55 protein-coding genes and 4 pseudogenes (2 of these 59 running past the window's edge) are annotated in these 55,690 nt (G+C 61.6%); 28 read left to right on the forward strand and 31 right to left on the reverse strand.

All coding sequences use genetic code 11. The annotated features are described in order from the left end of the window. The 3 genes from ACIQYU_RS19975 to ACIQYU_RS19985 form a co-directional block, all read left to right on the forward strand. Window positions 1–33 carry the final stretch of a winged helix-turn-helix transcriptional regulator gene (locus ACIQYU_RS19975; RefSeq protein WP_402801716.1) on the forward strand. Its footprint begins 507 nt before the window's first position, so the window shows 33 of its 540 coding nt (coding positions 508–540); the start codon falls outside the window, past its left edge; the stop codon is at window positions 31–33. Between the two features lie 95 nt (window positions 34–128). Next, window positions 129–1,175, forward strand: a complete 1,047-nt coding sequence (locus ACIQYU_RS19980; RefSeq protein WP_233687516.1) for an HlyD family secretion protein — start codon at window positions 129–131, stop codon at window positions 1,173–1,175. Beyond that, entirely contained in the window at window positions 1,172–2,737 is a 1,566-nt protein-coding gene (locus ACIQYU_RS19985; RefSeq protein WP_207830223.1) for a DHA2 family efflux MFS transporter permease subunit, read from the forward strand. The genes ACIQYU_RS19980 and ACIQYU_RS19985 overlap by 4 nt, the downstream gene beginning before the upstream one ends. Window positions 2,738–2,808: 71 nt before the next feature. On the opposite strand, the gene ACIQYU_RS19990 is transcribed toward ACIQYU_RS19985, so the two are convergent. The 3 genes from ACIQYU_RS19990 to ACIQYU_RS20000 all read right to left on the reverse strand — a co-directional run bounded on the left by ACIQYU_RS19990 (window position 2,809) and on the right by ACIQYU_RS20000 (window position 6,683). Then, complete coding sequence (locus ACIQYU_RS19990; protein ID WP_402801720.1) at window positions 2,809–5,247, reverse strand: TonB-dependent siderophore receptor; 2,439 nt, start codon at window positions 5,245–5,247, stop codon at window positions 2,809–2,811. Window positions 5,248–5,325: 78 nt separating this feature from the next. Further along, complete coding sequence (locus ACIQYU_RS19995; protein ID WP_207830228.1) at window positions 5,326–6,162, reverse strand: FecR family protein; 837 nt, start codon at window positions 6,160–6,162, stop codon at window positions 5,326–5,328. Beyond that, complete coding sequence (locus ACIQYU_RS20000) at window positions 6,159–6,683, reverse strand: RNA polymerase sigma factor (RefSeq protein ID WP_207830230.1); 525 nt, start codon at window positions 6,681–6,683, stop codon at window positions 6,159–6,161. The genes ACIQYU_RS19995 and ACIQYU_RS20000 overlap by 4 nt, the downstream gene beginning before the upstream one ends. Window positions 6,684–6,995: 312 nt before the next feature. Here ACIQYU_RS20000 and ACIQYU_RS20005 point away from each other — a divergent pair, with 312 nt between their 5' ends. From ACIQYU_RS20005 to ACIQYU_RS20035, 7 genes are all read left to right on the forward strand, one after another. Then, window positions 6,996–7,391, forward strand: a complete 396-nt coding sequence (locus ACIQYU_RS20005; protein ID WP_207830231.1) for a hypothetical protein — start codon at window positions 6,996–6,998, stop codon at window positions 7,389–7,391. A gap of 107 nt (window positions 7,392–7,498) precedes the next feature. Continuing rightward, complete coding sequence (locus tag ACIQYU_RS20010) at window positions 7,499–7,933, forward strand: hypothetical protein (RefSeq protein WP_233687479.1); 435 nt, start codon at window positions 7,499–7,501, stop codon at window positions 7,931–7,933. Window positions 7,934–8,040: 107 nt separating this feature from the next. Continuing rightward, window positions 8,041–8,727, forward strand: coding sequence for an isoprenylcysteine carboxylmethyltransferase family protein (locus ACIQYU_RS20015; protein ID WP_207830235.1), 687 nt, complete (start codon window positions 8,041–8,043; stop codon window positions 8,725–8,727). Between the two features lie 118 nt (window positions 8,728–8,845). After that, complete coding sequence (locus ACIQYU_RS20020; protein WP_325176033.1) at window positions 8,846–8,998, forward strand: hypothetical protein; 153 nt, start codon at window positions 8,846–8,848, stop codon at window positions 8,996–8,998. Between the two features lie 25 nt (window positions 8,999–9,023). After that, window positions 9,024–11,207 carry a heavy metal translocating P-type ATPase gene (locus ACIQYU_RS20025; RefSeq protein ID WP_402801729.1) on the forward strand — a complete coding sequence of 728 codons (2,184 nt, stop codon included), beginning with the start codon at window positions 9,024–9,026 and terminating at the stop codon, window positions 11,205–11,207. After that, a complete protein-coding gene (locus ACIQYU_RS20030) occupies window positions 11,204–11,422 on the forward strand; it encodes a hypothetical protein (RefSeq protein WP_207830241.1) in 219 nt (72 codons plus the stop codon). Before ACIQYU_RS20025 ends, ACIQYU_RS20030 begins: the two co-directional genes overlap by 4 nt. A gap of 152 nt (window positions 11,423–11,574) precedes the next feature. Then, a complete protein-coding gene (locus tag ACIQYU_RS20035; protein ID WP_233694234.1) occupies window positions 11,575–11,895 on the forward strand; it encodes a DUF2933 domain-containing protein in 321 nt (106 codons plus the stop codon). A gap of 195 nt (window positions 11,896–12,090) precedes the next feature. Here ACIQYU_RS20035 and ACIQYU_RS20040 read toward each other — a convergent pair whose 3' ends face one another. Beyond that, complete coding sequence (locus ACIQYU_RS20040) at window positions 12,091–12,480, reverse strand: MerR family transcriptional regulator (protein WP_207830246.1); 390 nt, start codon at window positions 12,478–12,480, stop codon at window positions 12,091–12,093. A gap of 73 nt (window positions 12,481–12,553) precedes the next feature. Between ACIQYU_RS20040 and ACIQYU_RS20045 the strand changes: the two genes are divergently transcribed. The 3 genes from ACIQYU_RS20045 (at window position 12,554) to ACIQYU_RS20055 (ending at window position 16,261) form a co-directional block, all read left to right on the forward strand. After that, window positions 12,554–13,654: an SDR family oxidoreductase gene (locus ACIQYU_RS20045; RefSeq protein WP_207830249.1), complete on the forward strand. Its 1,101-nt coding sequence runs from the start codon at window positions 12,554–12,556 to the stop codon at window positions 13,652–13,654. 172 nt (window positions 13,655–13,826) lie between these two features. Then, a complete protein-coding gene (locus tag ACIQYU_RS20050) occupies window positions 13,827–15,338 on the forward strand; it encodes a diguanylate cyclase (protein ID WP_402801735.1) in 1,512 nt (503 codons plus the stop codon). A gap of 23 nt (window positions 15,339–15,361) precedes the next feature. Next, a complete protein-coding gene (locus ACIQYU_RS20055; RefSeq protein WP_233687484.1) occupies window positions 15,362–16,261 on the forward strand; it encodes a DMT family transporter in 900 nt (299 codons plus the stop codon). A 62-nt stretch (window positions 16,262–16,323) separates the two neighbouring features. Here the strand turns inward: ACIQYU_RS20055 and ACIQYU_RS20060 are convergent, their stop codons facing one another. From ACIQYU_RS20060 to ACIQYU_RS20075, 4 genes are all read right to left on the reverse strand, one after another. Beyond that, the gene (locus tag ACIQYU_RS20060) at window positions 16,324–17,577 is read right to left on the reverse strand and encodes an OprD family porin (RefSeq protein WP_207830254.1); all 1,254 of its coding nucleotides are present in this window, start codon (window positions 17,575–17,577) and stop codon (window positions 16,324–16,326) included. A 58-nt stretch (window positions 17,578–17,635) separates the two neighbouring features. Then, entirely contained in the window at window positions 17,636–18,940 is a 1,305-nt protein-coding gene (locus tag ACIQYU_RS20065; protein ID WP_402801740.1) for a CitMHS family transporter, read from the reverse strand. 123 nt (window positions 18,941–19,063) lie between these two features. Next, window positions 19,064–20,377, reverse strand: coding sequence for a C4-dicarboxylate transporter DctA (gene dctA / locus ACIQYU_RS20070; RefSeq protein WP_207830256.1), 1,314 nt, complete (start codon window positions 20,375–20,377; stop codon window positions 19,064–19,066). A 73-nt stretch (window positions 20,378–20,450) separates the two neighbouring features. Continuing rightward, the gene (locus tag ACIQYU_RS20075) at window positions 20,451–21,530 is read right to left on the reverse strand and encodes a 4-oxalomesaconate tautomerase (protein WP_082888347.1); all 1,080 of its coding nucleotides are present in this window, start codon (window positions 21,528–21,530) and stop codon (window positions 20,451–20,453) included. Between the two features lie 147 nt (window positions 21,531–21,677). Here ACIQYU_RS20075 and ACIQYU_RS20080 point away from each other — a divergent pair, with 147 nt between their 5' ends. Further along, a complete protein-coding gene (locus tag ACIQYU_RS20080; RefSeq protein WP_016714082.1) occupies window positions 21,678–22,571 on the forward strand; it encodes a LysR family transcriptional regulator in 894 nt (297 codons plus the stop codon). Between the two features lie 60 nt (window positions 22,572–22,631). Here the strand turns inward: ACIQYU_RS20080 and tcuB are convergent, their stop codons facing one another. From tcuB to ACIQYU_RS20095, 3 genes are all read right to left on the reverse strand, one after another. Continuing rightward, the gene (tcuB, locus tag ACIQYU_RS20085) at window positions 22,632–23,813 is read right to left on the reverse strand and encodes a tricarballylate utilization 4Fe-4S protein TcuB (RefSeq protein ID WP_063913526.1); all 1,182 of its coding nucleotides are present in this window, start codon (window positions 23,811–23,813) and stop codon (window positions 22,632–22,634) included. After that, window positions 23,794–25,248 (reverse strand): FAD-dependent tricarballylate dehydrogenase TcuA, encoded by a 1,455-nt coding sequence (gene tcuA, locus ACIQYU_RS20090; RefSeq protein WP_207830259.1) that lies wholly within the window; start codon window positions 25,246–25,248, stop codon window positions 23,794–23,796. The genes tcuB and tcuA overlap by 20 nt, the downstream gene beginning before the upstream one ends. Window positions 25,249–25,396: 148 nt before the next feature. Then, on the reverse strand, window positions 25,397–26,317 hold the full coding sequence (locus tag ACIQYU_RS20095; RefSeq protein WP_233687488.1) for a LysR family transcriptional regulator: 921 nt from the start codon (window positions 26,315–26,317) through the stop codon (window positions 25,397–25,399). Between the two features lie 425 nt (window positions 26,318–26,742). On the opposite strand from ACIQYU_RS20095, the gene ACIQYU_RS20100 reads away from it, so the two are divergent. From ACIQYU_RS20100 to arsJ, 5 genes are all read left to right on the forward strand, one after another. Then, on the forward strand, window positions 26,743–27,099 hold the full coding sequence (locus ACIQYU_RS20100) for a metalloregulator ArsR/SmtB family transcription factor (RefSeq protein WP_063913529.1): 357 nt from the start codon (window positions 26,743–26,745) through the stop codon (window positions 27,097–27,099). A 115-nt stretch (window positions 27,100–27,214) separates the two neighbouring features. Beyond that, the gene (gene arsB / locus ACIQYU_RS20105; RefSeq protein ID WP_207830262.1) at window positions 27,215–28,276 is read left to right on the forward strand and encodes an ACR3 family arsenite efflux transporter; all 1,062 of its coding nucleotides are present in this window, start codon (window positions 27,215–27,217) and stop codon (window positions 28,274–28,276) included. Between the two features lie 4 nt (window positions 28,277–28,280). After that, the gene (arsH, locus tag ACIQYU_RS20110) at window positions 28,281–28,997 is read left to right on the forward strand and encodes an arsenical resistance protein ArsH (protein ID WP_343584013.1); all 717 of its coding nucleotides are present in this window, start codon (window positions 28,281–28,283) and stop codon (window positions 28,995–28,997) included. A gap of 23 nt (window positions 28,998–29,020) precedes the next feature. Beyond that, complete coding sequence (locus ACIQYU_RS20115; RefSeq protein ID WP_207830269.1) at window positions 29,021–30,025, forward strand: ArsJ-associated glyceraldehyde-3-phosphate dehydrogenase; 1,005 nt, start codon at window positions 29,021–29,023, stop codon at window positions 30,023–30,025. Window positions 30,026–30,034: 9 nt separating this feature from the next. Beyond that, window positions 30,035–31,264: an organoarsenical effux MFS transporter ArsJ gene (arsJ, locus tag ACIQYU_RS20120; RefSeq protein WP_233687491.1), complete on the forward strand. Its 1,230-nt coding sequence runs from the start codon at window positions 30,035–30,037 to the stop codon at window positions 31,262–31,264. Between the two features lie 161 nt (window positions 31,265–31,425). Here arsJ and ACIQYU_RS20125 read toward each other — a convergent pair whose 3' ends face one another. Further along, window positions 31,426–31,908 (reverse strand): glycine zipper domain-containing protein, encoded by a 483-nt coding sequence (locus tag ACIQYU_RS20125; protein ID WP_207830274.1) that lies wholly within the window; start codon window positions 31,906–31,908, stop codon window positions 31,426–31,428. Between the two features lie 305 nt (window positions 31,909–32,213). Then, window positions 32,214–32,447, reverse strand: a complete 234-nt coding sequence (locus ACIQYU_RS20130; protein ID WP_233687492.1) for a PLDc N-terminal domain-containing protein — start codon at window positions 32,445–32,447, stop codon at window positions 32,214–32,216. A gap of 183 nt (window positions 32,448–32,630) precedes the next feature. Between ACIQYU_RS20130 and ACIQYU_RS20135 the strand changes: the two genes are divergently transcribed. From ACIQYU_RS20135 to ACIQYU_RS20160, 6 genes are all read left to right on the forward strand, one after another. Then, on the forward strand, window positions 32,631–33,134 hold the full coding sequence (locus ACIQYU_RS20135; protein ID WP_207830278.1) for a CinA family protein: 504 nt from the start codon (window positions 32,631–32,633) through the stop codon (window positions 33,132–33,134). A gap of 13 nt (window positions 33,135–33,147) precedes the next feature. Next, window positions 33,148–33,654, forward strand: a complete 507-nt coding sequence (locus ACIQYU_RS20140; protein WP_402801756.1) for a hypothetical protein — start codon at window positions 33,148–33,150, stop codon at window positions 33,652–33,654. Window positions 33,655–33,663: 9 nt separating this feature from the next. Next, window positions 33,664–34,107, forward strand: a complete 444-nt coding sequence (locus tag ACIQYU_RS20145; RefSeq protein WP_087500755.1) for a DUF421 domain-containing protein — start codon at window positions 33,664–33,666, stop codon at window positions 34,105–34,107. Between the two features lie 123 nt (window positions 34,108–34,230). After that, complete coding sequence (locus tag ACIQYU_RS20150) at window positions 34,231–34,695, forward strand: hemerythrin domain-containing protein (RefSeq protein ID WP_063913538.1); 465 nt, start codon at window positions 34,231–34,233, stop codon at window positions 34,693–34,695. Further along, entirely contained in the window at window positions 34,695–34,940 is a 246-nt protein-coding gene (locus ACIQYU_RS20155; RefSeq protein ID WP_207830282.1) for a hypothetical protein, read from the forward strand. The genes ACIQYU_RS20150 and ACIQYU_RS20155 overlap by 1 nt, the downstream gene beginning before the upstream one ends. A 44-nt stretch (window positions 34,941–34,984) precedes the next feature. Beyond that, window positions 34,985–35,128 (forward strand): hypothetical protein, encoded by a 144-nt coding sequence (locus tag ACIQYU_RS20160; RefSeq protein ID WP_402801762.1) that lies wholly within the window; start codon window positions 34,985–34,987, stop codon window positions 35,126–35,128. A gap of 81 nt (window positions 35,129–35,209) precedes the next feature. Here ACIQYU_RS20160 and ACIQYU_RS20165 read toward each other — a convergent pair. From ACIQYU_RS20165 to ACIQYU_RS20190, 6 genes and pseudogenes are all read right to left on the reverse strand, one after another. Further along, window positions 35,210–35,293: pseudogene (locus ACIQYU_RS20165) on the reverse strand (exodeoxyribonuclease III); the annotation flags it as partial. Further along, window positions 35,290–35,532 (reverse strand): hypothetical protein, encoded by a 243-nt coding sequence (locus ACIQYU_RS20170; RefSeq protein ID WP_207830286.1) that lies wholly within the window; start codon window positions 35,530–35,532, stop codon window positions 35,290–35,292. The gene ACIQYU_RS20170 and the pseudogene ACIQYU_RS20165, both read right to left, overlap by 4 nt. 193 nt (window positions 35,533–35,725) lie before the next feature. Further along, window positions 35,726–36,340 (reverse strand): hypothetical protein, encoded by a 615-nt coding sequence (locus ACIQYU_RS20175; RefSeq protein ID WP_343584054.1) that lies wholly within the window; start codon window positions 36,338–36,340, stop codon window positions 35,726–35,728. 664 nt (window positions 36,341–37,004) lie between these two features. Continuing rightward, window positions 37,005–38,339, reverse strand: coding sequence for an MFS transporter (locus ACIQYU_RS20180; RefSeq protein WP_343583997.1), 1,335 nt, complete (start codon window positions 38,337–38,339; stop codon window positions 37,005–37,007). Window positions 38,340–38,391: 52 nt separating this feature from the next. Continuing rightward, complete coding sequence (locus ACIQYU_RS20185) at window positions 38,392–39,462, reverse strand: C45 family autoproteolytic acyltransferase/hydolase (RefSeq protein ID WP_402801767.1); 1,071 nt, start codon at window positions 39,460–39,462, stop codon at window positions 38,392–38,394. Between the two features lie 117 nt (window positions 39,463–39,579). Beyond that, on the reverse strand, window positions 39,580–40,509 hold the full coding sequence (locus ACIQYU_RS20190; RefSeq protein WP_207830294.1) for a LysR family transcriptional regulator: 930 nt from the start codon (window positions 40,507–40,509) through the stop codon (window positions 39,580–39,582). 244 nt (window positions 40,510–40,753) lie between these two features. Between ACIQYU_RS20190 and ACIQYU_RS20195 the strand changes: the two genes are divergently transcribed. Beyond that, complete coding sequence (locus ACIQYU_RS20195; RefSeq protein ID WP_333956655.1) at window positions 40,754–42,475, forward strand: amidohydrolase; 1,722 nt, start codon at window positions 40,754–40,756, stop codon at window positions 42,473–42,475. Window positions 42,476–42,581: 106 nt separating this feature from the next. After that, window positions 42,582–42,683: pseudogene (locus ACIQYU_RS20200) on the forward strand (formate/nitrite transporter); the annotation flags it as partial. 308 nt (window positions 42,684–42,991) lie between these two features. Here the strand turns inward: ACIQYU_RS20200 and ACIQYU_RS20205 are convergent. The 3 genes and pseudogenes from ACIQYU_RS20205 to ACIQYU_RS20215 form a co-directional block, all read right to left on the reverse strand. After that, window positions 42,992–43,399: an OsmC family protein gene (locus ACIQYU_RS20205; protein ID WP_207830298.1), complete on the reverse strand. Its 408-nt coding sequence runs from the start codon at window positions 43,397–43,399 to the stop codon at window positions 42,992–42,994. A 137-nt stretch (window positions 43,400–43,536) separates the two neighbouring features. Continuing rightward, a pseudogene (locus tag ACIQYU_RS20210) lies at window positions 43,537–43,683 on the reverse strand (HlyD family secretion protein); the annotation flags it as partial. Beyond that, a pseudogene (locus ACIQYU_RS20215) lies at window positions 43,682–43,942 on the reverse strand (FUSC family protein); the annotation flags it as partial. The pseudogenes ACIQYU_RS20215 and ACIQYU_RS20210, both read right to left, overlap by 2 nt. Before the next feature lie 221 nt (window positions 43,943–44,163). Between ACIQYU_RS20215 and ACIQYU_RS20220 the strand changes: the two are divergent. Then, a complete protein-coding gene (locus ACIQYU_RS20220) occupies window positions 44,164–45,816 on the forward strand; it encodes a SulP family inorganic anion transporter (RefSeq protein ID WP_402801773.1) in 1,653 nt (550 codons plus the stop codon). A 157-nt stretch (window positions 45,817–45,973) separates the two neighbouring features. Here the strand turns inward: ACIQYU_RS20220 and ACIQYU_RS20225 are convergent, their stop codons facing one another. The 9 genes from ACIQYU_RS20225 to ACIQYU_RS20265 form a co-directional block, all read right to left on the reverse strand. Next, entirely contained in the window at window positions 45,974–47,707 is a 1,734-nt protein-coding gene (locus tag ACIQYU_RS20225; protein ID WP_207830302.1) for a NahK/ErcS family hybrid sensor histidine kinase/response regulator, read from the reverse strand. After that, window positions 47,691–48,854, reverse strand: a complete 1,164-nt coding sequence (ercA, locus tag ACIQYU_RS20230) for an alcohol dehydrogenase-like regulatory protein ErcA (protein WP_063913548.1) — start codon at window positions 48,852–48,854, stop codon at window positions 47,691–47,693. Before ercA ends, ACIQYU_RS20225 begins: the two co-directional genes overlap by 17 nt. Before the next feature lie 89 nt (window positions 48,855–48,943). Continuing rightward, complete coding sequence (gene pqqD, locus ACIQYU_RS20235) at window positions 48,944–49,216, reverse strand: pyrroloquinoline quinone biosynthesis peptide chaperone PqqD (protein WP_207830305.1); 273 nt, start codon at window positions 49,214–49,216, stop codon at window positions 48,944–48,946. 53 nt (window positions 49,217–49,269) lie between these two features. Continuing rightward, window positions 49,270–49,341 carry a pyrroloquinoline quinone precursor peptide PqqA gene (gene pqqA / locus ACIQYU_RS20240; protein ID WP_003253598.1) on the reverse strand — a complete coding sequence of 24 codons (72 nt, stop codon included), beginning with the start codon at window positions 49,339–49,341 and terminating at the stop codon, window positions 49,270–49,272. A gap of 251 nt (window positions 49,342–49,592) precedes the next feature. Beyond that, on the reverse strand, window positions 49,593–51,113 hold the full coding sequence (locus ACIQYU_RS20245; protein WP_207830307.1) for an aldehyde dehydrogenase family protein: 1,521 nt from the start codon (window positions 51,111–51,113) through the stop codon (window positions 49,593–49,595). A gap of 162 nt (window positions 51,114–51,275) precedes the next feature. Beyond that, complete coding sequence (gene pedH / locus ACIQYU_RS20250) at window positions 51,276–53,060, reverse strand: PQQ-dependent alcohol dehydrogenase PedH (protein WP_063913551.1); 1,785 nt, start codon at window positions 53,058–53,060, stop codon at window positions 51,276–51,278. Between the two features lie 385 nt (window positions 53,061–53,445). Beyond that, window positions 53,446–54,369, reverse strand: coding sequence for a quinoprotein relay system zinc metallohydrolase 1 (locus tag ACIQYU_RS20255; RefSeq protein ID WP_207830310.1), 924 nt, complete (start codon window positions 54,367–54,369; stop codon window positions 53,446–53,448). 40 nt (window positions 54,370–54,409) lie between these two features. Further along, complete coding sequence (locus ACIQYU_RS20260; protein WP_207830313.1) at window positions 54,410–55,177, reverse strand: quinoprotein dehydrogenase-associated SoxYZ-like carrier; 768 nt, start codon at window positions 55,175–55,177, stop codon at window positions 54,410–54,412. 194 nt (window positions 55,178–55,371) lie between these two features. Beyond that, on the reverse strand, window positions 55,372–55,690 hold the end of the coding sequence (locus ACIQYU_RS20265) for a substrate-binding periplasmic protein (protein WP_402801782.1). It continues 557 nt past the right edge of the window; 319 of the gene's 876 nt are visible here — the last part of the coding sequence; its start codon lies off the right edge, out of view; it ends in the stop codon at window positions 55,372–55,374.

Raw genomic sequence — 55,690 nt, forward strand, 5'->3', positions numbered from 1 at the left:
CCCTTCCCCACCCAAGCCTCTTCAGAGGGTTGACCGTCATGAATGCTCACGTTGGCGCAGCGCCTGACCCGGTGGACGACACCGAAGCCATTGCAAGGAAATCCATCGGTAGAAAAGCCCTCCTGCGCATGGCGCTACTGGCGCTCGCGATGGTTGGCGGTGCAGGCTATGCCAGCCACTGGTGGAGCCATGGCCGCTTCATCGAAGACACCGACGATGCCTACGTGGGCGCGGACGTCACCGTGATCAGCGCCAAGGTACCGGGCTATATCACCGAGGTCGCGGTGGTGGACAACCAGTTCGTCAAGGCAGGTGACCTCCTGGCGCGGATCGATGTGCGCGACTACACGGCGGCACTGGCCAAAGCGGATGGGGCCGTCGCCGCGCAACGTGCCCGTCTTGCAAACCTCGATGCGGTAGAGCAGTTGCAGCATGCGCTCATCAGTCAGGCCAAAGCGCAGATCGACGCCCGCAGCGCCGAAGCTCAGCGAGCCATGAACGACAAGGTCCGCTACCAGACGCTGGTCAGCAGCCAGGCGGTTTCCGTGCAAAGCGCCCAACGCGTCGAGGCCACCTGGAAAACGGCGCAAGCCGATCGGGCCCACGCCGAGGCTGGCTGGCTTGCGGCGCGCCAGCAACTGGCGGTGATCGACACGCAACGTCAGCAGACACAAGCCGCGCTGGCCCAGGCAGAGGCAGACAGGGAGCAGGCGCGGCTCAATATCGGTTACACCGAACTACGCTCGCCGGTGGACGGCTACGTGGGCAACCGCCGAGCCAAGGTCGGGGCCTTTGCCGCATCCGGCAGTCAGTTGATCTCTGTGGTGCCCGCCCATGGGCTATGGGTGGACGCCAACTTCAAGGAAGACCAACTCGCGAACATGCAAGTCGGCCAGACGGTCAGCGTCACCGCCGATATCCTGCCGGGCCATACCTTCCATGGCCGCATCGAGAGCATCGCGCCAGCCACGGGCGCGCAGTTCAGCGTGCTTCCCCCCGAGAATGCTACCGGCAACTTCACCAAGATCGTGCAGCGCGTGCCGGTGCGGGTGCGCCTTGAGGGCAGCGATGCAGACTTTGGCGCCCTGCGCCCGGGCCTTTCGGTGATCGCCGAAGTCGACACCGGGCCGCAGGCCCTGCCGCAAGCGAAACTGGCATCGGCAGCCCGGCCATGAATGGCGCCCTGCCCGTTCTCACACCCGCACAGAAAGTCACGGCCTTTGCCACCATGTGCGTAGGGATGTTCATCGCCTTGATCGATATCCAGATCGTCTCGGCATCGCTCAAGGACATCGGCGGCGGGCTCTCGGCCGGTGCAGACGACATCGCCTGGGTGCAGACGGCCTACCTGATCGCGGAAATCATTGTGATTCCCTTGTCGGGGTGGCTGTCACGGGTCATGAGCACGCGATGGCTTTTCGCGGCATCGGCGGCCGGCTTCACCCTGACCAGCCTGCTGTGTGCATTGGCCTGGAACATCCAGAGCATGATTGCCTTTCGTGCCCTGCAGGGCTTTCTTGGCGGGTCGATGATCCCGCTGGTGTTCACCACCGCGTTCATCTACTTCACCGGCAAGCAGCGGGTGATCGCTGCCTCGGTCATCGGTGCCATCGCATCGCTCGCCCCTACGCTGGGCCCTGCAGTCGGCGGCTGGATCACCGACGTGTCGTCCTGGCACTGGCTGTTCTACGTCAATCTGGTTCCTGGCCTGTTCGTCACCATCGCCGTACCGCTGCTGGTCAAGGTCGACCACCCCAACCTGCACTTGCTCAAGGGCGCTGACTACCTGGGCATTGGTTTGATGGCGGTGTTTCTCGGTTGCCTGGAGTACACCCTGGAGGAAGGCCCGCGCTGGAACTGGTTCAGCGATGCAACGATTTCTGCGACCGCCTGGGTGGCGGGCATCAGTGGCGTACTGTTCATCTGGCGCAGCCTGAAGATCGAAGACCCCATCGTTGACTTGCGTGCCCTGCGCGACCGCAACTTCGCCTTGGGCTGCCTGTTTTCCTTCATTACCGGAATCGGCATTTTCGCCACGATCTACCTCACCCCCCTGTTCCTTGGCCATGTGCGCGGCTATGGCGCGTTGGATATCGGCCTGGCGGTGTTTTCCACTGGCGTGTTTCAACTGCTGGCGATTCCGGTGTATGCCTTTCTCGCCAACCGTGTAGACCTGCGCTGGATCCTGATGCTGGGATTGGCACTGTTCGGCATTTCGATGTGGGATTTTTCTTCGATTACCCATGATTGGGGCGGCAAAGAGCTGCTGCTGCCTCAAGCCATTCGCGGGTTTGCCCAACAGATGGCCGTGCCGCCGACCGTGACCCTCACCCTGGGTGCACTCTCGCCTGCACGCCTCAAGCTCGCCTCGGGCTTGTTCAATTTGATGCGCAACCTGGGTGGCGCGCTCGGGATCGCGGCTTGCGCCACGGTACTCAACGACCGTACCAACCTGCATTTCCTGCGCCTGGCCGAGCACCTGAACGTTCAGAACGAGACGATGAACGCCTGGCTCGAGCAATGGAGCAGCAACGCCCAAGCCCTGGGCCAGGACAGCCTGGATGCCAGCCATACCGCGCTGCGCCAGCTCTGGGCATTGACCTGGCGCGAAGCGCAAACCCTGACCTACGCCGACGCTTTTCTGGTGATCATGGTGTGTTTCGCGCTCGCCACGGTACTGGTGCCGTTGATGCGCAAGGTACAACCCCCGGCACAGCCTTCCGCCGACGCCCATTGACCCTTCCCGACGCGCCCTCTTCTTTCCGTCGAGCGCCGGGCTCGCCATCGGCCCGGCGATCTTTTACAACCTTACCAATCATGCGTATAGCTGGCAGTCAACACAGTGCCCGGTGCCGGCAAGTGGCTGGTGTTGTTGTTATTACGCAGCAATTGGCTGTATAGCGGGTAGTAGTCGCGGTTGAACAGGTTCTGGATGCCGACGCTCACCTTGTCATCAGCGGTGATCTGGTACTGGCTGACCAGGTCCACTGTCGTATAGGTACTCACCTGATGTCGGCCAAAGCTGTCCACACCATCGAGCCTGTAATCCTTGGCGTCAAAGAACGTGGCTTGCAAGCGGTTGCTCCAGTCCAGGGTCGGCTTGTACTGGACGTAGGCGGTCAGTTTCAGGGGCGGAACGCGATAGCCGGTCATGTCTTGCCAGCCTTTGCCGTCCGGCTTTTCTCGCCCACGCATCCAGGTCGCACTCCCCCCTGCGCCCCACACCGCATCGTCCGATAGCCAGTCGGCACTGGCTTCAGCACCGTAGATGCGCTCCTTGGTGCGGGTCAGAATCAGGCCGTTGTTGAAACTTTGCACGTCCCCCAGTTTGGAGGTGGTGTAGAACAGGGCCAGGGTGCCCAGGGTGTTGCTGCCCAGCTCACCTCGCCAGCCAATCTCATAGTTGTTGGTTTTGACCGGTTCCAGGTTCGAGGCCCCCAGGTCGAAACCACGGCGCGCATTTCGCAACTGAATGCCCACGTCGGGCAACTGGAAGCCCTGGCTGAAGGAGGCGTAGATTTCCTGGCCGGGTACCGGCGAATAGACAATGCCAAGGTTCGACAGCACCGCATCGTAGTGAATGTCGCCACCCTTCACCGCCACAGGGGAGGCAGCCCTGGATTCGGACAAAGGAACGAAGTCATCGAATTCGGCGGTGGAGTATTCGTAGCGCAGGCCACCGTCGACCGACCAGTGCTCATCGAAGCGATGCTGAAGCTGCGCGAACGCACCGGCGCTTCGGGTCTTGAGCGGGGGCATGTAGGTGAGCTTGCCGGTCTTGTCGAAGACCAGGCCGCCACTGGCGTCATAAGCCGCTGGGTCGAAGACATCCAGCGGCATGTCGCTGCGCTCCTGGTTATAGTCACCACCCCAAACCAGCTCGGTACTGCCGCTGTCGCCAAGTGGTGTGCGCAGGGTCAGGCGGCTGCCGAACACTTCGCTGTTCTGCATGATCTGGTCCACGTTGCCGCCGCGTGTGGCAACGGCCCGGGCGTCGAACGGCGTGAAGCGGGTGAAGTAGTCCCGATAATACAGCTGGGCAGAAAGCCGGCTGCCGAGAATGTCGAGATTCTCGTACTCCAGGTTCAGCAGTGTGTTGCGAATGCGGTTCTGTTCGTCGAGATCCAGGCCCTTGATCGCATTGGCCGGCACCGAGCCTGCGGGGAGTTTCGCGACGCTTGGGTCTGTAGCGTAGTCGGTGTCCTGGCGTGCATCGTAGTGGCTGACGGCAAGCTGGATTCGCTGGTTCTCGTCGATGTGCAGCCCCAGCTTGCCGCCAATGTTGTAGATGTTCGAATCGAACAGGTCGCCTTGACTGGGCTCCGGAGCGATCCGGTCGCCGTGCGCATCGTACGAGGCACCGATGTGGCGGGTACCGAAGTCGAACGAGTAGTCCACCGCGCCCTGAGAGCCTGCAAAATACTGCTGGAACTGGCCCCCCAGGCCATCGCTGCCCAGGCGGGTAAGTGGCGAGGTGGCGCTCAGGCTGGTTTCGGCACGGCTTTCACCGCCAGCAGGTCGTGTAGTGATGGAGATGATGCCCCCCGTGGCGCCGCTGCCGTAAATGGCGCTGCTGCCACGGATGACTTCGACCCGTTCGATCAGCGCCGGGTCGATGTTGGCCAGGTTGCGCGAAGAGTCGCGGTTGGTATTGAGCGGCACCCCGTCAACCATGACCAACATGCTGCGCCCGCGCAGGGTCTGGCCATACTCGGTGATGGTGCGGCTGGAGTCGGACATGCCCGGAATCGCCTTGGCCAGTACCGTGGCCAGGCTATCCGAACCCTGGCGCAGCTCCTGCAGTTGTTCATGCTCGAGAACGGTGGACTGCCGCGTCGCGGACACCAGGCTACTGCTGGTGCGCGAGGCCGTGATTTCCATCTGCGCCATTTCCACGGGTACGCTTTGGGTCTCGGGACTGGGTGCAGGGGTGCCTTGCGCGATGATGACGAAGGTGCGCTCATCCTTGGCCTGTACTTGCAAGCCACTGTCCTTGAGCAGCGTTTGAAGTGCCTCCTCAGGTGTGAACCGCCCCTTCACCGCGGGCGCGTTTCGGCCTGCACCGAGATCGCTGGCAAAGATGATCTGTACCGAAGACTGCTGTGCAAGGGCGTTGATGGCCTCCCCCAGCGGCGCGGCAGGGAGATCCACGTTCACCCGTTCCCGGCCCTGGGCCGACATTGCGATGAGCAGGCTACTGGCAAGCAATGACAGGCGTAGTTGGCGACTGCGGAGGGGAAAATGCACTTCTCGAGTTCCTTTTTCTGGGTGGGCTTTTTTCAATAGCCGCCAAGGGAATCGAGAAACCCTACCTGCGCTTGAGAATTATTTTCTTGTCGATTTAGGTTGAATTCGCACGCTGCCATCCTCTTGTTTCAACACGGCGACGGGCAGGATGCTCGGTAACAGATCCAGCAGCAGGTCGACATTGTGCGCCTCGAAGACCCCTGTCACCTTGAGTGCAGCCAAGCTTGGGTCGCTCAGCTCAATGGATGCCTTGCGATAGTGACGCAGCAACGACACCGCTTCATCCAGCGGCGTCTGCTCGAATACGATGCGATCATCTTTCCAGGCCATCGCCTTCAAGGCGTCGACCTTCGCCACTGGCATCAGTTGCCCGCCAATCGAGTCGACCTGTTGCCCTGGCCTGAGGGTGACAGGCGCTTGCGCCGCAGCTGCCACGGCGACATCCACGCGCCCACGGGCCAGGGTCACACGCACCGCCTCGTTATCCAGGCGGCGAACATTGAACAGCGTACCGAGCACCTCGACTTTCGCCAGGCCAGCAGACACTACGAAGGGGCGGTACACGGCCGAGGACACATCGAAGAGGGCCTGCCCAGCGCGCAGGTCGACTTCGCGGCTGAGCAGGCGCCATCTGATATCGACGTGCGTACCACTGTCGAGCAGCAGTTTGCTTCCATCGCTCAGCAGCACAGCGCGCCGCTCACCAATGGCGGTAGCGAAACCCTCACTCTTATAGGCGGGGTTCAGCCAGGCAAGGGCGCCAAAGGCGATCGCAACCGCTAGCGTGATACCTGCTGACTTTACCGCTTTGGCGGGCGCTGGCCTGGACGGCGGCAGGGGGAACAGGTGCTTGAGCTCTTCACGGTGTCGCCCAAGAGCCTCGTCCAGTGGCGCCTGTTCGGGCTGCTTCGTCATGGTTGCACCTCATCGCGGCCAAGCCGTTGCCTGCACGCCGCCAACCCCAGGCGTAGGTGCTTTTCGACTGTCTTGATGGAAATACCGAGGCGAGCGGCTACCTCTGCCTGGGGAATTTCGTGAACCTTATGCATGACAAAAACGGCCTGGCAGCGAGGTGGGAGGTCTGCGATAGCGCTCACGAGCAGTTGAAACTCGCGCTCGCTGTCGTACTGGCTCATCGGCGTGGCTGCCGGGCAGGCTACCTCCGGAAGCTCGGAAACTGCCTCTACCCAGGCGCCTCGGCGGCGATCGCTACGGTAGCGACTCACGGCGGTGTCGTTGGAGATTTTTCGTAGCAACGCCAGCGGGGTCCGAACGTTTTCTTTCTCACCGCGCTCAAGCAACTGCACGCACACGTCATGCACTACATCGCGCGCCATGCTTCTGTCGCCGAAGCGTCGGCGAATGTGGTCCACCAGGTCGTCATAGTGACGTACCAATGTAGACAGCAGCGTCGGTTTGGCGGGATCGAGCGACACGATGCATCCTGAAAAGAGGTAGGCCCCGAAAACAAGATGCAAGTGTAAATGAGAAATAGTTGCGAATAAACACCCTCCTCTACCCAGCTGTTGGCTGCTCGAGTGGGTGCAAGAGGTAATTGGAAGGCATGTTTGGCGCAGCTGCAGGGTGTCGATGCCAATGCAGAACTCAGCCAATAACCAGGGACGCTTCAAGGCAAGCCTCGACCTCGAAAAACACTTCATCGAGTAGTTTGATTTTTATCAAATGCTTCATTGCCTTCCTGCCTAAACTGAAAATCAATACGACGTGATAAGTCGAGGGAATGCTCCATGTACTGGTTCCGCCGTCACCGTCGAAGCCTGTTGCATCTCACCCTCGTGGTGTGGGTGTTGGCTATGGCCGTGATGGCAATCCAAGGGTGCTTGGTGCAACCGGATCACAATTTAGCCGCGCCCCACCATGCCGAGCAGTATGTGGTGGATGGTCATGCTCTCCACGCCAGTGGTTGCCTTCAGAGCTGTGAGGAAGCCACCACGGCAATAAAGCCTGCATTGCAAACTCCTGCATCAGACCCCATCCATTGGGCCGTCCTCTTGCTGCTGACTGCGGCAGTAGTGACAGGGCTTAACCCCGACAAGAAATCCTCCTTCGCCTCTCTTGCACTGAAACGCCCCGCGCCGCCGGACCGCCCAGCCCGCCTGATTTTCGTTCGTTCCAACGATTAACCCCCCTGCTTCAGAGTGGCCGGGTACCGGCCGCTCTATCTTGTTGAGTGCGGATTTTTCGGGACTCAGCTATTCCTGCTTATCCCTCACATTCCCTGGAGTTCATCATGCAAACGCATTCCAAATTCGTTGTGGCTGCCCTCCTGGCTGGCAGCGCTTGCATAGCCTCTGCCGAGGATGCACATCACCCGGTTGACGCACCAGGCGACTCAACCCAGAGCACAGCGCCAGCGGCGACGGCCATCACCAAAGCCATGAGCGATCAAATGCAGAAAATGCAGGCTGCGCATGACAAAGCAGCGGCGGCAAAAACTCCCGCCGAGCGCCAAGCGGCCATGCAAGAGGGCATGAAGGCGATGAAGGACAGCATGGCCATGATGAGCAAGGAGCATCGTGCAATGGGTTGTATGGGCATGTCTGGAGCTAAGGAGGGCGGAGGCAACGAGATGATGGACATGATGATGCAAATGATGGAACAGCAGTCGTCCATGATGGAAATGCCAATGAAAAGTAAATCTACTGGAGCTGATCCAAATTACTAAGCACCGGTGTTGGCGGGTTAAACCAGAACGCACCCGCCTGTTGTTTGCTGTTGAAGGCATACACGATGAGTACAGCAAACACACCCGACAAGTGAGGAGCACCAACCATGAACCATACTGAACCGGCCTACGGCCTCTGGTCACTGGTCATCATCAACTCATTAGTGTTTGTGTTGTTCGCCTTCAGCTTCACACGGCCCAAGACGAGCCGCGATTGGCGCTCTTTTGGCATGTTCTCGGCGTTCCTGGTAGCTCTATTTACCGAAATGTACGGGTTCCCGCTGACCATCTACCTGTTGATGCCCTGGCTTTCTCGTAACTTCCCAAACATCGATTTCCTCTCACACGACGCTGGGCATTTGCTCGAAACTGTCATGGGCTGGAAGGTCAATCCGCACTGGGGGCCATTCCACATTATCAGCAACCTGCTGATCGCAGGCGGCTTCTGGTTATTGGCAAGCGCCTGGCGTGTGCTCTACAAGGCTCAAAGTACTGACCAACTCGCGCTCGACGGGCCCTATGCGCGGATCCGCCACCCACAATACGTTGGCTTCGTGCTGATCATGTTTGGCTTTCTCTTGCAGTGGCCGACATTGATCACCTTTATAATGTTTCCAATCCTCCTGTTGGTCTACGCCAAGCTGGCGAAGCAGGAAGAACAGGAGATGCTTGCGCACTTCGGCGATGCCTATCGCAACTACTGCGAACATACTCCGGCGTTCCTGCCCTGGTCATCCCCCCGCAGTCCCAACACACCTGCTGGCGCCCCTCCAAGCTCAGGAAGGCAGTCATGAACGCTCTCTGGAGAACCGGACTTTCCTGGCCATGACCATGGCCATGAGCATCTCCTGCACAATCTGCGCGCTGCTCTATGCGCAATGACCAGCGCAGGGTATTGCTTTTCTTGGCGCCTTGTTTCACGGGCTCGACTTTGGTCGTCTTCAAGTTCCGCAAGACTACAGTGTGGCGACTTTCGTCGGGCCCCTGCTGATCTTGAGTGTATGGGGCGCGATGGTCGGCACCTTGTTCGCCTGGCGGTCCGCCAAGCTCCATGGAAGGCCTTGATAGCCGCTTCGAGTAGGAGGCAGCGATGAACGAATCACACATGCAACACAGCCAGCATCCGCAGGCGCTCGCATCAGAAAAAATGGCGAAAGATCCGATCTGCGGAATGATGGTAGATAAGACCAAAGCGTTGTCACGAGAACGTGGCGGGCGCCGCTATTACTTTTGCAGCGATACCTGCCTGCGCACCTTCGATTCGCCAGAAAGTGAACTGAAGGCGATGAAAACCCGCGTGACCATCGCCCTCACAGGTGTACTGGCCTTGGCGCTGCTGCGTGCGGGCGCCTTCATTGCGCTGGCTGCTGGTGCGACGCTGCTGACTTGGGTGCCGATCCAGGCGCTACCGTGGTTCACGTGGGGAATTTGGCTTTTCCTGTTGGTCACTCCGGTGCAGTTCATTGGTGGCTGGAGTTTCTATATGGGGGCGTGGAACGCCATTCGCACCCGTAACATCAACATGGATTTCCTGATCGCCCTTGGCACGTCGGTCGCCTATTTCTACAGCGTCGCGGTGTTGTTCTTTCCCGACGTCCTGCCGGTCAAGGTTGCCGAGCGCGACGTCTATTTCGAGGTGTCGGCGGTCATCATCGCCTTCGTACTGCTTGGTAGGTACATGGAGGAAATCATCAAGAAAAAGTCTTCAGCCGCAGTACGACGCTTACTTGATCTCAAACCAGCGATCGCGCATGTGATTCGTGATGGCCAAGAAGTCGACCTGCCCGCTGAAAGCGTTATGGCCGGCGAGTTTCTGATCGTCAAACCTGGCGAAAAAATCCCCACCGATGGCGATGTAAGTGAAGGTCAGTCAACGGTAGATGAGTCCATGCTGACCGGTGAGTCGATGCCGGTTGACAAGCACCCAGGCAGTCCGGTGATCGGGGGTACGCTCAATGGCAGTGGTGTGCTCACTTTCAAGGCGAGCAGGATCGGTGCCGACACCGCACTGGCACAGATCATCAAGATGGTCGAAGAAGCACAGACCAGCACGGCGCAGATCCAACGGTTGGCCGACCAGGTCACTGGCTACTTTGTACCGTTGGTGGTGTCGGTCGCACTGCTGGCCCTGGTCGGCTGGTCTCTTGCGGGGAATTTCCCACAAGGGTTATTGGCCTTTATCGCGGTGTTGATCATTTCCTGCCCCTGCGCACTGGGCGTGGCTACGCCGGCCGCGTTAATGGTAGGTGTTGGCAAGGGTGCCAACAACGGCATACTTATCCGCGGCGGCGAGGTGTTAGAGCGGGCAGAAAAACTGAGTGCGGTAGTGTTCGACAAAACTGGCACTATTACCCGAGGCGAACCAAACGTGACCGATGTGATCCCGCTTGGCACAGCGTTGGAAAACGAAGTCATGATGCTCGCCGCCGCCGTGGAGTCTGGTTCAGAACATCCGCTTGGCGCAGCGATAGTCCGCGCTGCCCGCCATCGCGGCATCATTCTGCCGAAAGCGACCGGCATCAATGGGATCGCCGGTCACGGCATCGAAGGCAGTATTGATAGTCGAAAAATCTGGCTGGGCAACCGGCGTTTATTCTCCCGCCAAGGCATTTCGACCGAGGCTGCCGAGAAACACCTCGTCAGCCTGGAAGCCGATGGCAAGACTTCCATGCTGGTCGGTGTCGACGAACGTTTGGTCGGGGTGATTGCTGTGGCCGATACCGTTAAACCCGAAGCGGCTGAAGCCGTCGCAGCATTGCAGGCAAGCGGCATCAAGGTCGTGCTACTGAGCGGCGACAACCACCGCACTGCCGAAGCGGTCGCGCGGCAGGTCGGCATCGAGCGAGTGATTGCCGAGGTCTTGCCGGACGACAAGGCCGCAGTGATCCGTCAATTGCAAAGCGAAGGGCAGATCGTGGCAATGGTCGGCGATGGTGTCAACGATGCCCCTGCCCTGGCCACCGCTGACATCGGCATCGCTATTGGCTCAGGTTCTGATGTAGCCAAGGAAACCGGCGGCATCATCTTGCTCAAGAATGATGTACGCGACGTGGTCACCGCGATCAAGCTGTCACGCGCAACCATGGTCAAGATCAAACAGAACCTGTTCTGGGCGTTCATCTACAACGGCATCGGTATTCCAATCGCGGCCTTCGGACTGCTTAATCCCATCATCGCTGCCGCCGCGATGGCGCTCAGTTCATTATCTGTGATCGCCAACTCCGCGATGCTGAAGCGTGCCCATATTGGCTTAAGCCGGGAGGCCAAGCCATGAAGCGCGAGATTTTTGTTATCTGCCTCCTCGTAAGTGTTGTGGGCATCGCCACCGTGCTTTACCTGTTGGGACTGACCGAAGAATCGTTTGTCATAGCAGCGATTTTCCTGCTGTGCCCGGTCCTGGTCGGTGTCCAACTTTTTCGAGGCGTCCGCCAATTTGACAAGGACATGGCCGAGGTTGAACGGCAACTGAAAAGGAAGAATCTGCCTTGATACCTTATGCGATTCACTACCTGAGTTTGCGACGCATTGGACACGTAAACCGATGCTCCAGCTCGCTATGCTCACACCTACGATCGCGCCAGCCAAACTGGAAGTGGCCTTGCGTCACGACCTCACTCCCGTTCCCTCCAAGGAGTGCCATCATGAGCCATCAGCACTTGCCCCAGAACCGCGCACGGGGCACCAACTGGTACTTTTTAGGTTTTCTGGTCATCGCGGGCTATTTCCTGTTCACCGAGCATAGGGCTCACGTCCTTCCATATCTGCCATTCCTGCTGCTACTGGCCTGTCCACTGATGCACTTTTTCATGCACCGTGGACATGGGAATGGCGGACATGAACACGGTGGAAGGGGTGAGCATGACAATTGCTGTGGCCATCAGCACACCAGCGCTCGCAATACCCAAGAGGAACACAATGGTCTACCCGATAAACAGACGAAATATCCAGATCGCCCTGCATGAAGTAACCGTCGCAGGATTTGACGGTGGCGTTGATGCCATGGCTGATGGCGACACTGGACACGGTTGCGCCAGGTTGCAGGCATTCCGGATCGACCTGGGCTTTGAATGGTGTCGGGCAAGAGCTTCGTTGGCGCATGAAAATCCTGGCGATAAGGGTGATCGCGTCCGCTTAGAAATACGCGGACACCATCGGCCTTAAAGCTGGGCAGGAAACTGAGGAACAGTCAGTCCGTTGGCAATGGCGCTGGCTTCAAGCTTTGCACGCTCCGCGTCGAGAAACACATAGGCGGCCTGCAGCGTGGTGATCTTCGCTTGAATTTCGGCCATCTTGCTGGCGACGAGGACCGCGCCTTGCGCGCAATCGATCGTATTGCCCCGCTTGGCTGCAAGGATGTCGCCGATCTCGGCGAGTGAAAAACCGCCGCTCTGGGCACTCTGGATAAAGGCCAGATCAACAATGGTCTGGTCGCTATAGCTGCGGTAGTTGTTGGCTTGTCGATGGGCCACGATTAGCCCGAGTTGCTCGTAATAACGCACTGTATGGCGGCCGATTCCACTGCGGCGCTCCAACTCACCAATATTCACAGCAAAAATCCCTTGACTGTAGAGTACGCTCTACACCTTAGCCTGCGCCAATCATCCATACAAGGGTTCAGACATGAGCGTGGAATGCTTCGTCACAGGCGGCAGTGGGTTTGTGGGTCAACACTTGTTGGCCCACCTTACTGCAACAGGGCACACGACCCGGGTACTTATGCGTAACCCCGAAAACATCGAGCGCCTGAGAGCCCAGGTAAGCCGACTGGGCGGTGACCCTGCCTATATCCATGCAGTTGAAGGCGATATCAGCAGGGAGGGACTTGGACTCAGTGAAGCAGACAAGCAATGCGTGTCTTCGGCCGCTGTTGTCTTCCACCTCGCGGCGCAGTTTACCTGGGGCCTGACAATGGAACAGGCCCGCGCAGTCAATGTACAAGGAGCGCTGAGAGTCGCCAGGCTCGCGGCGAGCCAGCGCGTCCGATTACTGATGGTGGGCGGCTATATGCTGCAGAACCTTACCCACCTTGCGAGTATCGGGGTTGATAACGAGCGCCCTGAAAACACCAATTGGCCCGCAGTCTACAGCCGTGCCGGTGGCTACGAAGGCAGCAAGCTGGAGTCCCATTTTGCGGTCATCCGTTTCATGCAGGAGGTGGGCGCGGACTACTCCATCGTTCATCCCGCCACGGTGTGTGGCCACAGCGAGAGTGGGCACATCCCTGAAGGACAACCCCTGGCCGAACTGATTCGAAATCTGGCCCTGGGCCGGTTCAAGGCTGTCCCCGGTTCCGCCAGGCACTGGTTGCCATTGGTCAGCGTCGACTACCTGGTGATGATGATGACCTGCGTGGCGTTCGACCCCTCGATGGCCAACCGGGAGGTCCTGGCGCTCTATGAGCACACCCCGAACTTGCAGGGTATGCTCGAACAACTGGCAAAAACGCTGAAGATCAAGGCCCCCCGCCGCCATGTACCGATAGGGTTGCTCAAGTGGCTATTGATGATTCCCGGACTGGCGGCCCGATTCGCGATCAGCGCCGAGTCATTGAACTTCATTCAGACACAGCGCTTCGACATGCGTAACAGCCAGCAATTGGAACGAAAGTATCAGCTGGCACATCCCGACATGGCGCGAACGCTGGAGAAGACCGTGCGCTACGTCCAGGGTTACTTGCCTGATTACCATGCTGACTCTTCTGAAAACCCGGCTGGAAGATAACGACTCGCGCCCTCAAGGAAAACTTCCAGCTCGCGTAATTCTGTCGGACATTCCAATAATTTAGGTGCTATATTTTTGGGCATGGACCAGATAGTTACATCCTGACCGTTTGGTTAGTTACAGCGTGTCGGCGCTGAGCTTGGTCTTTAGGGAAAAAGGCGTGTGAATTGACGTGAAGCGTGACATCCACCTTGTTGTGCTACTGCTATCGGTCATAGGTTGTTCTCTCGCCTCGCTAACGCTGTGGAAGGTCATGGCCTCTCGCGAGCGCGCCCTGGAAGACATCAATGTCCATGGCCTGAACCTGACCCAGGCACTGTCCACCTATTCGGAAGGTATCGTCCGGCAGAGCTCAATGCTGTTGCTCGGGCTGGTCGAGCGCCTGGAAACCGAGGGCACCGAACCTGCACAGATCGAACGGCTGGGTCAGCTGGTCAAGCGTCAGCAACCATTGATGCCGCCAATGAGCGGCATCACCATCTATGCCAAGGATGGGCGCTGGCTCATGTCGTCCAACCGTCCGACTCCCGTCGGCGCCAACAGCAGCGACCGGGCCTTTTTTATCCACCACCGTGACGACCCGTCCCGCGACCCCTTCATCGGCTTGCCAATCCGAAGCCGCGTCACTCAGGAATGGGTGATCACCATCAGCAGGCGATTCAACGACGGCCGCGGTGAATTCGCCGGCGTTGTTGCCATGACGCTCGGCGTGGAAAACTTCCTGCAACTTTTCGGCAAGCTGGACGTCGGCCATGACGGTGCCATCGGGCTGGCCTTTACCAACGGTTCCATGCTGGTGCGCTATCCGTTTCGGGAACAGGACATGGGGCGCAACTTTTCGAAGTCGCCAATCTTCGCCAAGTACCTCATCGACCAGTCAGCCGGCACCGCGTCATTCACCTCCAGCCTGGACGGCGTAGACCGCCTCTATGCGTTTCGCAAGAGTGACAAGCTACCCCTGGTGACAACGGTCGCGCTGGGCAAGCAGGAAGCACTTGCAGCCTGGCGGCTCGAGGCGCTGCTGTCGTCGCTGGTGGTCGCTGCGCTGCTCGCACTGACCGGAACCATTGGCTGGCTGCTGATTCGAGCCATGAGCCGGCGAAGCGCGGTCGAAAACGAACTGCGACTGACCCAACAGCAGTTGCTTGAGAGCAACCAACAGCTCGAACGCCAAGCGATGCATGATGCGCTGACGGGGCTTGCCAACCGGCGCTGCTTTGACGAGGCGCTGACCCAGGAGATCCGCACGGCCCATCGAGATGGGACCACGCTGGCTCTGCTGATGATCGACATCGATCATTTCAAGCGCTACAACGACACCTATGGGCATCCGGCTGGCGATGCCTGTCTGCAGCAGTTGGCTTACCTGCTCTCTTCCTGCATCCGCCGCCCTCGCGACCTGCTGGCACGCTACGGGGGCGAGGAAATGGCTGTAATCCTGCCCGATACCGACATCGACGGAGCGACCGTCGTTGCCAGGCTGATACTCGAGCGTTTGGCCCTGCAACCTATCCCTCACAAAGGTAGCCCTTTCGGGCATGTGACCGCCAGTATCGGCATCGCCTGCTCCGATGGATCGGCCCTCGACAGCCCGCCATCGCTAATTGAACGCGCCGACCAGGCGCTCTATATCGCCAAGCAAGCGGGCCGCAATCGCCTGCATGTCGACGGGGCGAATGTATAAAGCCAATGACAAGGAACGTATTGATGCAATCTCATTTCGGCAAAGGCGTCCTCTTTGCACTCTGCGCCGCAGCACTGAATGCAACGATCGGCGTACTCAGCAAGGTGTTGATGAACAGTGGATTCAGCTCCAGCAGCATCGCCCTGATAAAAACCGTACTTGGCTGCCTGCTGCTGTCAGCCTTGCTCATGTTTCTCAAGCGGCCCCTGCATACGGCCAAGTGGCTCCCTGCCGCTGTTTGCGCCTTTCTCGGCATTTTCGTGCTGTTCCACTTTGAAACCTCAGCCTATAGCCATTACGCCGCGGCAGGTGTCGTGGTGATCCTGATGGCGAGTGCCTCCATTTCTTCGATACTGCTGGGACGGATAGTCCTCAAGGACCCAATCACCGCCAACGCGACGGTAGGCGCCGGATTGACGATAGCCGGTATAGCCGTGATTTTCGGAGCCGATCTGGAACAAGGCTTCACGCTGCAAGGCGCAGTGCTCGCTTCGATCGGAGGCTGCGGTTATGGCGCATTTTCGGTTGCCATGAAGCGCATGGGCGTTTCCGGGGGGCTGCATTTCACTCGCCAACTGTTGTTTTTCGGCAGTCTTTACCTGCTGATGCCAGCTGCGACCGATGGGTTCATCATCGGAGAGCTTTCGTTGGCGGCGGTCATGGCGCTGCTGGCTCTGGCTGCGTTGCCGACCATCCTCGGCTTCTTCTGTACCACCAAGGCCATCGAGTACCTGAAGCCATCGCAGGTCCAGGCACTGGAACTGACTGAACCGCTGTTTGCCGCGCTGCTGGCGTTCATGATCCTCAATGAGGTACCTCGAGACACCTTGTACCTTGGGGCCGGGTTGATTCTCAGCGGACTGTGTTTCTCCAACGAGCTGATCCGGTTAGGCAAGAAAGCGCCACAGCCGTCCGGAGCGTGATTCGTTCTTCTGCCTGCACCTGGCGAGCAAGCGCTCCAAGAGCGCATGCTCGCGCCGCCGCATTACCAAACCGCTATATCGTAGGTCAGGTAGATCCGGTTGCTGTCGCGACCTCGGGAAAAGTCAGAACGGTAGACATAGTTGCGAAGTTTCACGCCCAACCCTTTCACCGGCCCGGACTGCACCACGTAGGCAAGCTCCACGTCACGCTCCCACTCGCTTAGCCCGGCATCAGCGGAGCGACCGTTGTCGCCGCTCAGGTAGCGCGCCATGAACGTGAGCCCGGGGACACCGGCTGCTGCAAAGTTGTAGGCATAGCTCGCCATCCAGGTTTTCTCTTCCTCCTCGATGAATTTGCCGATACCCACGTTGCTGAACGAGTAGACCGTCGCACCGCTGATGTACGGCAGCCCGGCCTCGCCGTCGAGCACCTGGTAACCGGCACCGACCGTGTGCCCGGTGTGTGTGTAGGACAGCTGCCCGCTGAACATGTCATTGTCGATCTCGCCACCGTGAGCGGCTCCGCTGTCGCGGCTCTTGAAATAGCGCAGGTCGGTGGTGAACACCCCGCCGGCCAACGGCAGGTCATGGACCAGGCCGACATAGTCCTGGCGGTAGAAGTGTTCGAGCTGGCCGTGGAAGTAGCTCAAGCGCAGCTGCTTGCTGACGGCATAGTCGGCACCGGCAAAGTTGAAGTCGCCAGACTCCCCGCCGCTGTAGCCATCCAGGAACAGGCCCGTGCTGTCGGAGGAATCCCGCTGCTTGAAGCGGTCCAGGTGGCCGGCAGTCAAGGTCAGGCCATCGACATCGGTACTGGTCAGCTGCGTGCCTTGGTAGGTCTGCGGCAACAACCGCGCATCGTTGTAGACCAGCACCGGCGTCTTGGGCAGCAAGGTGCCATGCTTGACCACGGTCTGCCCCAGTCGCGCCTTGGCCGTCACCCCGGCACTGGCGAACTCGTCAGCCGCACGGCCATCGTCATGCACCGGCAGCAAGCCGGTACCGCTGCGGCCGCGGCCCGAATCAAGCCGTACGCCTACAAGCCCCAGGGCATCGAGCCCCAGGCCCAGCGGGCCTTGAGTGAACCCCGATTGGTAGTCCAGCAAAAAGCCCTGTGCCCACTCCACCCGCTCACTCTTGGCAGTTGCAGCAGCGCGGGCGCTCATGCCTTGTTCGTCGCGGAAGTTTTCGTTGAAGTAAACGTTGCGCAGCTGCAATTTGAGCTTGCCGTCGTCGATGAATCCGGCAGCGCCGGCCACAGGCAGCCAGCCGCAGAGCAGGCCACAGGTGGCCCCACGGAAAACAGTTCGGGACATGTTCGGTACTCTGTTGTTGTTCTTGGATGAGGTGGGCGCCAGCGGCGCCCCATACAGATCAGACGAAGAAGGACAAGGCCCCCGTGACCAAGGCCAGCGCGGTGATGACCAGCGATGTCAGCACCGCCCATTTCACGGTGGCCTTCTGGAAGTCGCCGATGTCACGATCGACCATGCCCACCAGCAGCAAGGTCGAGGCCACCAACGGGCTCATCAGGTGCACCGGCTGCCCCAGCACCGAGGCGCGGGCGATTTCAACCGGGTCGATGCCATAGGCGGCCGCGGCGTTGGCAAGGATCGGCACCACGCCAAAGTAATAGGCGTCGTTGGACAGCACGAAGGTCAGCGGCATGCTGGTCAGCGCCACCACCAGCGGGAACCAGTGGCTCCACGCGTCGGGAATCCAGTCGACCAGGGTCTGCGCCAAGGCATCGACCATCTTGGTGCCAGAGAAGATCCCCGCGAAGATGCCTGCGGCGAACACCAGCAGCACCACGGTCATGGCGTTGCCCGAATGGGCGAGGATGCGCTCCTTCTGCAGATCCAGCTGCGGGTAGTTGATCATCAGCGCCGCGACGAAACCGATCATGAACAACAGTGCCGCGTGCATGACACCCATCACCAGAGCCGTCATCACGGCAATCACCAGCACCAGGTTCACATACGCCAGCCGTGGGCGCTTGTGCGGGTTATCACCGAGGATTTCCTTGATGTAGCAGTTGCCGCCACCGGACTCCAGGGCGATGTTGCCGATGCGTCGGCGCTCGGCGCGGCCCAGCAGGTAGGCGGTGAACACCACCCAGGCCGCACCGCCGATCACGGTCGGCAGCATCGGAATGAAATACTCGGTCGCATCCAGCCCGAGCGCGGCAATGGCCCGGGTGGCCGGCCCACCCCAGGGGCTCATGCCACTCATGATGCTCAGCGACAGCATGGACACCGTTGCCAGTATCATCGGGTTCATGCCGATGCGCTTGTACAGTGGCAGCATGGCCGCGCAGGTAATCATGTAGGTGGTGGTGCCGTCACCATCGAGCGCCACCAGCAGGGACAGCAGCGCAGTACCGATGGCGATCTTGATCGGGTCACCATTGACGCGCTTGAGGATCTTGCGGATCAACGGGTCGAACAGGCCGGCATCGATCATCAGGCCGAAGAACAGGATGGCGAACAGCAACAGGGCCGCCGAAGGCGCCACCATTTTCAAGCCATCGAGCATCATCTTGCCCAGTTCGGGGGCGAAGCCACCGATCACTGCAAAGACAACGGGTACTACGGTAAGCGCAACGATCGGTGACAGGCGTTTGCTCATGATCAGGTAGGTGAAGGTCACCACCGTGATCAGGCCCAGGAGTGCGAGCATGGTCTTATCTCTTGTTTTTATTCTATTGCGGCCATCGCCAAGGCAGACGGCCCCCTACCCCACTCGACATCGCTGGGATGCTGAGTGGGATTCTAAGTCAACAATGGGAGGTAGAAGAGGCTTTCAGCCGTGATGCCTAGGCTCGGCAGACCAGTCGGCCGGCACAGTGTCCGCCACGTCCGGTGCAGCCGGGGTGCCGTTCAGGCGGCGCAGCAAGGTTTCCCGTTCACAGGCATTCTCAGACAGTGAGATGACCACGGTGGCCACGGCGTTGCTGGCCAGGCTGGTCAGGGCACGCGCCTCGGACATGAAGCGATCGATGCCGATCAGCAAGGCAAGCCCTGCAAGCGGGATGTCGTGAATGACGGTCAAGGTCGAGGCCAGCGCAACGAAACCGCTACCGGTCACACCCGCGGCGCCTTTTGACGACAACAGCATGATCGCCAGCATCGTCACCGTCTGGCCGAGGCTCAGATCAATGTTGCAGGCTTGGGCGATGAACACCGCCGCCAGCGACAGGTAGATGGCAGTACCGTCGAGGTTGAAGGAGTAGCCGGTTGGCAGCACCAGCCCGACCACACCTTTCTTGCAGCCCAGCTTTTCCAGTTTTTCCAGCATGCGTGGCAGTACAGGCTCGGTGGACGATGTGCCGAGCACCACCAGGAACTCCTCGCGGAAATAGCGCAGCAGCTTCCACAGGCTGAAGCCATGGGCACGGCAGATGCCGCCAAGCACCACGAGCACGAAAAACGCACAGGCGATGTAGAGCGTACCGACCAGCTTGGCCAGTGCGCCCAGGGACGTCACGCCGTACTGCCCGACGGTGAAGGCCAGCGCACCGAAGGCACCGACCGGGGCGAAGCGCATCAGGTAGCCGAAAATGCGGAACACCATGGTCGAGGCGGACTCCAGCACATCGAGTACCGGCTTGCCCTTCTCGCCCATGGACGACAGGGCAAAACCGCTGAGCACCGCGATGAACAGCACCGGCAACACTTCACCCTTGCTGAACGCCCCGATGAACGTGTCGGGAATGATGTGCATGAAGAAGTCGACCACGCTGAGCTTCGCCGCAGAAGCGGCGTACTGGCCGAGCCCCTCGGTGCTGAGCGTGGCCGGGTCGATGTTCATGCCGACGCCCGGGCGGAACAGGTATACCGCTGCCAGGCCGATCATGAGGCTGACGACGGTCAGTACCAGGAACAGCAGCAAGGTCTTGCTCATCAAACGCCCCAGGGAGCGCTTGTCGGTCATGCCGGCGATACCGGTGACGATGGTGCAGAAGACCACGGGCGCGATCATCATCTTGATCAGCTTGATGAACGCATCACCCAGAGGCTTGAGCGCAACGGCCTGTTGCGCCCAGAAGTGACCGACCACCACGCCCAGCAGGACGGCGCAGAGGATCTGGAAGTACAGCGATTTGGCAAGTCTCATGAGGCATCACCCATTGTTCAAATTGTGCGGATGCGCTTGTTGCGAATGTACAGGTCTGGGCTACCGCCTGGGCTTACCCCGCCAACCTGCGGAATGTAGGGGCGTAAACGAAGCCTGAGAACAGCCGCCGGGCAGTTCGCACCACCGAGGCCTGAATCGTCTTGCCATCGGCACCGCTGCGTGACAGCGCGACATCGATACCGCCACTTGGGTGTTCCAGGCGTACCTCGGCCAGTTGCTCGGCGCCCTCGCCCAGCAGTTCGCCGATGACCGTACCGGGGCTGACGCAGGCAGTCGCCAACCCTATCGCGCCGGTGATGGCCAGGGCGCGGTGGCAGTTGTGCGGCATGAAGTAGCGAACCTGCAACGTGCCGTCATAGCGGGGCTTGGACACCAGCACCGGCTTCGGGATGACCATACCGCTGACATCGCCCAGGCCCATGGCCTTGCCGGCCTTCAGGCGCAACGCCTCGAGGCGCTCGAGCAGACCGACGTTGGCGTCGAGTTCGGCCGGGGTTTCCGAGCCGGTGACACCCAGCTGGCTGGCTTCAATCACCATCATCGGCATGGCCATGTCGATGCAGGTGACCGATACGCCATCGATCACATCCTTGGCCTTGCCAGTCGGGAACAGCTTGCCGGTCTTGCTGCCGACCGCATCGAGGAAGGTCAGGTGCACCGGGGCGGCAGTGCCCGGTACGCCATCGATCGCCGTACGGCCTTCGTAGCGCACGATGCCGCCGGGGGTTTCCACCAGCGAATTGACGAAAGTACCGGTGTTGAGGTTGCGAATACGCACCAGTGTCTTGCCGTCCTGGCCTTTGACCAGGCCTTGTTCGATGGCGAACGGGCCAACGGCGCACAGCATGTTGCCGCAGTTGGGCGCGGTATCGACCCGGCGCTGGGCGACCATGACCTGCACGAACAGGTAGTCGACATCGGCGTCGGCATGCAGCGAGGGGCTGACAATCGCTACCTTGCTGGTTTGCGGGCTACCGCCACCGATACCGTCGATTTCCAGTTCATGCCCGGAACCCATCAGGTTGATCAGCAATTCGTCGCGTTCGACCACATTGGCAGGAAGGTCCCATGCATGGAAAAAGGGGCCCTTGGAGGTGCCACCGCGCATGAGTACGCAAGGAATTCGTTGCATGATTTCGCACTCTTGTTGATCAATGGACATCATTGATGCTGTGGACAAAAGATTGACAGGGATGGATAAATCAATCCAATGCAAATATCGTAGTCATTATTCCGATTTGAGCATCAATAAAGAGCCCAATGCCAAGAGCGAACCGAGATGGAATATGAGCTGCAAGACATACGATCTTTCGTGAAAATCGCCGAACTCGGTAGCTTCCACGAAGCCGCAGAAGCGCTGCACCTGTCCCAGCCTGCCTTGAGCCGACGGATCAAGAAGCTCGAGGAAGGCTTGGGCACGTCGTTGCTGGAACGCACCACCCGTCGCGTCAGCCTGACCAGCGTCGGGCGTGACTTCCTGCCCAAGGCCAGGCGCCTGCTGGATGACTTCGAGGACTCGATCCTGAGCATTCGCGAACTCGCCGAACGACAGACCGGCCAGGTCACCCTCGCCTGCATCCCGACCGCGGCGTTCTATTTCCTGCCGTCGGTGATCCGCGACTACAACGAGCAATACCCGAAGATCCGCATTCGTCTGCTGGACCTCAGCGCCAACGACGGGCTCGAAGCCGTGCTGCGGGGTGAGGCCGATTTCGGCATCAACATGATGAGCGGCCAGCACCCGGACATCGAATTCGTCTCCCTGGTACAGGAGCATTTCGTGCTGGCCTGCCGCAGGGACCACAAGCTGGCGAACCGCGAAGCCGTCACCTGGACAGAACTGGCCGACTACCGCCTGATCGGCGTAGGCCGACTGAGCGGCAACCGGATGCTGCTGGACCATGCCCTGTCCGGGCTCAATCTGCGGCCCAAGTGGTTCTATGAGGTTCAGCACCTGTCCACCTCGCTGGGCATGGTCGAGGCCGGGCTGGGCGTGTCGGCCATGCCCAGCCTGGCCATGCCCAACGCCGACCACCCGACGCTGGTCAGCGTGCCGCTGATCGAACCCCAGGTCACCCGCACCCTGGGGTTGGTCTATCGCCGCGGGGCGTCGCTGTCGCCAGCAGCGGAGAAGTTCGTGTCGATCCTGCTGGACAAGTGGCCCAACCGATAAGCGAAACGCCTTGCGTTTCGCGCGGCGCGGCACAGGGGAAAAACCGGCGGCGTCCATGGTTCACTCTCCTCCCAGCCCCAGGGCGTTGGGCCGGCGTTTCTCGATCGCGAACTTCAGCAGTGCCGCGCTGCGGAACAGGCCATGAGCGAACTTGCCATAGGGCAGCGTGACGAATAGCGCCATCACAGTGCCCAAATGGATCGCCAGCAGGATCGCCATCGCTGCGGTATCACGCAGGCCCAGCAACGCAAGGCCCGTGGCGCTGACCAGCAGCAGAAGCAAGATGAACGCCCGGTCCATGGGCCGCTGGGCAACATCGCCCTGCTCCGGCGCCCTGCGCAGGTTCAGCGCCAACAGCCCGGCCGGCCCGACGATCAAGCCAATGCCGCCGAGTGTTCCGAGCAACACCGGTGCACTCAGCAGCGGGTACGGCGCCTGCTGGCCCAGCAGGTAGTGATACCCGGTGGCGACCACCGTGGCGGCAAAGCACAACATGAAGCCGTAGAAGGTGAAGTGATGGAAGCGCCGGCGCCAGAGCGTGTAGCGATCATCGGCATTGTTGCAACCTTGGCCGTGTCCGCCGTCCAGGTATTTCAGGGTCAACGCTGCGCTTGATGCCTCGAACACTGCCCCTTTGGCCGGTTGCGCCAGCGCCTCGGCAGGCGAGACCGAGCGCCAGAAACGTCGTACCGCCACCGCCAGGGCCACACCTGCAGCGGCAAAGACACTACCGAACATCAGCGCCAGAGCGTTGTGCGGGAAGACCGCATAGAAGTTCCCCGCCAACCGCCCGGGCAGCAGCGTGCCGTTGACGTACAAGGTCAGCAGCAAGAACAGCGACAAGGCGACGGCCAATGCAGTGGCGACATAGGTGCCGTTGTGCCGATACAGCCGTCCGAAGAGGGCCGGCCAGGCGTACTCGGCGTAAGTCTGCCCGCGCACCTTGGCCATTGCCTGGGGCACGTTGACGGCAAACTCGTGGGGTTGGGCGTACTGGCAGGCGTGCAGGCAAGCGCCGCAGTTGTGGCACAGGTTGGCCAGGTAATGGATGTCGGCCTTGCCGAACTCCAGCCTGCGGGTCATGGCCGGGAATACTGCGCAGAAGCCTTCGCAGTATCGGCAGGCGTTGCAGATCCGCATTTGCCGGTCCACTTCCCGCTCCTCCAGGTTCAACACCGGGATCAGTGCGAGGGCCGGCCGGGCGGCATCAGGCTGGCGTGGTTCAGGCAGTTGCACGGTCATGGCGATTCTCTTTTTCTGGATGTTCGTAACCTGCCGCCGCAGCGGCGCTGGTCCCGGCGATACGGCCGAAGGCGGTGCCGATGGACATGCCGACACCTGCGGTGTAGCCCTTGCCCAGTACGTTGCCCGCCATCATCTCGCCGGCAACGAACAGGTTCGGACTGGGACGTCTGTCGAAATGGACCGCGGCAGTTTCATCGGTGCGCAACCCCAGATAGGTGAAAGTCACGCCAGGACGCAGTGGGTAACCGTAGTAAGGCGGTGTATCGATCGGGCGCGCCCAGTGGCTTTTCACCGGCTCCAGGCCCACGGTGTGACAGTCATCCAGCCGGGTGTGGTCGAAAGTGCCCACCTGGCAGGCCTGGTTGTAGGCATGTACGGTTTCGAGGAAGGCCTGCACAGGCAAACCGAGCAGGCCGGCCAGCGCCTCCAGGCTGTCGGCGGTGGCACCGGGGAAAACCGGCGGCATGAAGCGACCGAGCGCTTTCTGGTCGATGATCGAGAACCCCACCTGCCCGGGCTGATGGGCCACGAGACGCCCCCAGATGGCATAGCGCTTGGGCCAGAAGTCCTCGCCTTCGTCATAGAAGCGCTGGCCGTCGCGGTTGACCACCACGCCCAGCGACACACAATCGATGCGCGTGCAGATGCCGCCGTCGTACAGCGGAGCGCGAGCATCGATCGCCACCATGTGCGCCTGGGTCGGGTCGCCAATCGTGTCGGCACCCTGTTCGATCATGCGGCGCAACAAGACCCCGTCATTGAAACGCGTACCGCGGATCAGGAAATTGTCTGAAGGCCACTCCCCTCGCGCGTTCTGCCCCCAGGCCTCGCGCAGCCACTGGCGGTTGGACTCGAAACCGCCGGCGGCAAGCACGCAGGTGCGTGCCTCAATGCGCTCGGCGGGCAGTTGCCGCCCCTGAACCTCACGCGCCGGCACATGGGCCGCAACGAAGCGTCCGTCCTGCAGTTCGATGTCGGCTACAGGCGTGTCGTAGCGTATCTGCACCCCGAGGTTTTCGGCGCTGCGAAAGTAGGCATTGACCAGCGCCTTGCCGCCGCCCATGAAGAAGGCATTGGTCCGTGCGGTGTGCAGCGCACCCGACAACGAGGGCTGGAAATGCACACCATGGCGGCGCATCCACCCGCGGCAGCTGGAGGACGCGCGAATCACCAGACGCGCGAGCTTTTCGTCAGTCTGGCCACCGGTGACCTTCAGCAGGTCCTGCCAGAACTCTTCCTCCGGGTAAGCCTCGACCAGCACGTCCTGCGGGCCATCATGCATGCAGCGCAGGTTACGTGTGTGTTGTGAATTACCACCACGCCAGGCGCGGGGCGCGGCCTCGAGCAGCAGCACGCTGGCTCCGGCCTCTCGCGCCATCAGCGCGGCACAGAGGGCGGCATTGCCCCCTCCGATGACTAGCACATCGATCATTTCGCCTCCAGGTCACGAAGAGCCGAATGTTCGGGTGCTCCTCGTGGCCACGGACTTTAATGAGTGCCCGGAGGGTGCGAAACGCGATCGTCGGGGGGAGGCATTCAGTTTTTCTAAAGGGGTTGGATGAATGAACCCACAGTCTGGGTCATAGCAACCGGGCCCCAGGCCATCGGCCCTGCTCCACCAGATCCCGAGCGACCTCCTGCAGTACGATCCGTGTCGCCAACGCGGCCGGCGAGAGCTCGTCATCGGTCAGGCTGACAATCACATTGCGACGCTGCGCCTGTGCTTCATCGATGGCAAACACGCGCAAGCCCGCCTGATGCGCCCGGGCCACCGTGGCGCCGGGCTGGATGGTGGCGGCATGGCCCGCACAGACACAATCCATCAACAGCGACAGACCATCGACTTCCATGACGATGCTGGCCTCCAGCCCGGCCCGTTCGAAAATCGAGCGCAATGTCGTACGCAGACCATGCTGGGTGCTGGGCATCACCAAGGGGAGCGTCGCAATCTGTTGCAATGTAAGCGACTCGCCCCACTCGGCCTTGACCAGCGGGGCGGGAACCAGCACGAACAGCCGCTCCGTCAGAAGCGCCCGGACATCCAGCCGCGGCCCCGTCTCTGCCTGGAACAGCACCGCCAGGTCAAGGTGCCTGGCATTGAGTTGGTTCATCAGATAGCCAGACAGCATTTCCACCAGGTGCAGGCGGATGTCCGGATAGCGTTCGCGCATCCTGTCGATCAACGCCAGGCCAAGAATCGATGCGGTGGTCGGTGCCAACCCCACGCTGGCGTAGCCGCTCATGCGGCCGCTCTGTGCTGCCAGCACAGCATGCTCCGCCTGACGAAGCGCCAGGCGCGCATGGTATTCAAAGGCCAGGCCCGCCGCCGTCGGCGAGACGCCGGTGCTCGAACGTGTCAAAAGCCGGGTACTCACCTCGCTCTCCAGCTTCGACAGTTGCTGGCTCAGTGCGGAGGCGCCGACCCCGAGCTCGACCGCCGCCCTGCCAAGACTGCCGTACTCCAGAACACTCAGGAAATAGCGAAGCTGACGTAACTCCATACAACTCTCTTCAACGATGGGGGCAGGCCTGGAGCATGTTAACCGTATTTGCACAGCGTGGGCGCTCAAGCCTTGATCGACAGGACGCTACGGTGGAACGGACTGGCCCGCCCTCATGGAACCGCACATGACTCATTGAATTGGCAGGGACCCTGTGGGAGCGGCTTTAGCCGCGAACACCGGCGCAGCCGGTGCCATCCACCGCGTTGGATTCTTCGCGGCTAAAGCCGCTCCCACAGGGTACGCGGACTGCTTGCGAATTCAGTTCGCCAAGCGTCAGCGCAGCCCACAAGCTGGCCGATCTCCTGCAAGGCCTTCTTTTCGTCTGCAGGAATCAATCTGGCAGGCCTTGCAATACATGCGAAAATTCGTATATTTGAAAAACCATATATTTCAAGCATGAAGAGCAAACACCGAGAACCGCCATGACTGACTCGCTGACCCCGACCCAGGTCTTCAAATGCCTCGCCGATGAGAACCGCATTCGGATGATGCTGCTGATCGCTCGCGAGCAAGAGCTATGCGTCTGTGAACTGATTTGCGCCCTGGAAGAAAGCCAACCCAAGGTCTCCCGCCACCTGGCACAACTGCGTACCTGCGGCCTGCTTGAAGACCGCCGCCAAGGCCAGTGGGTCTACTACCGCCTGCATCCAGAACTGCCCACCTGGGTACGCGATGTCCTGGTAACAACGCTGGAGGCCAATCGCGACTGGTTGAACACCAGCGCCAAACGACTGGACAGCATGGGTGACCGCCCTCAGCGCGTCGCTACCTGCTGCTGACCACTGCCGAGAAAAACACGGCATTTTTCACATTGCCTTTCGAACAACTGGATGCCACCCAGCTCAAGGCGAGCTGGCACGTATCGGAACGCTCTGACGTTCAGGGAGATACACCATGAGCAAAAGCCGACTTTCCTTCCTCGACCGCTACCTGACGGTCTGGATCTTTTTGGCCATGGGCCTTGGCATCGCCCTGGGCAGCCTGTTCCAAGGGTTGCCGGTTTGGCTGAACAGCTTGTCGCTGGGCTCGACGAACATCCCCATCGCGATCGGCCTGATCGTGATGATGTACCCGCCATTGGCAAAGGTGAAATACGAGGAGTTGCCGCAGGTCTTCAAGGACAAACGCATCCTCGCCCTGTCGCTGATTCAGAACTGGGTGATCGGCCCGGTGCTGATGTTCGGGCTGGCGGTCGTTTTTCTTTCCGACAGGCCCGAGTACATGACCGGCCTTATCCTCATCGGCCTGGCACGTTGCATCGCCATGGTGCTGGTGTGGAACCAGATCGCCGGCGGCAACAACCAGTACGTGGCCGGCCTGGTTGCCTTCAACAGCATTTTCCAGATTGTGTTCTTCAGTGTGTACGCCTGGATTTTCCTGGGGCTGCTGCCCCCGCTGTTCGGCCTGGAGGGCAGCGTCATCGAGACCAGCTTCCTCGATATCGCCCAATCGGTGCTGATCTACCTGGGTATCCCGTTCCTGGCCGGCTTCCTGACCCGGAAGATCCTGATCAGCAGTAAGGGCGCAACCTGGTACCAGGAGCAGTTCATTCCGAAGATCAGCCCGCTGACGCTCGTGGCGTTGCTGCTGACCATCGTGGCCATGTTCAGCCTGAAAGGCGACATGGTCCTGCAACTGCCGCTGGATGTGCTGCGCATCGCCATCCCACTGACCATCTATTTCGTGGTGATGTTCTTCATCAGCTTCTGGATGGGCAAGCTGCTGGCAGCCGACTACCCCCGCACCACTGCGCTGGCCTTTACCGCGGCAAGCAACAATTTCGAACTGGCCATTGCCGTGGCCATCGCCACCTTCGGCCTTGCTTCGCCGGTCGCCTTTGCCACCGTCATCGGGCCTTTGGTGGAAGTGCCGGTACTGATCTCGCTGGTTGGCGTGGCCTGGTGGCTCAAGCGCCGCTGGTTCGATCAGGCGTCCGGTGCCTTGTCCCAGGAGTAGAACCATGAGCGAACATGTTATCCCCAACATCGACAGTGAACTGATCGACCTGCCATCCGCCGAGAAACTGGCGATCGCCCGGCAGTCCAACCACAAGCCGCGCATCCTGCTGCTGTACGGATCGACCCGCGAACGCTCCTTCAGCCGCCTGCTGACGGAGGAAGCGGCCCGCCTGCTGGAGCACTTCGGTGCCGAGACGCGAATCTTCAACCCGTCCGGCCTGCCATTGGCGGATGACGCCCCCGAAGACCACCCCATGGTCAAGGAGCTGCGCGACCTGGTGCTGTGGTCGGAAGGCATGGTCTGGTGCTCGCCGGAACGCCACGGCGCGATGACCGGTGTGTTCAAGTCGCAGATCGACTGGATCCCCCTGAGCATGGGCGCTGTGCGCCCGACCCAGGGCAAGACCCTCGCGGTCATGCAGGTGTGCGGCGGTTCGCAGTCGTTCAACGTGGTCAACCAGCTGCGCGTGCTGGGCCGCTGGATGCGCATGTTCACCATCCCTAACCAGTCGTCAGTGCCCAAGGCCTACCTGGAGTTCGACGAAGCGGGCCGCATGAAACCGTCCCCCTACTACGACCGTGTCGTCGATGTCATGGAAGAACTGGTGAAGTTCACCCTGCTGTTGCGCGACCGCGCCGACTACCTCGTCGACCGCTACTCCGAGCGCAAGGAGTCGGCCGAAGAACTGTCCAGGCGTGTCAATCAACGATCCATCTGAAGTCCCAACTCGAGAACAGGAACATGGCAATCAAAGTAGGCATCAACGGATTTGGCCGTATCGGTCGCCTGGCGCTGCGGGCGTCCTGGGATTGGCCGGAATTCGAATTCGTCCAGATCAATGACCCGGCCGGCGACGCCGAGACCCACGCCCACCTGATCAACTTCGACTCGGTCCACGGGCGCTGGCATCGTGAAGCCGGGGCACAAGGCGACGCGCTGGTGATCGACGGCAAGCGCATCAAGGTCACTGCGAACAAGGCGATCACCGACACCGATTGGTCGGGCTGCGACCTGGTCATCGAGGCCAGCGGCAAGATGAAGTCGGTAGCCGTGCTCCAGGCCTACCTGGATCAGGGCGTCAAACGCGTGGTGGTCTGCGCTCCGGTGAAGGAGAAAGGCGCGCTGAACGTGGTGATGGGGGTCAACCAGCACCTGTTCGATCCGGCGCTACACCGTATCGTCACCGCCGCGTCCTGCACCACCAACTGCCTGGCCCCGGTGGTCAAGGTGATTCACGAGAACCTGGGTATCCGCCACGGCTCGATCACCACCATCCACGACCTGACCAATACCCAGAGCATCCTCGATACGCCGCACAAGGACCTGCGTCGCGCCCGTGCCTCAGGCATGAGCCTGATCCCGACCACAACGGGCTCGGCTACCGCAATCGCCGAGATATTCCCTGAGCTGCGCGGCAAGCTGAATGGTCACGCCGTGCGTGTACCGCTGGCCAACGCCTCGCTGACCGACTGCGTGTTCGAAGTGGCGCGTGAGACCACGGCTGAAGAGGTCAACGCGTTGCTGAAGGCGGCTGCCGAAGGCCCGTTGAAAGGCATTCTGGGCTACGAAGCGCGACCACTGGTGTCCATCGACTACCGCACAGACCCGCGGTCCTCGATCATCGATGCGCTATCGACCCTGGTAGTCAATGGCACCCAGGTGAAGATCTACGCCTGGTACGACAACGAGTGGGGCTACGCCAACCGTGCAGCGGAGCTGGCCCGAATGGTCGGCCTGGCGGAGTAGACGGCAAACATGATGGCGTTGTCAGCCCTGCCTGCTCAAGTGCGTCAGTACCTGCTGGTTACCGGCAACTACTGGGCCTTCACACTCACCGACGGCGCGTTGCGCATGCTGGTGGTACTGCACTTCCATTCGTTGGGCTACACGCCGCTGCAGATCGCGGCGCTGTTCCTGTTCTATGAAGTGTTCGGCGTGATCACCAACCTGGTGGGCGGCTACCTTGGCGCCCGCCTGGGGCTCAACCGCACCATGAACATCGGCCTGGGCATGCAGGTGCTGGCGTTGCTGATGCTTACGGTACCGTCAGCCTGGCTGACAGTACCCTGGGTGATGGCCGCCCAGGCGTTGTCCGGCATCGCCAAGGACCTGAACAAGATGAGTGCCAAGAGCTCCATCAAGCTTCTGGTGCCGGACAGCCAGCAAGGCACCCTCTACAAGTGGGTGGCCATCCTGACGGGCTCGAAAAACGCGCTCAAAGGCGTGGGTTTCTTCCTTGGCGGCGCCCTGCTCGCCCTGCTCGGTTTTACCTTGGCGGTGCTGGCCATGGCTGCGGTACTGGCATTGATCTGGGTCGGCAGCCTGATCCTGCTGAAGAAGGACCTGGGCAAAGCCAAGGCCAAACCAAAGTTCCGCGACGTGCTGTCCAAGAGCCGGGCCATCAACATCCTCTCGGCCGCACGGCTGTTTCTCTTTGGCGCCCGTGACGTCTGGTTCGTCGTGGCATTGCCGGTGTACCTGAGCACGGCTTTTGGCTGGGACTTCTGGCTGGTCGGCGGCTTCATGGCTGCATGGGTAATCGGCTACGGCATCGTTCAGTCGTTTGCCCCCCACATCACTGGCAAGAAGCGCGGCCATGTGCCCGACGGTCGGGCGGCTTTCATCTGGGCGATCGCCCTTGCCGGGCTGCCTGCGCTCATCGCCCTGGGCCTGTCGGCAGGCTGGTCGGCTCAGGTGGTGGTGCTTGGCGGGCTGATGCTGTTCGGCGTGCTGTTCGCCGTGAACTCGTCGCTGCACAGCTACCTGATCGTCAGTTATGCCAAGGAAGACGGGGTATCGCTGGATGTGGGCTTCTATTACATGTCCAACGCGCTAGGGCGGCTGGTCGGTACGCTGCTTTCCGGTTGGGTATTCCAGGCTTACGGGCTGCAAGCCTGCCTGTGGATCTCCACGGCCTTCGTTGTGCTGGCTGCCCTGATTTCAATCGCCTTGCCACGGCACACCACCGTGGTTGCTCCGCGCTAGCCCCCGCTTTGCCGAGGACTGGCGCGCTGCGCTTGAATCACATTACCCGAACCTGGTACGCCGTTCGCTGGTTTCAAGCCACCACCTTGGCGCTGCTGGTATTGGTCTGGCTGGCCGCAGCTCCTGCGGCCAGCCCTTTCGATGGGCCTGTAACGCCAGGGTCAGTCGTCGTGGCGGTGTTTGCGCCAGCCATAGTGATGGCCACGGTCGTGACGGTGGCGACGCCAGCCCCGATCGTCATCATCGTCGTCATAATCACGGTAGCGATGCCCACTTTCATCATCGTAGTCCCGGCCCATGTGGTTGCCCAAGGCACCACCCACACCGCCACCGGCCGCTGCGCCGATCATGCTGCCCGTAGTGCCGCCCATCTTGCGACCTACCACATTACCGCCAGCTGCACCCAAGGCGCCGCCAATGGCCGCCTCGCCACGGCTGTGTTTGTTGGCGCCCACCGCACTACCGGCCGCGCCACCCAGGCCTGCGCCGATTGCCGAGCCGGTGCTGCCGCCGATCGACTGGCCGACTACCGAGCCCAATACTCCACCCAATGCGCCACCTATACCTGCTTCGGTATTACCGCCTGCCGAAGCAACACCGCTAAGCAGGCCAAGTGACAACAAGAGAATCGAGGAGTACTTCATTTGTGAAAGCCTCAAAGGGATACCGAGGCGATCCTGAGGCTCTGGAAGGGGGCTTACAATGAAAATCCGACGAGTAACACGGCTTGAGAAAATTTTCTAAGCTGCTGTTTTTAAATTGAAACTTTAGGAATTTTCAACGGTCGTAGGCTAATTGCGGTCCCAGCAGCAGGCGGCGAAGCTGGCTTCTGATCAGTCCTTTGCGTGCCCGCGAAACAAGCGAAAGTACTGCAACGACCGCGCAACTGCCCAGGCCGACTTAACGTTTGCGCTGCGAGTTGTCATCGCTTCTTTCTTCATCTCCCCTCCTATCCCTTGCTGTGTTCAGGCGAAGATGGCCCTGTGCCGCGTTTGATTCCACGCGGCCCGAGCACACCCCAGATGGCCAGGCCGACAACAGGCAGCGCCAACAGCAGCAGCGCCCACATCGCCTTCGTCACCTCGGACTTGTCGCTGCGAAAAACACTGACGATGGCCCACAGATCGACCAACAGAATGATCGCCGCAACGGCGATCCAGAAATACGCCACAGGCTCGGTCATGATCCCCTCTCCTCTGTTTGATCCGGCAGCAGTACGCGGCTCGCGCGTCCTCCTACCAAGAGGAAGCCAGCAGTCGCAACAAAGTTCAGGGAGCTTTACCTGACATCGATGAATGGCTCACAAGCAATGAACCAACCCCGCAAGAAACACGTCCACCAGAAAACAACGCACGAGTGACCGGCCATGGCAACCGACCCTGTACGCGAGGCCCTCGATTACCTCAAGGCCCACAAGCTGCTGCTGACCACCGCAGAATCCTGCACGGCCGGCGCCATGGTTGCGCTGCTGGCGGCAGTACCCGGTACCGGCGAGGTGCTGGAAAGCGGCTACGTGGTGTACTCGCCCAGTGCCAAGAAACGCCTGCTCGGCGTCAATCCCCAGACTATCGAACGCTACGGTCTGACCAGCGAGGCCGTAGCCTGGGAGATGGCGCTTGGCGCCTTGAAAGACAGCGACGCCACCGTCGCCATCGCCAGCACGGGTGTCGCCGGGCCGGAGCCGCAGGATGCCATCGCCCCAGGCACCGTGTGCTTCGCCTGGGCATTTGCCGGCGAGCCGCTGGCCGTGTTCACTCGCAGCCAGCGCTTTTTTGGCGAGCGCGCGGAGGTCATGCGCCAGGGTGCACTCTACGGGTTGTCGCACCTGGCCCATTACCACCAACGCTGGCTGCGCGGTGAGCGCGCCTGAGGGGGCTGCGAGCATGGACGAAGAGGAGCTGGTTTCAAGGCGCCATCCCGTCGAGGAAGACATGCGGATGCAGCAGCGGGTGTGGCGTTTCGAACGGGTCGGATGGTATGCCCTGGTGCTGATCGTGCTGCTGGCCCTGGCCGGGTTGTTCGGCAACGGCCCGCTCAGTAACGCACAGGTCTCGAGTGAAGACGGCCGGGTACAGGTGGACTATCAGCGTCTCAGCCGCAGCGGCACCACCGATAAACTGCGTATCACGGTTCGCGGCACCGCAGGGGAGCCTGTGATGTTGTTGCTCGGGGGCACCCTGCTGCGCGAAGCCAGCATCGAAACGCTGCAGCCACAACCGCAAGCATCGCGTTCCCAAGGCCGGTCGCTCCTGCTCCAGCTTGGTACCAGCAAAGAAGGGATCGCCACTCTTTATCTGACCCTGCGCAGCGAATACGTCGGCACGCTCGAAGGTGTTGTCAGGGCTGGCCCGAGCAGCACAGTGCATTTCTCGACCTTTCTCTACCCCTAGGAGCGCGACATGGACTCCATTCTCCGTGCGGCAGGCATGTATATCGCGCTGATGCTGCTGTTTCGCGTGGCTGGCAGGCGCTCGCTGGCCGACCTGACCACCTTCGACTTCGTCCTGCTGCTGATCATTGGAGAGGCGACCCAGCAGGCCTTGCTGGGCGAGGACTTCTCATTCACCAACGCCATGCTGGTGATCGCCACGCTGATCGTTCTGGATGTCGGCCTGTCACTGGCCAAGCTCAACTCCAGGCGCCTGGCCCGGCTGGTCGATGGCCACGCGACACTGGTCGTGGATCAGGGGCGCTTTCTCCACCACCGAATGCGGCGGGCACGGCTGACCGAAGACGACATTCTCGAATCAGCCCGGGACAGCCAGGGTATCGAAAGCGTCGGGCAGATCAAGTTCGCCATCGTCGAGCGCAATGGCAAGATCTCGATCATCCCGCAGGAATGACCCTACCTGCCGGGTACAAGGCAGCTGCGGCCCGGTACGTTGATCATCCGCTTTGAACCTTGTCGCACGCGCCTTACTCCATCGAAGGCAATCGTGATTTTTCCAACCCTGAAGAGGTGTTTCATGAACGCTATCGAACTGCTGATCCAGGATCATGAGCTGGTGAAAAAGCTGCTGGAGGAACTCTCCTCCACCACCGAGCGAGCGGTGAAGAAGCGCGCCGAGCTGCTCGAACGCATCAAGCAGGAAGTGACCATCCATACCGCGCTGGAAGAAGAAATCTTGTACCCGGCCATCAAGCAGGCCGGCGGCAAGGAAGAAGCGAAAATGTATTACGAAGCCAAGGAGGAGCACCGCACCGTCGACTCGCTGGTGCTGCCGGACCTGCTGCAGACCGAGACCGGCACCGTCGAGTTCGCCGGGCGGGTCAAGGTCATGAAGGAACTGCTGGAACACCATATCGAGGAAGAAGAAAGCGAGCTGTTCCCGACCGCCCGCAAACTACTGGGCAAACAGGAACTGGACAAGCTCGGACAGGCCATGGAGGCGCAGAAAAAGCTGCTCAAGGGCGAACAGCGTGCCGCGTGATGGAGGACTGGATCGACTTGCTTGACTGGCCGGCCATGGCCCTGACGGTGCTTGCCGCCTGGTGCATCGGTTCGCGGCGCCCTGGCCGGCGCAAGCTGGGTTTCTGCTGCTTCATCGCCAGCAATGTGCTGTGGGCCATCTGGGGGTGGCAGGCGCAAGCCTGGGCGCTGATCCTCCTGCAGGGTTGCCTGTGCGCCATGAACCTGCGGGGCTGGAAGAAAAATGCTGCTGTGGAGTCGGGCTGACGCCCGCTCACAAACCCGAGAGCCCAACGGCGAGGGACCAAACCATGATCGAACCCGACAACCCTGACCCTTACGTGGACGACATACCGCACAACCCGGGCGAACCTGTACCTGAACCAGAACAGGAGCAGGAAGCACCCGACTGGCCCGAAGGCCAGGTGCCGCCGGAGAAACAGTCTGACGGCTGAGGCTCAACCATCGAGCGGCGTTGCCTGCTTCGCCGGCAATGCTGCCCCCAGTCACCCAATCCTGCGCAAGGAGGCAAGCGTCTCCCGCTCCAGCCAGGCCAGCAGTGCCGGCAGTCGGCTACGAATGCCGTTGATGTTGAACGTGGCAATCCTCAGCGCTTTCATGCGTCGGGGTCGCTGACGTGGGCCTGCACGGCATCTTCCAGAGCACGTACATGGGCGTCATCGGCCAATGCCTTGAGTGCGAGCCAGTCGTCCCAATCGATGGCCCCATCGTCGCGCAGGGCCTCGGCGGTGCGCAGCAGTTCATGGTGGTAGGCATCCGGCGACTCACGGCGGTAACTGATGTCGTCGTACTGGGCGTACCAGGCCTCGAGCTCGGGGATGCTGCGGTCAATGCTCATGATGGGGCCCTCAAGGTGTCCTTTGCATTATGAGCCTCCACCACGCAGCGACGTTCAAATTCAACGCCATTGGCCTGTCTTGTATGGCCATGTCGAGATCCTGAAGTTTCCCGCCCAGCCTCGGCGCATGAAACGAGCTCGCCGCGAACCAGGTTTCCCGGTTCACGGCGTATTTGAAGCGTTACTCAGGCAATCAGGTAGGAATGCCAGCCAGTCGCCACACAGGCGCTTGAACCGGTTCGGCCTGGCTGCGGTTGCGTGCCCACTGGGTCAGGGCAGCCATCATGGCAAAGCCGAGCAGGATCATCACCGGATAGGCCAGCAGCAACTCGGTCAGCGAGTATTTCCAGGCCAGTGGGCGACCGACGCCCAGCATCGCCGCATACAGCCAGGACACACCCGACAGTGCGCCGGAGAACAGCGCGAACATCCGCACGCCGAAATTCAGGTCGAGCAAGTTTCCCGCTTTGAGCAGGGCAGGCAAAACATAGCGATGCAACAACATGCCGTTAAAGGTCAACAACATGACGATAATGATTTTCGCGTGAAGTTTGGGATTGGCAAAATAGTTCATACCTTTATCAAGGTAGTCAATTCCAATCACTGCGGCGCCCGTGAGCCACAGGAATATCAGGGCATTGGCCACGGACTTCTGCAAGCGCGTCATATGCTGACTGTCATGCCCGGCCCCTTTATGGCCTTTCAACAAGTTCCTGACCATCTCGGCGTCACTGGCGAATACCAGGCCGATGGCAATGCAACAGGCCAGTAAATGAACGTAAATCACCGACAACCGCACCAGCTCCATGGATTCTTTCTGCCCGAACAGGCTAATAATTGTATTAATCTCCACGACGTTTTCTCCACGTAATGCGTTAGCGCTAGATGACCTTGCAATAGGCGCGCGAACGGTTTAATCGCAGCGGCAAGACCAAATTCAAATCGTTAGTTGAAATAGCAGATCGTTTTTAATACACACGGTGGCTCACCCGAAGAGCCTCGGTTGGGCATGGCATTGCTCCACTGGTTCGAAAAAAAAAGCCCCATGAGCATCCCTGCGATGCCGATGAGGTTGAACGTCCATAAGTTCTGGGGGAAAGGCACCAGGTGCGATCTTGTTGAAAGCACCTGCTGGCAAATAGGAGTCAGCCTCGCCCAAATCGTTCATTTCTCAGGCAAAACGACCGACAGGCGGTACACTTAGTCAAGTTAGTTAGTTTGCTAAGTTGTTATAGTTTGACCGAATGGAAAGTTTTCACGGCAACTGGATCCAAACTTCACAAGCGACTTTGAATGCTCTACTCCGCTATTTTGCAGTTCTCCTTTTGCGGCGGGCCGTGTCTGAAGTGCCATCAGTCGGGCCAAAAACAGCCCCATTCCGATCGCCAGGCGCAGCCAACGACCCATCTGTCGCCTTCAGCCTGCCAGCGCCCGCAACTCGGCCCGGGTGCTGCCAGGCAGCACAGGTACCGTCAATGAGTGCCCAAAGCCGCTGACGCCTGATGCCCCGGCGCCTCCTCATCGATCTGCGCCAGGCTCAAGCGCGATGTCTCGCGCAACATCAGCGAGCACACCGCGACCAGTGCCAGTGCCCCCGCGCCATACAGCGCCACGCCCAGCGGGTCATGGTCGGTGAGGATCAGGATTGCCGTGGCAACGCTCGAGGCGGTGCCGCCACCCAGCGCGGCGCCGACCTGATAGCTGGCCGAGATGCCCGAATAGCGCATGCTGCGCGGGAACTGCTCGCCGAGGAAGGCCGGGATGGGCCCTTGGGTCGCGCCCATCAGCAGGCCGGTCAGGCTGTAGGCGCACAAGGCGATGGCGAAGCTCTTCATGCCCACCAGGGAAAAGAACACGAACAGCCCCAGGGCCATGGCCGCTGCGCCGAAGCTCATCACCGTGCGCCGCCCCAGGTGGTCCGACAGGTAGCCGAACAACGGTGCCGACAGCACGATGGCGACCGACAGCGTCAGGTCGAACATCAGCGCCTCGGTACTGCCGAAACCCACCTGCGTGGCGTACGTCAGGAAGAAGGTGCTGCCGATATAGGCGATGGTGCAGTAACCGAAGGCGATCCCGGTGCACAACAACAGCTGCCGCGGACGTTGGCGCAGGGCCTCGGCCAACGGCGCACGCACGGGCTTGGTCAGTGACGCAGTGGCCGCTGCCGGCGCCCTCAGGCGCGCGTACAGGCCGATCAGTACCAAGGTGCCACCCAGCCAGAACGGGATGCGCCAGGCGAAATCGACCAGGTTGTCGTCGAAGGCCGCGCTGACGATGGCGAACACTCCAGCACCGAGGATGCCCCCCACGCCGATCCCCATGCTGGTGAAGCTGCCCCACAACCCGCGCCGCCCCGGTGGCGCAGACTCGATGCCGAACAGCGCGGCGCCCCCCCACTCCCCGCCTGCCGCAAAACCCTGGACCAGGCGCAGCAGCACCAGCAGGATCGGCGCGACCACGCCGACGCTGGCATGGCCGGGCAGGCAGCCGATGAGGAAGGTACTCATGCCCATCAGCAGCAAGGTCGCGACCAGGACCTTCTGTCGGCCGATGCGGTCACCGAAGTGGCCAAACACCAGCCCTCCCAACGGTCGGGCAAGAAAGCCCGCACCGAAGGCGCTGAAGGCCACCAGCGTGGCGGTCAGGTGGTCCATGTGCGGGAAGAACACCTGGGGAAACACCAGTGCAGCGGCAGTGCCGTAGATGATGAAGTCGTAGAACTCCAGCGCCGTCCCCAGGCCGGAGACACAGAAGGTTCGCAAGGCGGAGCGGGATGACGCAGGGTGGGAATGGTGCGCATGCATTGTTGTTGTTCTCGTTCGGCGGTGCCGCCTTGGCTGGCGGCACCGGGTTGGCTCAGAAAGTGTCGAAGCCGGCCTTGGCCAGGTGCACAGGCTTACCGGCTACGTACTGCAGGGCACAGCGTTCAGTGTCGATGCCGACGCTGAGCAAGGTTTCCCAGCGCTCGGTATCGGGCATGGCCATGTCCGGGTGGAAGCAGATCGGCGCACGGTCGCCCTCGGCGCCGCACATGGCCTCGGCCCGGGCACGCAGGTCAGCGCTGGCCATCTGGCCGACCACCTGCTCAAGGTGGCCCAGGCGGCATTGGCTATCGGCACGGTCGGCGACCTGCTCGCCCAGGCTCAGTTGTGGGTCGAGGAAGTGGTTGGTGTGCAGCAGCCAGCCGTCTTCTCGTGGCAGCACCAGGGCAGTGCGCGCGGGGCTCAGTTCGATGCTGGCTGCGCGCGGGCTGCTGTCCTGCCGGGAGAACACTGTCAGCACGGTAGAGGCACTGACCCGCGCCGACCGGGCAAGCTCGATGGCCTCCTCGACACTGCTGGCCTCCTCCAGCAGACGCCGGGCGATGGCGTGCACCGGCACACCACCATGGTCGTTGTCACTGGCATGGTGGAGAATATTGAAGTGCAGACCGAGGCCCGCACTGTTCACACCCAGCTTGGCGAGCATGCCGAATTCGCAGAACAGTTTGACGAGCATGCCGCGTTCGGTGTGCAGCGCCAGCATCAGACCATGGGGGCACAGGCTGTCATGCCAGTCCCAGGTCTGCAGGGTCTGCGGCGCACGCGCGCCACGGGGTGCATGCACGGTGGTGGAGCATTCACTGTGGCGGGTGCGGGCCGCCAGCACTTCGGTGCGCGCGTTCAGGCTCGCCAGTTGCCACAGCGGCAGGTCGGCACCGCGGGCCATGCCGACCACTTCAGCGGCCAGGCCCGGGCTCCAGGTTTCCAGGGCAGCCAGGCTGTTTTCGCCGATGCGTTGCGCCTCGCTCAAGGGCACGCCAACCCGTGGGAAAAAGCCCAGGTACAGTGCAGTGGTGGTACGGATCTGTTCGGCGAAGCGCGCGCCAATCTGGTGGCCGCGCTCGAGCGGGTGGTGGATGTCGCTGACATGGGTGTGGATCTTCAAGGCGGGGGACTCCTGGTACAGGCCGGGGTGGTCAGGCAAGCACCGCTAGCCTAACGAGGCGCCCCCTGATCGATCATCGCCACAACCCGCACAACTTTTGTGCCCCGCTGGAAAAATTCAGCCCCACGCCAGCGCCTGCGCCCCCTGCCCGTGCAAATGTTCATGCAGCAAGGCAATGAACGCCTGCACCTTGCGGGTATTGCGCCGGTGCGGCAGGTACAGCACGTGTACCCAAGGGCCAAACGCGCTCAGGGCCCGCCAGTAATCAGGCATCACCTCCACCAGTTGCCCGTTGGCCAGGTAGGGCGCGGCGCACCAGGTGGGTACGAACTGCAAGCCCTGCCCATCGAGCAGGCAGGCCAGCAGGAAGTCGAAGTTGTCGCTCACCAGGCGGGGGGTGGGCTGGCGCACACGCAGCGTCTGGCCGCCGTGTTCGATCCACCAGAAGCTGCGGTTGAGCAGCGGGTGGCGCAGCAGCAGCCAATCGTGCTGGGCATAGTTCTCCAGGGTGATCGCCTCGCCATGTCGGGCCAGGTAGGCAGGGCTGGCGCAAAGGATCACGCGGTTCTCGATCAGCGGCTGGGCGATCAGCTCCGGCTGGTCGGTGGGGCCGTCGCGCAGCGACAGGTCGTAGCCACCATCGATCAGGTCTTCGTTGGCATCGTTGAGGTTGACCTCCAGGCGCACCTGCGGGTGCTCGCGCATGAAGCGGCAACACACCTGGTTGAGAAATGCCGGGCCGAACGACGGCGGTGCGGTAATGCGCAGGGTGCCGCGCAGCGCGTGCTGCAACTGCTCCACTTCCTCGGTCACCCGTTGCAGGTGCATCAACGCCTGACGCGCGCCTTCCAGGTACAAGGTACCCGCCTCGGTCAGCGCCATGCGCCGGGTAGTGCGCTCGAACAGCCGCACGCCCAGTTCGCTCTCCAGGTGCGCGACGGCCTTGGTGATGGCCGACGGCGTCTTGCCCAGTTGCTCGGCCGCACGGCTGAAGCTGGCGTGTTCGGCGGCAGCGACGAAGATGGTCAGGGCCATCATCTTGTCCATGGTTTCTTCCTGTTCGGCACAAACGGTGGGAGTGATGCGAGGGTGGCGAGTATCTGCCCCTCCTATCAAACCCGCAAATGCCGGCGATTTGAATAGGCACGGCAAGGTCCGCTGCTTGCACCTTGGCAAATACGGGCTCGGGATTTTTTCCTCATCACGAAAAAAGTTGTGCCTGCCCTCGCCTTTATCCGCCCTAGCCCCCTGGCTAGGCTGCGGCGCCATCACGACAAGAACGAGGCACAGCATGAAACAGCTCCTGAAGATGGCAATCAGCGCCGGCCTGGCCTGCACCTGCGTGCCGGGTTTCGCGGCAGTGGACCTGATCCTGCACAACGCCAAGGTCTACACCGCCGAGCCCGGCCAGCCCTTGCAGCAGGCAGTGGCCGTCGAAGGCGAGAAAATCGTCGCGGTAGGTTCCGACCAGGCCGTGCTACGCCTGAAGGCCAAAGGCACCCGGGTCATCGACCTGGGTGGCAAGGTGCTGATGCCGGGCATGCTCGACGCCCACTCGCATGCCATCAAGGGTGGCCTGCAACGGGTGCTGGCCGACCTCGCCGGCGAGCAGGTTGCCCTGGACGAACTGGAACGGCGCCTGCGCCAGTGGCGCAGCGACGGCAAGGCCGTGCGCGGCGAGTTCCTTGTCGTCGGTGGTGTACCGGGCACCTACTGGAATGACATTCCAGCGCTGGAACAGCGCTTCAACCACGGCGAATGGGCCGAGCAACCGATCCTGTTCGCCGCCAACGACATGCACACCGGCTGGGCCAACCAGGCCATGCTCAAGCGCGCCGCAATCGATGCCGACACCATTGCTGCCCTGCCTGCCGAGGCACGCAACACCATTGGCCAACACCCGGACGGCACACCAAACGGTTTCCTCGCCGATGCCAGCTACTACCCGGTGACCGACCTGCTCCCCGCGCTACCCCACGCCACCCTGCTGAACGCAGGGCGCATGGCCCTGGATTACTACAAACAGCTGGGCATCACCGGCTGGATGGACCCACTGGCCAACGAGTTGCCGGGGGCCGATGTGAACAACCATTCGCTGGGCGTGCTGCCGGTGTACAAGGACCTCTCCGCACGCGGCGAACTGACCGCCCACGTCGCCGCCCTGTTGATGGCTGACTCCAGGGCAAGCCCCGCTGACCTGGACGAGCTGGACAAGGTCCGCCGGCAGTTTCTCGGTGTGCACAACCTCACCCTGCCGGGCATCAAGGTGTTTGCCGACGGTGTTGCCGAAGCGCCAGCGCAAACGGCGGCAATGCTCGAACCCTACAGCAATTCCGGAAAGCACGGCGAACTGCTGCTGGACCCGCAGCACTTTGGCGAATTGGTCAGCGCCGCCGATGCCCGTGGCTGGCTGGTGCACGTGCATGCCATCGGCGACCGCGCCGTGCGCGAGGCACTCAACGGCATCGAGCAGGCCCGGCGTGATCGCCACAGCGGCATCCCCCACTCCATCACCCACTTGCAGATGGTCAACCCCAGGGAATACACCCGCTTCAAACAGCTCGACGTGATTGCCGCGATGCAGCTGTACTGGGCCAGCGCCGACCAATCGAACATGGAACTGGTCAAGCCGTATGTGGATGCCATGGCGTTCATGCACACGTTCCCGGCACGGTCGCTGCTCAAGCATGGCGCCACCCTTGCTGGCGCCAGCGACTGGCCGATCACTACCCCGGACCCTTGGAAAGCGATCTACCAGGCCATCAGCCGCAAGGGGCCCAACGGTGTGCTCAACGCGGCTGAAACCATCGACCGTCAGGTGATGTTCCAGGCCTATACCCTCAACGCCGCCCGGGCCATGCGTCTGGAGCAGCAGACCGGTTCACTCAAGGTCGGCAAGCAGGCCGATATGATCGTGGTTGATCGGGACGTGTTCGACGTCGATGCCGAAACGCTGCGCGATACCCATGTGCTGCAGACCTGGTTTGCCGGGAAGCTGATCTACGCGCGCTGAACTGCGGGCCTCATCGACGCGGTCTGTCAACTCATCCATTCCATCGATTTGACCGCGTCAAATTGCCTCATGTAGCTTGCCGCCCTCTTCGAAGCTGGGCCAAAGGTTTGCCGGGTACTTGAGCTGGGGCAGTTGGCGGAGAACCTGGTGGCCGTGTTCCTGGGGAATGCGGTGGGTGGGGCGATCTTCGTGGGGCTGGCATATTACGTTTCCTACGGTGTGCCTTCGCAGGAAACGTGTGAGGTGCAGTTAAGCACCACGGCACCGCAGTGTCTGGCACCGGCTTCGCCGGTATTCGCGGCTAAAGCCGCTCCCACAGGTAGTACCCGTGCAGAACCCAGGGCACGATCCGCAGGACATGCCCCACTCCCCCTGCTGCACTACCGCGTAGGTGGGCTGGACAGTCGTTTCATGGCCGAAAACCCTGAGGTGCAGGTGCATCTTGAAGCCACCAACCGTCGTGTGGACGTATCGGGCGAAGGCCTCACGGTGGATTGCCCAATGCAGCACCTTGTTTCATCCAACCAGCTTGCTGGCGATGATGATTTCGCCGCTCAACACCTTGTGAATGGGGCAGGCATTGGCAACTTCCAGCAAGCGCGTGCGTTGCTCTTCGCTCAGCGGGCCGCTCAAACGAATGTCACGGGCAATCTGGATCCGGGGTTCGCGCCCCAGTTGTTCCTGCTCGATGCGGATATCCACATCAATGGCTTGCAACGGCATTTCCTTGCGATGAGCGTACATGGCAACCGTGATGGAGGTGCAGGCGCCGAGCGAAGACAGCAACAGCCCATGGGGTGACGGACCGACATCCCCGCCCCCTGCCGCCGCGTCAACATCGCTGGCCCACTGGTGCAGGCCGTCTGTCACGTTCACCTCGTACGCCACGCCTGCAAAAGAGGCGCGAATAGCTCGCTCTGCCATTGAAACTCCTGATTGACGATTGCCTGTGGCCACCTGGCAACGCAGGCTGCAAAGCCTGAATGATAGATGCACGCCTGAACTGACGATAGGCGATGAAATGCACCGCAGCGTTCTGCCTGATGAACGCTGCCCCCCTGTTACTCGAGAATGGTGACGGCGGCTGTGGTCCCCGCGCGCAAAGGGGGCGCGTCGGCACAGCGCTCAAGGCGCAGCCGTACCGGGATGCGCTGGGCAAGCTTGACCCAGGTGTAACTCGGGTTGACGTTGGCCAGCAGGCGGTTGCCACAAGGCCATGAGAACCACCGCCATGGCTGCCCCCGCGGCGGTGCCCAGTACCTGGGCAAAACTGCGTTTTAGGGCCATGCCGGCCAACGACAGGCTGATGATGATCACGGTCATCAGCGCCCACTTCGGCTGCTCAAGGTCGAAGATGAACGCCAGGTAGAGGCACAGCAAGCCTGCAACGATGGTGCGCAGTGCGAAGAACAGCACCCCACGGCCAGGGTTCAAGGCCAGCTTGAAATACGAAATCAGTGGAGCCATCCGGCACCTCGGGACACGACCAGGGAACCGCGCAGGGGCGCATGGTTCGCCAGGCCGGGTTAGTACATTGACTGGAGGCGAAAGCAGGTTTACTGACGACAGGCTGGATTCCGGGACGCTGTGTCCCATCTCACGAACAGCGGCCCAGGTTTACCATTGGGTGCTCCTCCTGCGCATGACATGCTAAATACTATGTGCATGCACCCACCAAGGAGCCTGCAATGATCGCGGTACGCGAAGCCTGGAAAGCCGGCTTGTTCAAACGTGAACACTGGATGCGCAACCTTGTATCCGGCCTTATCGTTGGGGTTGTTGCGCTTCCTCTCGCCATGGCCTTCGCCATCGCGTCCGGGGTCAAGCCGGAGCAAGGTATCTACACGGCAATCATAGGCGGGTTGCTGGTTTCCCTGCTGGGCGGCAGTCGATTGCAAATCGCCGGGCCTACCGGAGCATTCATCGTGATCCTCGCAGGGGTGACGGCGAAGTACGGAGTCGAAGGCTTGCAACTGGCCACGATGATGGCTGGCGCCATACTGCTGGTGCTTGGCATTACCCGCCTGGGCGCAGTCATCAAGTTCATTCCCGACCCGGTGATCGTGGGTTTCACCGCGGGTATCGGCATTATCATCTGGGTGGGGCAATGGCGGGATTTCTTCGGTCTGCCCGAAATCGAAGGCGGGCACTTCCACGAAAAACTATGGCATCTGTTGCAAGCCCTGCCGGACCTCCACATTGCCACGACGCTGCTCGCAACCTGCAGCCTTGCCCTGCTGATCCTTGCGCCAAGGTTGCCCGTGCTGAAACGCCTGCCCGGGCCACTGGTAGCCATGGTGTTCGCGACGCTCATTCAATCTCTGTTCCACTTTGACGGTGTGGCTACCATCGGCACCGCCTTCGGCGCGATTCCACAGGGTTTGCCATCGCTCACCTGGCCCGAGGTTTCCCTCGCGCGCGTGATCGAACTGATCGGGCCGGCCTTCGCGATCGCCATGCTCGGGGCCATCGAATCGTTGCTTTCTGCTGTCGTGGCCGACGGCATGGCAGGGACCAGGCACGACTCGAATCAGGAACTGATCGGCCAAGGGGTCGCCAACCTGGTCGTGCCGCTATTCGGGGGTTTTGCCGCCACCGGGGCCATTGCCCGGACAGCGACCAACATCCGCAATGGAGCTACCGGCCCACTGGCCGGCATCGTCCATGCCGTGACGCTGGTACTGATCATTCTGTTCCTCGCGCCGCTGGCGTCGAACATTCCACTCTGCGCACTGGCGGCGATTCTGTTCGTCGTCGCCTACAACATGAGCGAGTTGAAGCATTTCAAGCGCATGCTGCAACGCGCACCGAGAGCCGACATCGCCATCCTGCTCGTCACCTTCACCTTGACGGTGTTCAGCGACCTGGTGATTGCCGTGAATATCGGCGTCATCCTCGCCATGCTTCAGTTCATGCGCCGCATGGCATCGTCCGTCGAAGTCCAACAGGTGGTCGAAGAGGAACTGGCCAGTGAACTGCACAGCAACGGCCAGACATCGCTTCCCCCCGGCGTGATGGTGTACACCATCGAAGGCCCGCTGTTCTTTGGCGCCGCTGAAACCTTCGAGCGCGCGCTGTCACAAACGCATACCGACCCTGAGCTGCTGGTGATCTGCCTGAAGCGGGTGCCGTTCATGGATATCACGGGTCTGCAAACCCTGGAGGAAGTGATCCAGCAACTGCACAAACGCCAGATCGTGGTGAAACTGTGCGAAGCCAACAGCAAGGTGCTCGGCAAGCTGGAAAGGACCGGTATCTTGCGGCTGCTTGGCCCTGAGCACTATCACCACACGCTCGGTACAGCCCTGCTGGAAGCACAGGCAACAGCGGCAGAGAACTGAATTCACAAGCGGTACGCGTACCCTGTGGTAGCGGCTTTAGCCGCGATGCATCCAAGGCTGCGCCGTTGTTCGCGGCTAAAGCCGCTCCCACAGAGTCCCTGCTAATTCAATGAGTCATGTGCAGTTCCATGGGAGCCTGGCTTGCCGGCGACGGGCCTCAGGCCTGGCCCAGCAACTGGCTCAACACCGCACGCAACTTCCCCGGTTTGACCGGTTTGTTCAACAACGGCGCACCGAGCTTGTTCAAGGCGCGTCGGCACTGATCGCTGCGGTCGGCGGTGATGATCACCGCGGGAATGGCGACGCCGAAATGTTCGCGCAAGTGCTTGACCACCTCGCAGCCGACCACGCCGTGGTCCAGGTGAAAATCCGCCAGGATCAATTCCGGTGCCTGCCCCTGCAAGGCCAGCAAGGCCCCGGCCTGGTCGGTCGCGGTAACCACTTCGCAGCCCCACTGCCCGAGCAGTGCGCCCATGCTCTCGAGGATGCTCACCTCATTGTCCAGTACCAGCAGGCGGCGGCCTGGCAGCGGGTTGCCGGTGCCCGGCTGCGGCGAAGCCTGGTGAACAGGCAGCGGCATCGCTTCGCCGATCGGCACGTCGATGCTGAACATCGAGCCACGCCCCGGCCACGAGCGCACCTCGACCCGATAGCCGAGAATCTTGGCGATCCGTTCCACGATGGCCAGCCCCAGGCCCACACCCTTGCGATCGGCGGCGCGGCCAACGTCCAGTTGATTGAACTCGAGGAAAATGGCCTGCAGCCGATCTGCCGCAATGCCTCGCCCGGTATCCCACACCTCCAGGCGCAAATGGCTGCCGCGGCGCCTGGCCCCCAGCAGAATTTTGCCCTCATCGGTATAACGGCAGGCGTTGCTGAGAAAGTTGCGCAGGATACGTGTCATCAGCCGCAGATCGGTGCTGATGGCATAGTCGGCAATGCGCGCGCGCAGCTTCAGGCCGGCCGCATCGGCCACCGAGCGGAACTCCGAGACCAGTGGCCCGAACAATTCGTCGAGGCGGTACAGCGCCACGTCCGGCTTGACTGCCGCCTGGTCGAGCCGGGAAATGTCCAGCAGGTCGGTCAGCAGGTCTTCGGCGCCCTCCAGGGCCTGATGGGTACGCTCCACCAGCACTTTTTCCGCCTCTGGCAGTGGCCTTTCGCGCAAGGTCGAGATCAGCAGCCGCGCGGCATTCAGCGGTTGCAGCAGGTCATGGCTGGCGGCAGCGAGGTACTTGTCCTTGCTGCGGTTGGCGGTTTCCGCGGCGTCGCGGGCATCACGCAGGGCGCGGGCGATCTGTTTGCGCTCGGCGATCTGCTGTTGCAGGTTGCGGTTGGCCTCCAGCAACTCATCGGTGCGGGCGGCCACCCGTTGCTCGAGTTCGTCATTCAGTTGCTGCAGCCGCTGCTGGGCCTGCTTGCGTTCGGTGATGTCGGCGACAAACCCTTCCACCAGCCCTTCCTGACCGGGCTTGAGCAACAGGTTCATCAGCACATCAAGGTGGCTGCCGTCCTTGCGCCGCAAGCGGGTTTCATAGCCATGCAGGCTGCGTTCACGGGCTAGGGTCGCGGTGATGGCGTGCAGCTCTTCAGGCCCGCCGGCAAACAGGTCGGCGGCAAGGTCAGTCAGTGGAAACAGCAACGCTTGCGGGTTGTCGTAACCGAGCATGCGTGCCAACGCCGGGTTGGCGGCGCGCATGCCGTCTTGCAGGCTGGCCTGGAAAATCCCGTGCACGGCATTTTCGAACAGCCATTTGTAGCGGTTGCGTTCGGCCTCCAGCTCGTCCAGGCGCGCCGCCAACTCCGGGTAATGGCTCTTGCGCGCCGAGTGGTCGCCCAGCCCCAGCAGCCCGGCCAGCGCCCGCTGCTGCTCGTCAGAGGGCCTCGCCATAGACGACCTCGACATCACGCTGGCTCGACGCACGCGGGTTGGTGAGGATGCACGGGTCATCCATGGCATGTTGCGACAGGAACGGGATATCGGCCGTGCGCACCCCGTGCAGGCCCAGGGTTTCATGGAAACCAATGGCATGCTTCAGCGCGATCAGGTGCTCCACCAGGCGCCCGCAGATCTGCCGGTGGTTGAGGCCGCGGCAGTCGATGCCCAGCACTTCGGCAATCACCTTGAAACGCTCCGGTGCCGAGCTGTAGTTGAACGCCACCACGTGCTCCACCAGCACCGCGTTGCACAAGCCATGCGGCAGGTCGAGGAACCCGCCCAGGCTGTGCGACATGGCGTGGACCGCCCCCAGGATCGCATTGGAAAAGGCCAGCCCCGCCTGCATGCTGCCCAGCATGATTTTCTCGCGCAGGGCGATATCGGTGGGGTTGGCGATCATTTCTACCAGGTTGCCGTTGATCAGGCGCATGGCTTCCAGCGCATGGGGGTCGGTCAGCGGGCCGTGGCCGGTGGAGACGAAGGCTTCGATGGCATGCACCAGCGCATCGATGCCGGTGCAGGCCGACAGGAACGGGTCCATGCTCAGGGTGGTTTGCGGGTCGATCAGCGACACGTCCGGCACCACCGCCTTGCTGACGATGGAGAACTTCATGCGTTCCTGCTGGTTGGAAATGATCACGAACTGCGACACGTCCGCCGAGGTGCCGGCCGTGGTCGGAATCAGGATCAGCGGCGGGCTGGGCACGCGGATCATGTCCACGCCTTCGAATTCGAGGATGCTGCGCCCGTGGGCGACCACGATACCGATGGCCTTGCCGCAATCCATCGGGCTGCCGCCGCCGACCGCGACAATCACGTCACAGTGGTTTTGCCGGTAGATCTCGGCGCCGAGCATCACCTCTTCGACCCGTGGGTTGGGCGATACAGCGCTGTACAGGCAGTAGTCGATGCCCTGGGCCTGCAGGCTGGCCTCCACGTCCGCCACCCAACCAGCGGCAATCACACCGGGGTCGCTGACCACCAGCACCTTGCGCGCACCGAAGGTCTTGGCGTAATTGGCGACATTATGCCGGCAGCCGGCACCAAAGATGATCTCAGGCGAAACGAACTTGCGAAGCGGGCTGAAACTCTGGCTCATCGGAAAGCCTGTTCTTATTGTTCTGGAAGGTAACCGCCAGCGTAAAGCATCCCGCAGCGAAAGCAACCAGACCAAAGCGTGGCCAGCGCTCATTCGATCCAGTACTTGGCACGGGCCACCTCCAGAAACGCCAGGATGTCCTCGTCGAGCCCCGGCACACCGGGGAAGCGCTGTGCAAGGCGGTCGATGACCGCTGCCACGCTGCGCTGGCCGTCCAGCAACTCGAGCACCCAGCCGGCACTGGCGTTGAGCTCGATGATGCCCTCGGGGTACAGCAGCACATGGCACGCCTGGTGCGGCTCCCAGCGCAGGCAGAAGCCTTTGCGCAAGGCCAGGGCTTGGTTGCGATCGATCAGGTTCACAAGGGGGTTTACGCTATAAAGACCCGGCCATCGCTACGATGGCCGGACAGGCATCAACGATTGGCGAAGTACATCGTCACTTCGAAGCCGATGCGCAGGTCGGTAAAGGCGGGTTTAGTCCACATGGGGCATTCCTCTTCTTGGTGCCGGGCGATTCCGGTAGAGGCATTAATGCACGAGGGGCGACGGGGCCGAATGCTACTTTGGGACAGGTTTGCGGGGTGCGTTGGTAGGGGTAATACGGAGCTGCTGTGGATTTGTGCATGGCAGTGCCGGCCTCTTCGCGGGCTCGCCCGCTCCCACAGGGACTGCACAAGTTTCAAGACCAGTGCAATACCTGTGGGAGCGGGCGAGCCCGCGAAGGCCGCGACGCGGTTTAGAAGAAGCCCAGCGGGTTGATGTCGTAGCTCACCAGCAGGTTCTTGGTCTGCTGGTAGTGATCGAGCATCATCTTGTGCGTCTCGCGGCCCACCCCGGACTTCTTGTAGCCACCGAACGCCGCATGCGCCGGGTACAGGTGGTAGCAGTTGGTCCACACACGCCCGGCCTTGATCCCACGGCCCATGCGATAGGCACGGTTGATGTCACGGGTCCACAACCCGGCACCCAGGCCAAACTCGCTGTCGTTGGCAATCGCCAGCGCTTCGGCTTCGTCCTTGAAGGTAGTCACGCCAACCACCGGGCCGAAGATTTCCTCCTGGAACACACGCATCTTGTTGTTGCCCTTGAGCAGGGTCGGCTGGATGTAGTAACCGCTGGCCAGGTCGCCGTCGAGCCGCTCGGCACCGCCACCGGTGAGCAGCTGCGCGCCCTCCTCCCGGGCAATCTGCAAGTAGGAAAGGATCTTGTCGTATTGCTGCTCCGAGGCCTGGGCACCGACCATGGTCGCGGTGTCCAGCGGGTTGCCACGGGTAATCCTGGCGATCTTCTTCATCACCTCGGCCATGAACGGCTCGTAGATCGACTCCTGGATCAGCGCCCGCGACGGGCAGGTGCACACTTCGCCCTGGTTGAAGAATGCCAGCACCAACCCTTCGGCAGCCTTTTCGATGAACTCAGGCTCGGCCTGCATGATGTCTTCGAAGAAGATGTTCGGCGACTTGCCGCCCAGTTCGACGGTGGACGGGATGATGTTCTCGGCCGCGCACTTCATGATATGCGAGCCCACCGGGGTGGAGCCGGTGAAAGCGATCTTGGCGATCCGCTTGCTGGTGGCCAGGGCCTCGCCGGCTTCGCGGCCAAAGCCCTGGACGATGTTCAGCACGCCTGCCGGTAGCAGGTCGGCGATCAGCTCGGCGAAAATGGTGATCGACAGTGGCGTCTGTTCCGCCGGCTTGAGCACCACGCAGTTGCCTGCGGCCAGGGCCGGGGCGAGTTTCCAGGCGGCCATCAGCAGCGGGAAGTTCCACGGGATGATCTGCCCGACCACGCCCAGCGGTTCGTGCATGTGGTAGGCCACAGTGCCTTCGTTGATCTCGGCGGCGCCGCCTTCCTGGGCGCGGATGCAGCCGGCGAAGTAGCGGAAGTGGTCCGCCGCCAGCGGCACGTCGGCATTGAGGGTTTCGCGCACGGCCTTGCCGTTGTCCCAGCTTTCGGTAACGGCCAGTACTTCCAGGTTCTGTTCGATACGGTCGGCGATCTTCAGCAGCACCAGGGCACGGTCCTGCACCGAGGTCTTGCCCCAGGCCTCGGCAGCGGCATGGGCGGCGTCCAGGGCCTGCTCGATGTCCTGGGCGCCAGAGCGCGGGAACTCGGCAATCGGCTGGCCGTTGACCGGCGAACTGTTGGTGAAGTACTGGCCGCCCAGCGGCTGCACGAACTCACCGTTGATGAAATTGCCGTAGCGTGGCTTGAAGGACACGATGGCGCCTGGGGTTCCGGGTTGTGCGTAGATCATGCTGAGCCTCTGTGGGTCGATGCCTGTCCAGCGACAGGCGATGAGCCGATGGTAAAAAGCCCCGCCTGCCGGGCGAATGCATCGTTGGCAGCGGGGCTCTCGTCATTTGGTAGTAGGGCCGCTTGCCGCAGGGTCCCTGGCAGCAAGCGGCAGGCTGTCGGCTTAGCGACTGGCGCTTGCCGTTTGCAGTTGCTTGGGCAGCTTGAAGGTCCAGAGCATGCCGCCCTGGTTGAAATCCTTGACCCGCTTGGCCACTTCGCCGCCCCACAGCGGCACCGCACCGCCCCAGCCGGAAACCACCGAAACGTACTGTTCGCCGTCCATTTCCCAGGTGACTGGCGAGCCGAGCACGCCGGAGCCGGTCTGGAACTCCCAGACCTTGTCGCCGGTCTTGGCGTTGAACGCCTGCAGGAAGCCTTCCGGCGTACCGGTGAACACCAGGTTGCCCTTGGTGGTCAGCACTCCGCCCCACAGCGGCGCATAGTTCTTGTGGCGCCACACTTCCTTGCCGCTGACCGGGTCGATGGCGCGCAGCACGCCGATGTAGTCTTCGTTGAGCGGCTTGATGGTGAAGCCGGCGCCGAGGAACGCCGCGCCCTTCTTGTAGGCGATGCCTTCGTTCCAGATGTCCATGCCCCACTCGTTGGAAGGCACGTAGAACAGCCCGGTGTCCTTGTTGTAGGCCATCGGCATCCAGTTCTTGGCACCGAGGAACGCCGGGGCGACGAACACCGAACTGCCCTTGGCCTCGCTACCCGGCGCCCCCGGCCGGCTGGCTTCGTTGTAGATCGGCCGGCCATCCTTGTCCAGGCCGGTGGCCCAGGTGATCTTGTCGACGAAGGGGAAGCCGCGGATGAACTTGCCGTTGGTGCGGTCCAGCACGTAGAAGAAGCCGTTGCGGTCGGCAGTGGCGGCGGCCTTGACCTCTTTGCCGCCGTCCTTGTAGTTGAACGAAATCAGCTCGTTGACGCCGTCGAAGTCCCAGCCGTCATGCGGCGTGCTCTGGAAGTGCCACTTGATGGTGCCATCGTCCGGGTTCAGGGCCAGGCGCGACGAGGAATACAGGTTGTCGCCCGGGCGCAGGTGCGAGTTCCACGGTGCCGGGTTGCCGGTGCCAAACAGGATCAGGTTGGTTTCCGGGTCGTAGTAACCGCCAAGCCATGGCGCCGCACCGCCGGTCTTCCACAGGTCGCCGGGCCAGGTCTTGCCCGCCTCGCCGCCGGAAATGCCATTCTCGATCGCCTTGCCGTCCTTGTACACGTAACCCATGTGCCCTTCCACGGTCGGGCGCATCCACAGCAGTTCGCCGTTTTCCGGGTTGTAGGCCTGGATCTTGCCCACCACGCCAAACTCGCCACCGGCGACGCCAGTGATCAGCTTGCCGTTGACGATCATCGGCGCAGCACTGATGGAGTAGCCTTCCTTGTGGTCGGCCACCTTCTTGCTCCATACCACCTTGCCGGTGTCCTTGTTCAGCGCCACCAGCTTGGCGTCAAGGGTGCCGAAGAACACCAGGTCGCCGTACAGTGCCACGCCGCGGTTGATCACGTCACAGCACGGGCGAATGTCATCGGGCAGGCGCGCATCGTATTGCCACAGCTTCTTGCCGGTACGGGCGTCCACGGCGAACACCCGCGAGTAGGAGCCGGTCAGGTACATCACCCCATCCTTGACCAGCGGCTGGGCCTGCTGGCCGCGCTGCTTCTCGCCACCGAAGGAAAACGCCCAGACCGGCCGCAGGTCCTTGACGTTGTCGGTATTGAGCAGGTTCAGCGGGCTGTAACGTTGGCCCTGCACGCCCAGGCCATTGGTCACGATCTGCTGCGGGTTCTTCGGGTCCTGGAGAATTTCTTCATTGCTGACAGCGGCGTGGGCCGCGCCGGCAAGCAGCATGGCGCTGAGCACCAGGCTCAAGGCGAACACGGGACGACGTGGGGATCGGGTCATGACGGCTACCTTTGGTTTTTTTGTTGTATCCGGGAAAACTTCCCGGTGTGTCGGGAATTCTTGGTCCCGACCTGCTTGCCAACAATTGCCCGCAGTGCGGAGTTTTCTAGTTCCTTGGTATGGGGCTTGGGATTTGGGTTGGTGCGCATATCGAGCGCCGCCCGCGTGGCGCATCGCGAGCAAGCTCGCTCCTACATTTGTTTCGGGCCAATTGATCCTGAGGCAGAGGCGCGCGGTCTCTTGGCGTTCACCTCGATATCGAGAGGGACAAGCAAGGCGGTCGCGCGCGTCGGCGCAGGCGTTACTGGCCCGAAACAGATGTAGGAGCGAGCTTGCTCGCGATGCGCCACGCGGGCGGCGCTCGATCTCGAAGGCGCAGAAAATCTCACGGCAAGCGCCGCAGCTGCTGGCGTTCGTAACGGGGATACAGGTGGCTGACACTGCGAATCAGCTCGTAACGGGTCAGGCTGATACCGGCAAACCGTTCGGGTATCGGGCTGCGGATCATCTCGGCCATGTCGTCGCCACGCGCCGCGCCGTCACGCATCAGCCCATCCAGCCAGCCCAGGTAGTCACGCATCTGGGCAAACGGCCGGGCATCGCTGGCCAGCGGGCCATGCCCGGGTACCAGCTGCTTCCAGGGCAGCGCTTGCAAGGTGTCCAGGTCCTTCAGCCACACCTCCAGCCCCGGGCTGTTGGGCGTGGTCAGCGCGCGCTCGTAAAACACCAGGTCACCGGCGAACAGCACGCCGGTGTTTTCATCCAGAATCGCCAGGTCGGCACCGGTGTGCCCGCCCAGCGCCAGCAGCCGCAGGCGGTGCCCGCCCACCTCATGAATACCCGGCTCCAGCACCCGGGTCGGCAGCACCACCTCGGTCCCGCGCATCCAGTCGCCGACCAGGCGGTACATGTTCTCGGCCATGGCCTCGCCCTGCTGGCGCAACAGCTCGCGGGTACCGGCCAGGGCGCCGATGGGTACATCGGCAAAGGCCTGGTTGCCCAGCACATGGTCAGGGTGATGATGGGTCAGCAGCACTTCGACAACCGGCTTGTCGGTGGTGGCGGCAATGGCCTGGCGCATGGCTTCGCCGTAGCGTTTCGACGGCCCACTGTCGATCACCACCACCCCGCTGTCGGTGACGATGAACGCGGTGTTGACGATATTGCCGCCGTTATCCTTGGCGAAATTGTCGGTGCTGCCCTCCAGCAGCCAGGTGCCCTCGGCGATCTGCCGGGGCTTGAGCCGATAGTCCAGGTCTGCCCAGGCCGGCAGGCCCAGGCACAGCAGCAACAGCAGGATGCAACGCATGACGGGCGCCTCTGGTCAGGGATGAAGTGGGGCAACGCGCTCAGGGCACCGCCGCCTCGAACTGGTTGCCGCTGTTGTCCTGCAACACCAACCGGGTCGGCCCGGGGCCCTGGATGTCGAAGCCCAGGTTGGGGTTTTCGCTGACCGCCGGGTACAGTTCCAGGCTGGCCAGGCGCTGGCCGTCAGCGTCCTGCAGCTCGGCATGGTTGAGGAAGAATTCGGGGATACCACTGACCAGGCCATTGTCCATCGGGTGGGCCACCTGCAGGCGCAGGCGGCTGCTGTCGCCGCGCGGGTAGCGCCCGCCCAGGACTTCGCCAAGGTGCTCCTCCCAGCCGGGCTGAGTGCGTACCACGCTGGGCGCGGTACAACCGCCACCGGCGGCATCGATCAGGGTCGAGCCGACATGCCACAGGCCGTCGCGCGTCAGCACCGCAGCACGCAGTGGCGTGGCCTGCTCGACGCGGATGCGGATCGACAACCAGGGCAGCACCCGCTCGCCGGGCTGGAAGTCGACAATGCGCGGCAGCGGGTTGAGTTCGGCCCAGGCGAGCATCCGCACCACCTCGCCACTGAACGCCCTAGCGTCGATCTCCAGCGGCACCTGGCGTGCGTCTTCGGCAAAGGGTGGCGCCAGCAGCTTGACCCGGTCATCGAAGACGAACGCGGCCTGGCCCAGCAGCTGCTTGTGGTAGAAGTCCCACATTACCGACGGTACCGGATCCTTGTGGTTACTCGGCTCGCTGGCCAGGGCCTGTGCGGCCCAGGGCACCCAGCAGGCCAGCAGGAAAGTCGCTCGCCAGTTCATCGCCCACTCCCATTAATCAACACGGATCTCACTGACTTTGCGCGGTCCCTGTGGGAGCGGGTTCACCCGCGAAGAATGCGACGCGGTATATGGCACCGGCTTCGCCGGTGTTCGCGGCGGTTCGACGCCTCGGTGAACACGCTCACACAGGGAGGATGTGTTGCCTTTAAAAACCCGCAAGCCTGCGCAGCTTGTTACTGGTACATCTCCGGCACCTGGTAACGCAGGCCGTAACTGGCATAAATCGCCTTCATCCGCCCATCACGAATCAGCGCCTCAAGCGCCTCCTCCACCGCATAGGCCAGCTGCCGGTTGCTTTCATGCACCGCCATGCCGATCTCCCAGGCCTGCTTGCCAAGGTTCGGGTAGGCGTTTTCCGCCAGTGCCAGTTGCGGGTCGGCGGCCTGGTGCAATTGCCAGTCAACCTCGCCGCGCATCGCCATCACCGCGTCTACCTGGCCGGCCTGCATGGCACCGAAGGCCTGCTGCACATTGGGGTAATGATGGGTTTTG

Source organism: Pseudomonas sp. NPDC096925 (assembly GCF_044762545.1).
Taxonomy (GTDB): domain Bacteria; phylum Pseudomonadota; class Gammaproteobacteria; order Pseudomonadales; family Pseudomonadaceae; genus Aquipseudomonas.

Coding starts and splice junctions, on each gene's coding strand:
- ACIQYU_RS19995 (WP_207830228.1), bottom strand. CDS start 6,162: ATGACGAAGCAGCCCGAACAGGCGCCACTGGACGAGGCTCTTGGGCGA.
- ACIQYU_RS20030 (WP_207830241.1), top strand. CDS start 11,204: ATGAAGCGCGAGATTTTTGTTATCTGCCTCCTCGTAAGTGTTGTGGGC.
- ACIQYU_RS20190 (WP_207830294.1), bottom strand. CDS start 40,509: ATGGACAAGATGATGGCCCTGACCATCTTCGTCGCTGCCGCCGAACAC.
- ACIQYU_RS20150 (WP_063913538.1), top strand. CDS start 34,231: ATGAACGCTATCGAACTGCTGATCCAGGATCATGAGCTGGTGAAAAAG.
- ACIQYU_RS20060 (WP_207830254.1), bottom strand. CDS start 17,577: ATGTCCCGAACTGTTTTCCGTGGGGCCACCTGTGGCCTGCTCTGCGGC.
- arsB (WP_207830262.1), top strand. CDS start 27,215: ATGAGCAAAAGCCGACTTTCCTTCCTCGACCGCTACCTGACGGTCTGG.
- ACIQYU_RS20035 (WP_233694234.1), top strand. CDS start 11,575: ATGAGCCATCAGCACTTGCCCCAGAACCGCGCACGGGGCACCAACTGG.
- ACIQYU_RS20005 (WP_207830231.1), top strand. CDS start 6,996: ATGTACTGGTTCCGCCGTCACCGTCGAAGCCTGTTGCATCTCACCCTC.
- ACIQYU_RS20140 (WP_402801756.1), top strand. CDS start 33,148: ATGGACGAAGAGGAGCTGGTTTCAAGGCGCCATCCCGTCGAGGAAGAC.
- ACIQYU_RS20245 (WP_207830307.1), bottom strand. CDS start 51,113: ATGATCTACGCACAACCCGGAACCCCAGGCGCCATCGTGTCCTTCAAG.
- ACIQYU_RS20255 (WP_207830310.1), bottom strand. CDS start 54,369: ATGCGTTGCATCCTGCTGTTGCTGCTGTGCCTGGGCCTGCCGGCCTGG.
- ACIQYU_RS20125 (WP_207830274.1), bottom strand. CDS start 31,908: ATGAAGTACTCCTCGATTCTCTTGTTGTCACTTGGCCTGCTTAGCGGT.
- ACIQYU_RS20010 (WP_233687479.1), top strand. CDS start 7,499: ATGCAAACGCATTCCAAATTCGTTGTGGCTGCCCTCCTGGCTGGCAGC.
- ACIQYU_RS20115 (WP_207830269.1), top strand. CDS start 29,021: ATGGCAATCAAAGTAGGCATCAACGGATTTGGCCGTATCGGTCGCCTG.
- ACIQYU_RS19980 (WP_233687516.1), top strand. CDS start 129: ATGGCGCTACTGGCGCTCGCGATGGTTGGCGGTGCAGGCTATGCCAGC.
- ACIQYU_RS20025 (WP_402801729.1), top strand. CDS start 9,024: ATGAACGAATCACACATGCAACACAGCCAGCATCCGCAGGCGCTCGCA.
- tcuA (WP_207830259.1), bottom strand. CDS start 25,248: ATGATCGATGTGCTAGTCATCGGAGGGGGCAATGCCGCCCTCTGTGCC.
- ACIQYU_RS20135 (WP_207830278.1), top strand. CDS start 32,631: ATGGCAACCGACCCTGTACGCGAGGCCCTCGATTACCTCAAGGCCCAC.
- arsH (WP_343584013.1), top strand. CDS start 28,281: ATGAGCGAACATGTTATCCCCAACATCGACAGTGAACTGATCGACCTG.
- ACIQYU_RS20015 (WP_207830235.1), top strand. CDS start 8,041: ATGAACCATACTGAACCGGCCTACGGCCTCTGGTCACTGGTCATCATC.
- ACIQYU_RS20065 (WP_402801740.1), bottom strand. CDS start 18,940: ATGCTCGCACTCCTGGGCCTGATCACGGTGGTGACCTTCACCTACCTG.
- ACIQYU_RS20095 (WP_233687488.1), bottom strand. CDS start 26,317: ATGGAGTTACGTCAGCTTCGCTATTTCCTGAGTGTTCTGGAGTACGGC.
- ACIQYU_RS20260 (WP_207830313.1), bottom strand. CDS start 55,177: ATGAACTGGCGAGCGACTTTCCTGCTGGCCTGCTGGGTGCCCTGGGCC.
- ACIQYU_RS20170 (WP_207830286.1), bottom strand. CDS start 35,532: ATGAGCATTGACCGCAGCATCCCCGAGCTCGAGGCCTGGTACGCCCAG.
- ACIQYU_RS20130 (WP_233687492.1), bottom strand. CDS start 32,447: ATGACCGAGCCTGTGGCGTATTTCTGGATCGCCGTTGCGGCGATCATT.
- dctA (WP_207830256.1), bottom strand. CDS start 20,377: ATGAGACTTGCCAAATCGCTGTACTTCCAGATCCTCTGCGCCGTCCTG.
- ACIQYU_RS20160 (WP_402801762.1), top strand. CDS start 34,985: ATGATCGAACCCGACAACCCTGACCCTTACGTGGACGACATACCGCAC.
- ACIQYU_RS20225 (WP_207830302.1), bottom strand. CDS start 47,707: ATGGCGAGGCCCTCTGACGAGCAGCAGCGGGCGCTGGCCGGGCTGCTG.
- ACIQYU_RS20205 (WP_207830298.1), bottom strand. CDS start 43,399: ATGGCAGAGCGAGCTATTCGCGCCTCTTTTGCAGGCGTGGCGTACGAG.
- ACIQYU_RS20100 (WP_063913529.1), top strand. CDS start 26,743: ATGACTGACTCGCTGACCCCGACCCAGGTCTTCAAATGCCTCGCCGAT.
- ACIQYU_RS20075 (WP_082888347.1), bottom strand. CDS start 21,530: ATGCAACGAATTCCTTGCGTACTCATGCGCGGTGGCACCTCCAAGGGC.
- ACIQYU_RS20175 (WP_343584054.1), bottom strand. CDS start 36,340: ATGGAGCTGGTGCGGTTGTCGGTGATTTACGTTCATTTACTGGCCTGT.
- ACIQYU_RS20145 (WP_087500755.1), top strand. CDS start 33,664: ATGGACTCCATTCTCCGTGCGGCAGGCATGTATATCGCGCTGATGCTG.
- ACIQYU_RS20155 (WP_207830282.1), top strand. CDS start 34,695: ATGGAGGACTGGATCGACTTGCTTGACTGGCCGGCCATGGCCCTGACG.
- ACIQYU_RS20045 (WP_207830249.1), top strand. CDS start 12,554: ATGAGCGTGGAATGCTTCGTCACAGGCGGCAGTGGGTTTGTGGGTCAA.
- tcuB (WP_063913526.1), bottom strand. CDS start 23,813: ATGACCGTGCAACTGCCTGAACCACGCCAGCCTGATGCCGCCCGGCCG.
- ACIQYU_RS20055 (WP_233687484.1), top strand. CDS start 15,362: ATGCAATCTCATTTCGGCAAAGGCGTCCTCTTTGCACTCTGCGCCGCA.
- ACIQYU_RS19985 (WP_207830223.1), top strand. CDS start 1,172: ATGAATGGCGCCCTGCCCGTTCTCACACCCGCACAGAAAGTCACGGCC.
- ACIQYU_RS20195 (WP_333956655.1), top strand. CDS start 40,754: ATGAAACAGCTCCTGAAGATGGCAATCAGCGCCGGCCTGGCCTGCACC.
- ACIQYU_RS20220 (WP_402801773.1), top strand. CDS start 44,164: ATGATCGCGGTACGCGAAGCCTGGAAAGCCGGCTTGTTCAAACGTGAA.
- ACIQYU_RS20180 (WP_343583997.1), bottom strand. CDS start 38,339: ATGCATGCGCACCATTCCCACCCTGCGTCATCCCGCTCCGCCTTGCGA.
- ACIQYU_RS20080 (WP_016714082.1), top strand. CDS start 21,678: ATGGAATATGAGCTGCAAGACATACGATCTTTCGTGAAAATCGCCGAA.
- ercA (WP_063913548.1), bottom strand. CDS start 48,854: ATGAGCCAGAGTTTCAGCCCGCTTCGCAAGTTCGTTTCGCCTGAGATC.
- arsJ (WP_233687491.1), top strand. CDS start 30,035: ATGATGGCGTTGTCAGCCCTGCCTGCTCAAGTGCGTCAGTACCTGCTG.
- pedH (WP_063913551.1), bottom strand. CDS start 53,060: ATGACCCGATCCCCACGTCGTCCCGTGTTCGCCTTGAGCCTGGTGCTC.